Here is a 57671-nt window from a genome sequence, read left to right on the forward strand (position 1 = left end):
AAATTCATCGCCACCTAAACGCGCGACAATATCGTTTTTTCGGATGCTATTTTTAATTCGGCTAGCACACTCAATAAGCACACTGTCGCCTGCTGCATGCCCCAAAGAGTCATTCACATCTTTAAATTTGTCTAAATCAAGCATTGCTATTACCAATTGCTTTTTATCTCGCTCAGCATTATCGATTGCGTTAGAGAGATGCTCATTTAATAAATGTCGATTGGGTAAATGAGTTAGATTATCGAAATTAGCCTGATGCCAAATAATGTTATCCGCCTTGTCTCGTTCGATGGCAATGCGTGTCAAATTAACAAATTGTGCAACTAAATCAGATTGGTTTTCAGTTGGTATCATAGTGGCATTAAAATAAATCGCAATCGTGCCGATAATATTGCCATTATGGCTAATAATCGGTTCAGACCAACACGACACCAGTTGAGCTTTATGGGCTATTTGCGCCCACGCTGTCCAATTAGGATGTGTCGCAATATCGGTTACAAGGACTCTTTTTCCGAGCGCTGCCGCCTCCCCGCACGAACCTACGCCCTTTGCGATGGGAATAACGTCGACAGCCTCTTTATAAAATTCAGGCAACCTGGGCGCAGCAGCTAAGCGCAATTGTGAGCCTGTATCGTCGACTAAAGAAATACTGCACAGTGTCCCTGGCAGTTCATTTTCAATGCCTTCCACCACAGCTGATAACACTTTAGATAATTTGCTCGAACTGGCGATTAATTCCAAAATAGTATTACGAAGTTGGTTTATTTTATCCTTTTCTAAAAGTTGGCGGTTTTTACGCTGCATAAATATCGAAAAGATTAATGAAAAAATCCCGGTAACCACAAACGACGCCATGATGAGAGGCAAGGAAAAATGCTCAAAATGTTGGTAAGTTAATACTCCAGCAATAGAAATTAATAAGCCATTAAGCACACATGCGATCACTGTCGGTAATAAATAAAAACTGGCGATAATAATAGGAAAAAGCCAAAAAATTAAATCGCTGCCCACAATATAAATACCGAATAAAATATTAACGTGAGCAATGATGGCAAAAAGACCGCTAAAGAGTTTAACTTTGCTGGTAAACCAGACACCAATAAAAATGATGGAAATTCCGCCTACAGCAACGAGATCGACAATAATTCGTAATTTATTGTATTCGAATATACTTTTCATCAAAAATGGCGATAGAATGAATATTGCTGCAGCGGTCACAGCAAGTAATATTTTTTCTTCTATCGAGCGGTTTTCCATTTTCATGGTCATATTTGAAGGGCATCCTACGAGAGTTCAAACAACTAATTATGCTACATTAGCACATATGAAAAAACATATTTGTACCGAGTTAACGTTTTCAACTAAATATTATAATTTAGTATGTTATACAAACACTTCTGTAATATAGTCAATTTGTTTTATTACATATTCTCGTCTATTTGACCACCATAGTCACAAAGGGATAAAACCAGTACAAGCTTACGCGAGTAACACATTAATTGTTATGCAGCGGAGTGGTTATGCAAGAGAAAACAAAATGCTGAACATAATGTTCAGCATTTAAGAGTAGAGTTGAGTCATAAAACACACTTGTGGTCATCATTTATCCACTATGCTGCAACAACTTGCCGGGCTTTACGTAAAGGATGTAAACGGTTATGCATTACTTTAATGGTATCAAACTGGGATAATGATTTACTGTCTGATAACTGGCAGTGTTGAGATAAAATCATCACGGTGGCAGCCTGTAAGCCATTATCGATAACAAGCGCCAACACTTTAGAATAACCGCACTTTAACTGGAATAGCTTACCAACTTCACAATATACACATTCATCACTTTCATCAAAAAACCAAGATTTAGGCATTTGTGATTGTAATAAAAAGTGAGCGGCAGTGGCATTTAACGCTGTTTGAACAATACCCGCATCAGAAATATGCAGGACTTTTGGCAGGGTTTCGAGCATTTTAATATAAAATTTTGCGTGTTCAATGCTGAATTCAGCTGCAGTTAATGCATCTGGAATGAGGATTTTTGATTTGTATGGGGTTAAGAACTCCATCTCGGAACCCAATGAAATACTCAGCTGCTTGCAAGTCTCATTGTATTCCCAATGCCAGTCCTTATTTGGCATTAATAACATGGTCGTCTGCACCTAAATAAAAATGAACACCAGAGCATAATAGATGAATTTTCACGCAATATCAAAATTTAATTATAAATTATAACATAAGTATCAGGATGTTAGCGCGATCGAACGATCAAAAATTCGATCGCGGCATGATTTTTGATCAATAACTTAGCAATTTAGATGCTATTTTGCACAATATGCATTAACGATCTGATCAATCAATTTAGGACCTTGATAAATAAAACCTGAATAAATCTGTATCATTGCAGAGCCAGCATCAAATTTAGCCAGTGCATCTTCGGCACTATTGATCCCACCCACTCCAATGATCGGGATCTTACCTTGTAAACAGATCGACAATTGCTTGATCACTTGAGTCGATAAATCAGTCAAAGGTTTACCACTTAACCCGCCCATTTCTTCTGCATGCAACAATCCTGTTACAGCATCACGATTTAATGTGGTATTGGTTGCGATAACGCCATCAATTTGATTATTAATTAACGAGTCAGCAATGGCTTGGATTTCATCACCAGTTAAATCAGGGGCAATTTTTAACGCTACAGGGACATATTTGCCGTATTTGTCGGCGAGTTCTTTTTGTTTGTGTTTAATTGAACCCAGTAAATCATCTAATAATTCACCGTATTGCATTGCACGTAACCCAGGGGTATTTGGCGATGAAATGTTAACAGCAATATAACTGGCGTATTGATACACTTTTTCCATGCAAATAAGGTAGTCATCTTTGCCCTGCTCTACTGGCGTGTCTTTATTTTTGCCAATATTAACACCCACCATAATATCTGATTTTTTAGCAATCAGATTGCGCACTAAATTATCAACGCCTTTATTGTTAAAGCCCATGCGATTAATAATGCCTTTCGCTGGCTTTAATCTAAACAAACGAGGTTGGTCATTACCTGGTTGTGGACGAGGTGTAACTGTACCGACTTCAATATGGCCAAATCCCATCGCATGAAACGCATCCATCGACTCGCCATCTTTGTCCATACCAGCAGCAAGCCCAACAGGGTTAGGAAATGTGAGTCCCATGCACGTTACTGGTGCAGATTTAACCTGTTGACGATAAAAACAATTTAACGGTGTGTTTCCGGTCATTTTCAAGCTGCCAATCGCGAGATTATGCGCTAACTCGGGATTCATCTGAAACATGACTTTTTGTGCGAGTGTGTAAAACATGGTTTCTCCTAGACCTAAAAAAAGCCCCGGCAATCGCCAGGGCTTGTTTACATTATAAAATTACTTCTGACCTTCGCAATGCAAAATCAGTAAGTTCAGTTCTCTTAGGGCGACTGAGAACTTAGCAAATTCATGATTTTGAGAAACTTTAAAATCAGCAAGCATATGATACCAACGCTCCAGTAGTGGCTTATTGAGTGTTATCCATTCATTAATGACACTGTCTGCATCGCAGTTATCTGAACACGTACGTAATACAGCAGAACTTAACGCACGTTGTTGCCAATCTAACTCTTCTCTAAATGCTGCACGGGCAAGCGCTTGCCAATGATTCGCAACAGGTTGAGCACTGATTTGTTCTAAGAACCAATGCAGTTCAACTTTGGCGCCGAGTTTAAAGTATGTTTCAGACACTAACTCAAGCGTTTTGTCTTCAAGTTGCGCGATTTGGGCAATGTCTAACGCAGAGAATAATGTGCTCATTTTTGAGACAATTTGCGCTACCGACTCTGGTACATTTTCGTTGGTTAGTGCAGTAATCTCAGCAGAAATGGCAGTCACTTCGGCTTCAATCATGTACTGTTCAACGTTAGCTTTAAGCTGTTCAAATACTGGCTTAAAGAATGCGACTGTTTGCTCAATATCATTGGCACGATTACGATGACGAATAAACCAGCGACATGCACGGCGCATATTACGGCGTAATTGGTGCAACATTTCACCTTGCACATGTGCAGGCACTACACCATTTAAATCCGTAATTGAAGTGGTTAACTCATCAAGTCCAAACACTTCTCGAGCCATAGTATAACAAATTGCGGCTTCGGCAACTGTTGCACCGGTCTCATCTTGCATACGTTGTACAAAATTAAAGCCCATATCATTCACTAACTCATTGGCTAATGAAGTTGCAATAATTTCACCACGCAGTGGATGTGCTGTCATTCTATCGGCATATTTGGCTTGTAACTTTTTCGGGAAATAAGCCACTAACAATTTACTTAAAAATGCATCTTCAGTGATTTCTGGGGTCACTAATTGCTCTTTAAGTACCATCTTAGCGTAAGCCACTAATACTGACAGTTCTGGACGAGTTAACGCACGCCCATTCGCTAAACGTTCAGCTAAGTCATCATCGTTTGGTAAAAACTCAAGGGCGCGATCGAGTTTGCCTTCTTTTTCAAGATACTGAATAAAGCGGATTTGCTCTTTAAGCTGTGACACACCATGCACTTGGGTAACCGAAATGGTACGTGTTTGATCTTTACAGTCTTGAATAACGATGTCGCTGACTTCATCGGTCATATCTTCAAGTAAACGGTTACGTTGTTTAACCGTTAACTCGCCTTCAGCGACTAGTGTGTTCAAGAAAATCTTGATGTTTACTTCGTTATCAGAACAATCAACCCCGCCGACGTTATCAACGAAATCAGTGTTCATGCGACCACCGCTAGCACAGTATTCAATACGGCCTAACTGGGTACAACCTAGGTTGCCGCCTTCGCCAATAATTTTAGCGCGAACCTCTTTGCCATTAACACGTAATGCGTCGTTTGCACGGTCGCCCACTTCGGCATGAGTTTCTTTGCTCGACTTAACATAAGTACCAATACCACCATTCCAAATTAGATCCACTGGCATTTTCAGTAGCTCTTTTAACAGTTCAGTTGGATTCATGCTGTCTTTTTCAGTTGCCAGCATCTTTTTAATTTCTGGCGTCAATTTAATTGACTTAGCAGAGCGCAAGAAAATGCCGCCGCCTTTAGAAATCAGTTTGGCATTGTAGTCTTCCCAGCTTGAACGAGGTAACGCAAATAAGCGTTGGCGCTCAATATAACTTTGTTCAATATTTGGCGTGGGATCAATAAAGATATGCATATGGTTAAAGGCTGCCACTAACTGAGTTTGCTCAGATAGCAACATACCATTACCAAATACGTCTCCGGCCATGTCACCAATGGCTAAAGCAGTAAAGGGGGTTGTTTGACAATCTACACCAATTTCACGGAAATGACGTTTAACCGATTCCCATGCACCGCGCGCAGTGATCCCCATCTTCTTGTGGTCATAACCGTTACTGCCACCAGAGGCAAACGCATCCCCTAACCAGAAGTTGTATTCAATCGCAATGGCATTGGCAATGTCAGAGAACGTCGCGGTACCTTTATCTGCGGCAACAACGAGGTAGGCATCGTCTTCATCGTGACGCACCACATCAACAGGAGGAACCACTTCACCGTTAATAATGTTGTCAGAAATATCTAATAACGCACGGATAAAGATACGGTAACACTCTTGCCCTTCAGTAAAGAAAGCTTCGCGTCCGCCTTCTGTTGGCAGCTGCTTACACACAAAACCACCTTTTGCACCAACAGGCACAATCACGGTGTTTTTAACTTGTTGTGCTTTTACTAAACCTAGTACTTCAGTACGGAAGTCTTCGCGACGATCTGACCAACGTAAACCACCACGAGCCACTTTTCCGCCGCGTAAATGTACACCTTCAACACGTGGTGAATACACGAAAATTTCAAATTTAGGCAACGGCTTAGGCATTTCTGGGATTAAACCTGGCGCAAACTTAAATGAAATATAATCTTTTGCTACGCCGCCCATGGCAGTTTGATAAAAGTTAGTTCGCAGTGTTGCATTAATTAAATCTAGGTAGCGACGAATAATACGGTCATCATCAAGACTTGACACGTCATCTAGTTGAATATCGATTTGTTCTAGGAACTTGCTCAACGTGCGCGTTTTAAGCTTAGGGTTAAACTTACGGATGAACATTTTCACCAGTAAATCAGCCAATTTAGGATAACGGCTGAACGTTTCTTCGATATAAGACTGACTGAAGGTTGCATCAATTTGACGCATATACTTAGCATAAGCGCGTAAAATAGACACTTCACGACCGCTTAACCCAGTAGACAACACCATGCGGTTAAAACCATCATCTTCAAGTTTCTTCTGCCACACTTGTAACAATGCAGTTTGGAAACGATCTTGGCTGTCTGCAAGGTTTTCTGTGGCTGCACCTTGCACTGTCATTAAAAAATCTAAAATCCAGAAAGTCGCACCGTCATTGGTTTTTACTTCGTACGGACGTTCATTAATCACGCGTAAACCAAAGTTTTCAAGCATTGGTAACACGTCAGACAAATGAATAGGTTCGTCTTTATGGAATAGCTTTAAGCGAACTTTATTGTCGTTTAACGTTGTTTCTTGTGGCTGATAGAACAACATACCCAGTTTATGGTCGTCGTCTAATGCTTCTAAGTGTTGCATATCGACTACGGCAGAGCTGGGTAATACATCGTCTTTATAGCTTTGCGGGAACGCATTTAAATAACGTTTTGTTAACCCTGTACCCGCTTGCTCACCCACTTCATTATTTAATGCTGTGTGTAATTTGTCTTCCCATGATCGAGCAGCTTCGATGAGATTTTTTTCAATTGCAGCCACATCAACATCCATATTGTTATTATCAACTTTGATAATGTAATGAGTTCGAGCCAAGGTTGACTCAGAAAAATAGGTTGTGAACTCAACGTCTTCATTACTGTTGAAATGTTGAGCCAAAATGCGTTGGGTATCTTGACGCAATTTAGTGTTGTAACGGTCTTTCGACACATAAACTAAACACGATAAGAAACGGCCAAAACCATCTTTGCGAACAAATAGTTTTAATTTATCACGGTCTTGCATTTCCAAAACGCCATGAGCCATAGCAGCCAGCTCATGATCTTTGGCTTGAATTAACTCATCACGCGGCAAGTTTTCAAGAATATTCATTAACGCTTTGTAATCGTGCGAGCGCGGTGTTAACCCTGAATTATCAAGGATACGTTGAATCTTTTCACCTAATAGCGGTATTTCGCGTGGGCTACGGTTATATAAATTAGAGGCGTATAAACCGATAAAGCGATCTTCACCAACCACATTCCCTTTTGAGTCAAAACGTTTAACGCCCACATAATCGACATAAGCAGGACGATGAACACGGCTTTTAGCAGAACTTTTGGTTAACACTAATAGGCTATCATTTAGCGCTTCTTTACGTGCGGTATCAGATAACGTCGATAATAATAAACCACGTTCTGAATGCGAGTGTTTAGAACGGTTCATTAACCCAAGACTTGATTCAAGATCAGGTACGAGTTCAACATCACCTTCTACGCGCTTAAGTTCGTAGTAACGGTAACCTAATAACGTGAAATGGTGCGCGTTTAAGTAATTTAAAAAATCAATAGACTCTTGTAATTCAGCTTTTGCACCAGGAAAAGGGCGCGAAGGTAATTGTGCGATGGTGTCCGTTAATCTGTCTGTCATTAATTGCCAGTCGTGAACCGAGGCGGCAACATCTGCAAGTACCGACTGTATTTCTTTTTCTATCGTTTTAATGTCGGCATCGCTATTTTGCTTATCAATTTCAATCAAAAATACTGCAATACTGCCACTGTCCTCAGTCGCGTCATTTAAAAAAGACACGCCAGAAACAATATTGCTTTCACGGCTTACGGCCAACGGCGTATGTAACATCACATGAGCAGTAATGCCCATCCGATTTAACGCCATGGATAATGAGTCAACTAAAAACGGCATATCGGGTTGAATAATCTCGATAATGCTGTGAGTTGACTGCCAACCATGTTTTGCTTGGCTTGGGTTAAACACGCGAATGTGGGTGTCATCCGGTGCAGTTTTATTAAGTGCATTCCAAAGGCTCACTACAGCACCATATAAGTCACTGTCATTACGAGCATTAAGATCGTCTTTTGACATATGGGTGTAGAGACAATGAGCGAGTTGCTCAACTTGTTTAGCCTGAGAATGAGGGATTTTGGTGTGAATTAGGTTAACTACATTTTCAAGTAGTACTGAAGGCATTGCATCTTTCAAGGCCATGTTGCAGATTCCTTAAGCGTCTATGGCAGCGCTCTTATCATTATATGGATGCTTCGGCTTGTTGATTCAGTCGGTCCGAGTCATTTTAATTATCACGTATACAACTGTTTTATGTTTAACAAAAGAAACTCATATTTGAGATCTGCAGCAAAGTTTATTACTAAATTGCTGCTATATCGAGGAAAATTTTAGTGGTACAGCCTCTGTTCAAGCCTTATCGCGCATAGATAATCGTTTAAAATGACAATAAAATCGTTTGTACAGACTAACTATGCAAAATAAAAAAGGGAGCTAAGCTCCCTTTTATATTTAATGCTCTGTTTTAGTTACTTTTTACGCCAAAACATCGCTGAAAGTGCGGGCAGAATAATAATTGCCCCTAACATATTTACTAAAAACATAAAGGTGAGCAAAATTCCCATGTCCATTTGGAATTTAAGATCAGAAAAGAACCAAGTGCTCACCCCAATGGCTAACGTTAATCCGGTAAAAATAACCGCACTACCACGTTCAACTAGCGCTTCAAAATAGGCTTGCTGCACTGGCATACCATTAGTCAATTTATTAGACATGGTCGATAAAATATAAATACCGTAATCGACACCAATCCCGACACCTAATGCAATCACAGGTAAGGTGCTCACTGCGAGACCAATATCAAGTAACGTCATTAACGCTTGTAGCCAATGTCGACACCACATACAAAGGGATAATCACAGCAATGGTAGCTTTAAGTGATTTAAAGCTAATTAAACATAATACGAATACAGCACCATACACGTATAGCATCATTGGTAACTGCGCTTCACTTACAGCTTCGTTTGTTGCCGCCATAACACCAACAGGATCAGAAGCCAATTTAAACTGCAAACTGTCGCTGTTTAATTGAGCGGCCACAGCTTTCACTTTTTTGACTACCACTTCAATAGTTTCTGCTTTGTGATCCTTTAAGAACAAATAAACAGGCATGACAGAACAATTACCATTGAGCAAACCTGAAGTGGTTGGCACTTGGCCTACGGCTTGAACTAAACTGGCTGTCGTGCGCGGTAGGATTTCCCAGCGAGGATTGCCTTCGTTAAAGCCCGCATTCACTTTTTTAGCCACCGACGCTAGGCTCGCAGTTGACTCAACCCCAGGCGTATTTGCCACCATCCATTCAAATTGGTCAATTTGCGTTAATACCGAATGGTAGGTACAGGCTTCAGGCGTTGCTTCAACAATCACGGTCATCACATCAGTTGTGATTGAAAAATGATCGGTAATAAAGAACGTATCTTGGTTATAACGAGAGTCTTGATGTAGTGCTGGTGCCCCACCCTGTAAGTCACCAATTTTCATCTTAGAAGACTGTTGAAACCCGATACCATAAAGTACAGCAGTTGATACTAATACAATGATGGCATATTTTGGCGTCGCAAAATTAGAGAGCCAACGCCATAAGTTTTCAATTTGCTGCGCCTTTTGTGGGTTATCCGGTTTTTTAGGTAATTCAAAATACGAAATAACCAAAGGTAACAAGATAAGGTTAGTGAGAATAATCACCGCTACACCCAACGAAGCTGAAATAGCCAGTTCACGAATAATCCCAATATCAATGGCGAGCAAGGTTAAAAATCCTACAGTGTCAGACAAGAGCGCCACACCACCAGGGACTAATAAACTGCGAAATGCTGAAGCCGAAGCCGCTTTGGTGGTTTGTCCATCAAGCACTCGGCGACGTACAGCATTAATCATCTGTACCCCGTGACTCACGCCGATGGCGAACACCAAAAATGGCACTAAAATGGACATGGGGTCTAAACCAAAACCTACTACAGTCAACAATCCAAGCTGCCAAGACACGGCAACTAAACTGCAGGCTAACGGCAGAATGGTTAACATGATGGATTTAGAAAACAGGTAAACCATGACTGCGGTAATAGCAATCGCGATTAAGAAAAACAGCAATACGCCTTTAGCGCCCTCTGCAACATCACCGGCCATTTTCGCAAAGCCAATAATATGAATCTTAATATTATCGTTTTCAAACTTGCCACGAAGCTCTTCTTCTAACTGATTAGCAAACGCAATAGTGTCAATGGGTTTGCCCGTTTGCGGGTCAAACTCCATTAATTGCGCAGAGACCATCGCTGAGGTGTAATCGTTACCAATTAACCGCCCTACGATACCTGCTTTTTCGATGTTATCGCGCACAATCTGCAAACTGTAATCATCATTACGAAAGTCTGCCGGAATAACGGCTCGCCAGCAAAACCGTCTTCGACCACTTCAGTAAACCGAGTTGAAGGTGAAAACAAAGATTTAACTTGTGAGCGTTCAACACCAGGAATAAAAAATAATTGATCATGCACATTTTTCAGTGCATCAAAAAAGACCGGATTAAAAATGTTACCACTCGTATCTTCTACCGCAACCATAATACTGTTAGCGCCACCAAAATCTTTTTGGTGTTTAGTGTAGGTTTGCATGTACGAATGATTAAGCGGGATATTTTTACTAAATGCCGCATCCATTTTTAATTGGCTAGCTTGGTAGCCTAAAAAAATCGTAATAAAAATAAACGATATGATGACCCACTTCCGATTTCGGAATAAATGAGATTCAAATCCATTGACCAGTTTTTCTAACATCTTTTCTAGCTCTATTATTGTTGTTTTAATTATCCAATCTAACCCTAAGGTTAGTTAAGCTGAAACAGTCCTTTAGAACCGGCAAACCATAACTGGCCTTTACTGTCCTTAGCAATGGCCACAATGTTCTCACCTTGACGTCGAGTGATAATTTCTGCCTTGGTATCATCAACAGACAATACAATCCCAGCATTCCCCACAAGGTAAAGATCATTATTTTGTGTTACCAATGCACCATTGATTGATGATTCAACAGGTAAATCGACCTGTTGCCAATCAGATAAACTTAAATCTGACTTAAATACATTACCACGTAACCCCATGACATAGATGTCGTTTGCAACTTGAATCGCATTAAACATCGACCCCTCATAGTCAAAATCCACTTTAGTAAATGTTTGGCCATTATCATCAGATACAGCAACCATACCTAATTCGCCGACCAACAGTAGACGGCTATCAGCAAGACGGATTAACCGATTAAAGTGTGGTAATAATGCTGCACGTTCAGACAAATAAAGTGCTTCATCTTCCGCTTTTAAATCGTTTAGATAACCGATATCTTCTTCAAATAGTAACTCTTGATGAAATTCATCAGTCCACGTTTTACCACCATCAGCGGTGCGATAAAACAATCCATAAGCCCCAACCGCAATACCGTCACTTGCGCTATAAAAACGAATATCCATAAATGGTTTTTCAATTTTGGTTGATTGCATCTGCACCGACCAGGTTTCACCGCCATCTTTTGTGTGAATAATGGTGGCATCATGGCCAACTACCCAGCCATTTAAGTCATCAAAAAAGAACACTTTGGTGAGATGTGTTATTACCGGTGTCGAGACTTGTTGCCATTGCTCGTTTTTATAAACTAAAACATTACCACGCTGGCCTACAGCAACGAGATTGTCACCGGCATTAGCGATATCAAGTAATAAAGAAGATTGAGCTAAAGGTTGAATTTGAACAGTAAGTGGATCGAGTTGGGCATCTACTGAAGCAGTATATAAACATGCACTAATCCCAATCGCCACTACACTGCGAAGCATGCTAAACGTCATACAAACTTCCTTAACAATGAAGGGGCGCTAAGCGCCCCATTTATGGCTATTAACGAATACCTGCACGTCTTAATGCATCAGGCGTAAAGTTAGATTCTGAAAGAGACGCATCAAAGTTATACATGCGGCCTTCGTTGTCTAATCCCATTGCCAAGTAACGACGTGATTGTAAGTCATGGAATACTTCTAACGTACTCCAATTTGTTAATACATCATAGTAGTTAATGGTATGTGCAACACCAACACGATATAACTCGTCACGGTTGTCGTACATGTCCGTTAATGATACCTGCCATGAATCTTCGTCAATATAGAAAACACGTGTTTTATAGATGTGACGCATGCCATCTTTCAACGTCGCTTTCACTTCCCAAACACGATGTTTTTCATAACGAGCATATTCAGGGTTAATATGACCAGGTTGTAAAATTTGGTCATACTTTAATTGGTCTGAATGCAGCTTGTAATCATTGTAAGGAATATAAACTTCTTTTTTACCAACTAGTTCCCAGTTATAACGCGAAGGCGAACCATTGAACATGTCAAAGTCATCTGTAGTTCTTAAGCCATCAGATACTGTACCTGGCGTATCAAACGCGACATTAGGCGCTTTACGAACGCGGCGTTGTCCAGTGTTATAGGTCCATGCTTGCCGAGGTAAAGCCTCTTGATCCATGGTTTCTTTTACTAACAGTGCTGTACCAGCTAATCGAGCTGGCTGAGTAACAACCTGCTTAAAGTAAAATAACGTATTTGTTTCTTTAAGTTTATCTAAAGTGATCTCTGGGCGAGTGTATTCGAAACGGATCTCTTCAGCATTTTCAACTAAAGTATATGACCCACCAGATGTTGGTGCGGCCTGGCTACGGTAAGTTTCTACATCAACACCACGATAGCGTAAAATGTGATTCCAAATGACTTCTAAACCAGAAGCAGGAATAGGGAAAGGTGTGCCAATTGTTGCCCCCGTAATACCATTACCTTGGGAAACAAGTTCGGCATTAGTCGCATTGCTCTTCGTTGCATCGTATACGTACTGAGGGACTGAAGCACTTCGACGAGTTTGATACACGTTCATTTTGTAACTGTCTGGGTAAAGCTCAAATAACTTGTTTTGCCCTGGCGTTAAAAACTCAGCGTACTGTGCTTTATTTGCATTGGTAATGGTAAATAATACTTTATCTTCTGGAAACGGATCTGGGTGATGCATTCCCTTAGTGTAGCCTGCAACCGGTTCAGTGATACCACCATCCCATGCAGGAATAGAACCATCGGCATTAGCCGCTTTTTCAGCACCTAATGGAGTTAAGCTTGTACCTAACTTGTCAGCGTCAGCTTGTGATACTTTCGCCAGCGCAGCAGGTGCACCAAGTGCCATAATCACTGCTGCCGATAATATCGTCAGTTTCTTCATTATAATTATCCTTTTAGATCGAATACTTGACGTTGAAAGAGACATAATCTCTGTCAGCCATAGCATTTGTTGTTCCTACACCACCAAAAAAGTTGTTGTAAGAAAGGTCTGCGCCCCAACGACTTTGATAATCAAAGTTCAAACCAATAGCAACTGATTTTCTGCCCTCAGTAAATAAGAACATTGGATCAGGTGTAATACCATCAACGTCGTGTGAGAATATGACTCGCGGATACATGTTCACCCCAGCAAACACGTTGTTGAAGTCAGCTTTAGCAACGATACGATATCCCCATGCAAAATCTGTCGGGAATGGATTCGTTTCTGGACCATTATGTAATGCTTCAATGATCCCTGGCATATCTGGATTACCACCAGAACGTGCTGTGCCAGGACCGCTCAAACGTAGCTCATCAAAACCAGGCATATCGTGGATCCAAACACCACCCACTTCAGCTAGCATGGTTAAGTTATCTAAACCTAACGTTGAGGCAAAATAAATGAGTGAACGTCATTTGAGCTTGAGTCGTATCACGCGTGATATATCCGTCAACAGTTTCTCCAGGATCATAAACATCCATTTGCGAAATACCATCTAGGTCATCACGTAAACCAGCATTAGCTAACTGCTGTGGCATTGCAGCGAATAGCAATTCTACATCATCAATTTGCAAAGGTTCGTCAACACGGTGAGCAATTTCACCGGCAACAGATGTGTCACCCACTAAGGTGTTAAAACTGAAACCATATAATTGGATGTCTTCAGGATACACAATTTGCGCTTTAGTGAAGGTTTCCATACTTAGCAATAAATCACGGTCAATGTTGCCGCCACTTGCAGCTAATCGGCCATAATCGCGGCCAATGGCTTCAGAGGTAAAGTTAGACGCTGTACCACTGATAATTGGACGACGGCTATGGTAGTTCATATAGTAAAAGCCAAATTCAGTTTCACCCAATTCTGGTGAGTAATACCCCAGTTTAATACCATACTGACCATCATCACTCGCTTTAGCTGAATCTTGAGTTAGCGCCACTTTAGTAGAATATGCCGTCATGTAAGCAGCATAAGCGGGATCAAAACCACTCGCAGCAGCAGCTTCATATAAACGTGAGTATTCTGAAATTAAGAAGTCTTGATTGATATCTGGGTTAGCATTAAAGCCTAACTGAGCATTTTGGTTATAACCGCCGTAGCCTGCAAAGTCATTGGTTGCAAAGTTAGAACCTGGCGTAGGTACCCAAATTTCTTGCCAATCATACTGGTAGAACGCTTCAACGTTGAGGTTATCTGTTAACCCTAAAGAAGCCCATACCATTCCCTGAGGACGAAATGCTTCTTTAAGCTCAGCACCTGGTGCGTTAAGAATGTTTAAATCTACAGCGTTAATTACCGCAATACCATGAGAGATAAGTGCACTTTCACCCCATGACACAACTTGATTACCGACACGAACACTTAATGGGTTCGCGCCATCGTTTAAATCCCAGTTGGCATAAACGAATGCATCAAGTAAACGGATATCTTTACACTGCACTTCAGACGCTTTGCTGTCTTCACAAGGGTCAAACTCTTGACCTGTAAGTGGGTCATTAAAATCATAATCTGCGTCGTTTAATTTGCGGTCGTAAAAATACATACCACGCAAAAATAAACCGTAATTTTTATATTTTAAAGACAGCTCATGCAAACCTTTAACAATTTCAGATGTGGTATCACCTTTGGCATACAACAAGTTACTCAAGTCATTGTTACTTGAGTAAGAACCTGGCTGTTCCCAAATCTCAGCCGAAGTGTATTTAGTTGAGCCAAATGCGCCGCCAAATGCTGAGTAACCAGACCAATCAAATTGTGGCTGATTTACCTTACCAATTTGACCATCCCAGTCACGGTCAGAAACGCGCCAGCTAGCACCTGCTGTCCATGTAGAATCGAATGTGCCTCGTACTTCACCCCAATCAAATGACACCGCTGATGCAGGAGCGCTCATACCGAAACATAGTGCCGACACCACCCCCAAAGCGAGTGCCGATTTGTTGAATCTTTTGTTAACAATATTCATTTTAGTTAATCTCCGTAACCTGTTGGATTAGTTGTTATAGGAATTAAAACCAACATCTTGTTAGCCCACAGGCAACACCATTGTTACAGCATTTAACTATATTGAGCAAGGTCAAAAAAAGAAAATGTTTAAGAAAATTAACGATGTCTAGCGAAAAAGCGATGAATTTTTTACAGTGATATTTGAATTATTTCTAAGAACAATCATTCAAATAATGAACAATTATCGAAAAAAGTTTATTTTCATGTACTTATAGTTTTTCATCTTGTTAACTTTACCGTTACATGAATCAATCAAACGTTTGAAGTAAATACTCTATAATTTATTGAGGGATTTAAAACTACCATCGGAATTTAACACCAATTTAAACTTTCCTTGTATACCTTGAGAGGTCAAAAATGGTCTAAAATATTTACCATTGATGTGTAACACCCTTGCATATTGATCACGCACTTGGACTTTTTCTGCAACTCCTTGGTAGTAAGGTAAAAAAGCCTCATAACTGACATTTAATGAAAAATATAATTCCACAGTATTCTCCATAAAAAAGGAGAGCAAGCTCTCCTTTTTTACTGTTAATATGGTCGCTTCATTTCGTTAAAAAGTGACCGTTACAATTCGTTTATTCAGCCAATGATTTCGTGACTTTTTCGTATAAATCTTTTGATAAATCGGGCAAGTTTTTAAGTTCTTGCAAACACTGCTTCATTAATTGTTGGCGAGAGGCATCAAATTTAGCAAATTGAATTAACGGCGTAATCATTCGTGAAGCCACTTGAGGGTTACTTTTGTTTAATTTAATCAAAATTTGAGTTAAATAGCGATAACCTTCACCATCTGCACGGTGGAATTGATAGGTGTTTGCCGAGGCAAACGCACCAATTAACGAACGCACTCTGTTTGGGTTTGAAAAACTAAAGCTGTTGTGTTTAGTTAACTGTTTAATTTGCACAATAACATCATCTGTATTGATCAATGCCTGCAATGTTAACCATTTATCCATTACCAAAGGTGTTGAATGCCACTTAGATTCAAAGTCACTCAATAATGCCGGTAAACACGTTAATTGTGCGCTTGTTGCCGCTTTTAATGCACCAAGGCAATCTGTCATATTTTGCGCATTGTAGTATTGTTTCTCAACGACACTCTCATGGACATCAGACACCTGGCACAGCAAACTTAACGCGATATTTTTAAATGCACGCGCTCCTGCTGCATCAAGCGTGCTGAGCTCACGATAGCGAGCGAGTAATTCATCTTCACAAGCACTGGCTAATTCTTCAACAACAAATTCTCTGGCTTTTTCTAAAGCATCTAAATCAACGCTATCAACCTGTTCTATCAATGCCGAGGCAGATGGAATAGACAAGATCTCAGCGACTAATGCTTGGTCAAGATTGACATCAAGTATGATACCCCTGAATGCTTCAATGACGCGGCTGTCAACGGTCATCACTTGTTGTTGCTGCAATTGAGCGATGTTGTGCCAAATGGTTTGACTAATTAATTGCACTGAAGCTTCCCAGCGCGCAACTTCGCTCGATGCATGACGCATTAAGTGAACCAGTTGATCGATGGAAAAATCATAAACCAATTTAACTGGAGCTGAAAAGTCTTGTAACAACGAAGCCGTTGGGGCATGGTTAAGGCCATCAAATACAAAGGTTTGACACGCTTTAGTGACATCAAGCACTTTATTGACTATCGATTCTCCAGTATTGTCCAGTAGTTCAAGACTGAACGGAATGTGTAAGGTTTGGCCTTTGACACCTTTAGAGACAACTTGTTGACTCACAGTTAAGTGATACTCACCTTTGTCGGCATCGTACTTATCTGTCACAGTCACAACAGGGGTACCAGCCTGGCTGTACCATCGACGGAACAAGGTTAAATCTTTGCCACTGGCATCTTGCATCGCATTGACAAAATCATCACAGGTCACCGCTTGACCGTCGTGGCGTTCAAAGTAACACTTCATTCCAGCCTGAAAGCCTTCCTCGCCTAAAATGGTGTGCATCATACGGATGACTTCAGCGCCTTTGTCATAAACAGTCACGGTATAGAAGTTGTTCATTTCTATTACACTTTCAGGACGGATCGGATGCGACATTGGCTCTGCATCTTCAGCAAACTGTTGGTTTTTCATCACGCGGATCGCCTGGATACGATTAACGGCGCGAGAGCCAACGTCTGAGCTAAATTCTTGATCTCGAAAAACGGTTAAGCCTTCTTTTAAACTCAATTGGAACCAATCACGACAAGTGACACGGTTACCGGTCCAGTTATGGAAATACTCATGCCCGACTACTGACTCAATACCGTGGTAGTCATCATCTGTGGCACTGGCTTTGTCCGCTAATACATATTTAGTGTTAAAGACGTTTAAGCCTTTATTCTCCATCGCACCCATATTGAAAAAGTCGACAGCAACGATCATATAGATATCTAAGTCGTATTCTAAACCAAAGCGGGTTTCATCCCATTTCATTGATTTTTTCAATGAGGCCATCGCATGATCGGCTTTATGTAAGTTGCCTTTATCGACAAACACTTGCAGTTTCACTTCGCGACCAGATTGCGTGGTAAAGCTGTCGTTGAGTAAATCAAAATCGCCCGCGACTAGCGCAAATAAATAGCTCGGTTTTGGGAAAGGGTCATGCCATTTAACAAAGTGACGACCTGAACGAGGCATTTCACCTTTATCAATTAAGTTACCGTTACTTAATAAAAATGGAAATGCCGCTTTATCGGCTTCAATACGAACGGTATAAATGGCCAGTACATCTGGACGGTCTAAAAAGTAGGTAATACGGCGAAAACCTTCTGCCTCACATTGAGTACAATAGGCTCCATCTGACATGTATAAGCCTTCAAGACTAGAGTTTGCTTCTGGGTCGAGTAAGCTCACTACCTCTAAATCAAATTCATTGAGTTCTGTGGCAATGAATAATTGATTGTCATGTTGACGATAATCAGCCGAACTTCCATTAAGCTTGACTGAACCTAACGATATTTGCTCACCATCTAACACAAGTTCGTGTTGGTGCTCACCGTTCCGGATCACTTTACTGGTAGTCGTTATTTTGGTGTTTTTACCATCTAAAATGACATTTAAATCAACATGGGTAATCGTGAAGGCAGGCTTTGCGTAGTCTTTTAAATGTTTTTCTTGTGCTTGACTCATACTCGATCCTTTTAAAACAAGCTCATTTTCACTTAGTAACATTGATTTTCAATATAATTAAGCATCATGATAATATTAAGAAAAAACGCGCCTTAAGCGCGTTTTTTTGTGTCATGTGACTGCTTACTTAGCAGTAGCTTTCGCCATTTTTTCAGCATCTGCCATATCAAGAGTGATATAGGCTGTTTCATCTAAAAATGCATCAGGTAGCTTACTGTCGTCAGTGGTCTCAATGTCATCAAGTGATTTAACCACTTCAAGACCTTGTTGCACTCGACGTGCGTTGGCACGGTCTAGGTGCCGTTTATCATCTAACTCGCTAGATGCAACACGCTCACTTTCAACCAATGAAATGGTCTTATCTTTGTGATGCTTTTTAAACTCATTAATGTCTTCATAAATATAGCTAAACTCAGTATCAGTACTAATACGCGCTTTGTGTTTTGCATCAAGATTACTGATTAAACTTGGGCTGATATTACCTAGCGTGTTGTATTGCGCCACAGGTACTTTATCCCAAGGTAGTGCGTTTTTCTCTTCAGACTCGCCGTATTCACCTGGCTCTAAAGCACTTGGGAAACGCAAATCTGGAGTGACACCTTTTAACTGGGTGCTACCACCATTGATGCGATAAAACTTAGCAATCGTATACTGTACATGGCCAATAGGCTTTTCGTACATATCGTAAATGCGGCCTAGGCTCTTATGTTGTTGCACAGTACCTTTACCAAAGGTTGACTCACCAACAATTAACGCACGGTCATAGTCTTGCAGGGTCGCAGCAAAAATCTCTGAGGCAGAGGCGCTGTAACGATCAACCATGACGGTTAATGGTAGCCGGTGTAAGCACTCTTGCCGTCATTATCACGGTTTTCATTCACCCTGCCATTGGCATCGCGTATTTGTACAACTGAGCACATATCAATAAATAAGCCTGTTAACAATGTTGCTTCAGTTAATGCCCCGCCGCCATTACCACGAAGGTCGATAATAATCCCTTCAACGTTATCTTGTTCAAGCTTAGTTATTTCTTTAGCAACGTCTTGTGACAAATTCATATAAAAACCAGGAATTTGAATCACGCCGACTTTACGGTTAGCGTATTGGCCTTCTGTTGGCTCAACCACTTTTGAAGTAGCGGCTCTGTCTTCTAAACGAATCTTGTCACGAGTGATAGTCACTTCAAACGTTTTTGCGTTAGCGCCACCTTTTTTAGGTAATATTTGCAGTACAACTTCACTGCCTTTTGGCCTTTAATCAAATCTACAACATCATCTAAACGCCAGCCAATAACATCGACAATGTCATTGTCTTTTTGTCCTACACCGACGATTTTATCTTCTGGCGATAACTTTTCGCTGTTAGCCGCAGGGCCTCCAGCAACCAGGCTTTTAATCACGGTATAATCATCGTCCATTTGCAACACAGCACCAATACCTTCAAGGCTTAGGTTCATCTCCATTTGGAAACGTTCTGCATTACGTGGCGACAAATAACTGGTGTGTGGCTCAACGCTGCGGGCAAAAGCGTTCATGACGCTTTGAAACACATCTTCGCTTTGGGTTTGGCTTAAACGTTTAATGGCGTTGTTGTAACGTTTCTCGAGCACTTCAACAATTTCAGGCCATTTTTTACCGGTTAACTTAAGATTTAACGCATCGTATTTAACGCGTTGCCGCCATAACTCATTCACTTCAGCTAGATCTTTTGGCCATGCGGCATCTTCGCGGTCGAACTCGTAAGCATCACCCGCTTTGGTAAAATCAAACTCTTTGTCAAGCAACGTTAGTGCATAAGCAAAACGCTCATAGCGACGCTTCTGCACTAAATCATACATAGTAAACGCTGGGCTAATGTCGCCACTGGTCACCATGTCATCAAATTGATTTTTGTACTGATTGAAGCTGGCAATATCTTGTGCGGTTAACACATTACGGCGATAGTCTAATTGCTCAAGAAAACGTGAGTAGATTTGCTCAGAAAAGGCATCGTCTAGATTAAAGCGATGATAGTGCGAGCGAGTAAACAATGTGGTTACTCGCTTGCTAGCCACTTTGTGTTGCGGCTCTTGTGCTAGCTTGGGTAACTCGCTGATTTGAATCGTTGGTGATATTGCCCACGCCGAAAAGCCGACAAATAAGCTGGCAATCGACACGGCCAAGGTAAGTTTTCGCATCAACAAGTACTCCTTAAATTTCTATAATAGTATGTGCTCTACACGTACTTTGATGGTCAAGCCAGTGTCTAACTGAACAAGCACATCTTCTTTGTTAATGTCGGTAACGACACCCGGTACAGGTGTTGCGCCTAATTTAACATTGACTCGTTGCTTTTGTTTTAACTCTTCAAGCTTTGCAGGCTCTAATTTAACAACAGGCGCAGCGACAGGTGCTGGACGTTCTTTTTTCACTGGTGCACGTTTAGGTGCGGCTTTCTTTGCAGGCTTTTTAGCTGCATTTTTTGGTGCTTGAGCTTGACGTTTAGCTTTAGCCTTTTCTTGGCTTTCTTTTAACGTTGCTTGAGCGTGATCAATATGCTCTTGCTCTAATTCACCGCATTCATTGCCATCAAGATCGATACGTTGGGCACCGGCTTTAACACCTTTGAGGTAGCGCCAGCTGCTTGTGTAACGACGTAGTGCAACACGTAATTGTGTCTTACTGACTTTAGAATCATCAGCTAACCGTTCAGCCAAGTCTTGAAATAGACCAATTTTTAATGGTTTAGTTTCACCTTCAGCAATAAAGCATAAAGGAAAGGTTTCATATAAATACGCTAATATTGCGTTGGTGTCGGTCAACTTGTCTGTTGATTCCATTTTTACTTCCACGTTAATAAAGGGACTGTTCTGCGGCAGAGTATGCCATACAGTCGTTCATCTTTCGCTAAGCTTTGTATATAAAGCTCAACGTACAAATTATCACTATCCGCCTGTTTGCTAAAGTCATTGAAACAAACCTTAACAATTTAACCAAACTTGTTATCAGCTTAAATCATCGCTGACACTGAAATCCAGTACAAATGCGTGTTGCTGCGTATTATAAAGCTCACAGCAGCGAATGCGACTATGATTTAGCCTTATTTGTTCGCTATTTAAGCAAATAAGCCAGATTCGAAACTTTTTATCATCATTTCTAGGCCAATTTGATCATCTTCATCAAAACGATTCAATAAAGGGCTGTCAATGTCTAAAACGGCAACCACTTCTTCACCTTGGCGAACTGGGATAACGATTTCAGAATTACTGGCCGAATCGCATGCAATGTGACCATCGAATGCATGGACATCGGCGACACGTTGAGTCATATTTAATTCGGCAGCGGTACCACATACACCTTTGCCCATAGCAATTCGAGTACACGCAACTTTACCTTGAAACGAGTACTAATACTAATTGTTCACCACGTTTAATGTAAAATCCTGCCCAGTTTAAATCAGCAAGGTTATCATTGAGTAATGCTGAAAAATTAGCCATTGCCGCTATTAAGTCGTCCTCACCTTCAAGTAATGCTTGGGCTTGACGATTTAATGTTTGGTAAAATTCGGTTTTCATTTTCTTTCCTTTGACACAGACGTTAATGCAGGCTGGTAGATTTACGTCGTTATTCTGTTGGCGTATTTTTCGCAGTGGTCTTTTTGACTTTGGCTGCAGGAGGGGTTTTAACCTTTACTGTGCCTTTTAGCAAGTTAGAAAGCTCATCTTTATTGTTTGCCATGTAAAATGCGAGTTGTTCGCACTTATTTTCATCAAGTTCGATGTCTGCTTGGGCTAAAAAAGGTAGCAGATTGTCGGCAATATCAAGCATCTTATCGTAGGCATCGGCCTCCTTCTTCGATGTGAATGTCATCTTTTCCACCCCTTCTCTGACCACGACAAATTGGGTAATCACTGCCATGATATAATCCTCACTGTTTTTATATACAGTGCATAGAATCTCACATAGTTAACTTATGATGCAAGTGTTCTGATTATTCTGATATTATCAAGCGGCATTGAAATTTTGTCAGGTAAGTATTAGCGACAATTATTCAAGCCAACAGATAACGAGGCAGCCGTTATAGCCTTATTTTTACTCAGCGCTTTTGATATGGATTAAACCACTTTTGATGCATGAACTTGATGATCATGATTCAATAATCTTATGCCGTTCATGTGATTTGGCAGTAAGAAAACGTGCGCTTCCTTCTAGTGCTCGAGCGCTCTGTCCTCGTTGCGATACCGCATTATATGATGCACCTTATTGCTCTATAAATGGCATGTTGGCTATGTGTGTAGCTGCACTTATTATTTTTATTCCTGCCAATTTATTACCCGTTCTTGAAATTCATTTTTTAGGCAGCATTAGAACCACCACAGTTTTTGAGGCGGCCATTGCGGTGTGGGCACAAGGTTATTGGGTTGTTGGACTGGCTGTGATGGTTGCGGCAGTGATAGCGCCAGCAGTATTGATTTTATCGATATTGACACAAGTCTTAATTGTTAAATTAAAACTACAACAATCTTTTTGGCAACGTACTTATACAAGCTTATTGAAAAACCAGGGGCTAATAGCCCAAATGACCATGTTAGAAATTTATGTGATTAGTTTTTTAGTGTCTGCTTTTCAACTGTCTGATTTCTCCGATGTGTATTTTGGCATGGGGACATTCAGTTTTACGATGTTGTTTGTGATTATTTTATTTTTACAGCGCGAATATAATCTCGAGCATATGTGGAGTTTTGTTGATGAGCACTAAACACACTTGCGAGCAGGTTGACAACGAAGTGTCGACAACCGTAAACCATACAGATACTGCTCCTGTGCATATCCAGGGAAACCAAATGGGTTTATGTTTGTGCCCTGTGTGTAAAAAACTCAATCTAACCACAAACAGTAATTGCCGCCGTTGCTACAGTAAATTAGCCACTCGAAATTATGCCAGTGTGCAACAAAGCTGGGCTTTATTGGTTACGGCAACTATTTTATTAGTTTTGGCTAATGTGTATCCTATTACCTTACTCACCAACCGCGGGGTAGTGACTAACGACACCATTTTCAGTGGTATTAGCCACTTGGTACAAACAGGCATGTTCCCCATTGCCATTATTGTGTTTACCGCCAGTATTTTAGTGCCATGGTTAAAGATTTTTGGCCTCGCGACATATTTAGCGGCCATTAGCTTTAATTTACCCATATCAAAAAGAAAACTCATGGTGGGTTTTCATGTCATTGAATGGATTGGCCGTTGGTCGATGCTTGATTTATTTGTTATTTCGTTGACGGTTGCCCTGGTTAATATGGGGCAATTACTTGACGCTAAACCCGCACCTGCAGCGACGGCTTTTGCCTTGGTGATTTTACTCACTCAATTAGCCGCCAAAGTGCTTGATACTCGTTTACTCTGGGATCGCTTGGAAAAAACATGACACAAATTGAATCACCTAAAGTTGTGAAGAAAAAATTATTCTCGCCAATTTGGTTATTGCCTGTAGTCGCGTTGATTTTAGGCGCTTGGCTTGGGGTAAAAAGTATCAAAGAATCTGGTATCGAGATTATGATCCACTTTCCTAGTGCTGCCGGTATTGATATAGGTAAAACCTTAGTCAAATACCAAGGGTTAACCGTGGGTAAAGTCTCTGATATTGGGATTGACGATGATCTTAAAGGGGTTAACGTCAAAGTGATTATGGATTATCGCGCAGACCCATTTTTAAATCAAAACACCTTATTTTGGTTAGTCAAACCCAAAGCCAGTATCACTGGTGTTGAAGGTTTAGACACTCTCTTCTCTGGTAACTATATTGCGATTCAACCCGGCGAAGGCCGCTCGACCACAGAGTTTGAAGCACAGCGTGAAGCACCAGCAATTTTGCCTGGTAGCGAAGGGATTATGGTGGAACTTAAAGCCCCTAAGCTCGGATCAATTGATGTTGGGTCTCCGGTTTTTTTCCGCCAGGTTCCAGTCGGCAGTGTAGTGAGTTACCGTTTAGACGGTAAAAAACAAATTATTATCAGTGCGTTTGTACAAGAACAGTACACCCATTTAGTGCATAAAGATTCTCGCTTTTGGAATGTGTCAGGGTTAAAAATAGATGCTTCATTAAGTGGCGTTAAAATCAACACTGAAAGTATTGCCTCAATTCTAGCCGGCGGAATTAGCTTTGATAGTGGCTCAGAAACCGTACTCGCCAAAAATGGCGATACTTATCCGTTATTTCATGACGAGCAATCGGCCATTGGAGGGATTAACGTCACCTTAACGGCCAGCAATGCTGATGATATCAGTGAAGGAACTGCGCTCGTTTATCGCGGCATTACGATTGGTCAGGTAGATAGCAAACAATTAACCGATGATGGTGTTCAATTTATAGCTCAAGTTGATCATAAATACAAAGACTTAATCACCCCTGACAGCCGTTTTTGGTTAAGTGGGGCAGAGCTTTCACTCAAATCGATGAAAAATGTCGGCCGATTAGTTACCGGCAGTGTCATCAGTGTATTACCCGGTAGCCAAAGTGCCACTGAATCAATGCAATTTGAAATAGCCGCGCAAGCGCCGGATTTGCTCACTGCAGACAAATTAGTCTTAACCGTTGAGGCAAGTACGCATACAGGTGTAAGCAATGGCGCACAAGTACGATATAAACAATTGCCGATTGGTCAAATCATTAGCGTAAACCTCAGTGAGGACTTTGATAAGGTTGAATATCAAATCGAAATCTTGCCTGAGTTTACCCGTTTAGTGACTCAAGGAAGCTTTTTTGTACCCGAAAGCGCCCTCGCCATTAACGCTTCACTAGATGGTGTTAGTGTCACTTCGCGCGATCTCACCACGATGCTTGAAGGGGCTATCAGTTTAGTGCCCGCTAAAAGTAAAACATTAGTGACGGCCAATGACACATTAACCTTATATGAATCAATTGAAGCGGCGAAAAGCCTGTTTGCTCAGCAACAAATGCGTACAATGACATTAACCAGTATCGATGGCGCAGACTTAGCTGAAGGCTCGCCAATTTACTATAAAAAAATGCAAATTGGCGCCGTAAATCAAGTCAATTGGCACGCAGAAACAGACAAGTTCACTGTTGATATCAGTATCGATAAAAAATTCACCCCCTTAATCAAACCTAATACAGTCTTTTGGCGTAATAATGCAGTTGCCATTAATGCCAGTCTTGCCGGGGTTGATATTGATGTCGCGCCGCTCAAAGGAGTGATAAATGGCAGTATTACTCTTGGGTATTTAGACACTGAATTAGCAAATGACACTCAAGCCAATTTACGGCTTTATGACAGTCAAGCATTAGCGTTAATGCAGGCAAAAGTCATCGATTTGATTTTACCTGTCAGTGCAAAAATCAAGCCTAATGCAGCCATTCGTTACCAAGGTCATCAAATCGGTGAAATCTCACAAGTTAAACTTAACCCTACATTGACCACACTTAACGCCAAAGCCTATCTTTATGGTGACTATGCTGAGCGTTTCAGTCGCGATGACAGTGAATTTTTTATCGTCGAAGCGCAAATCTCTCTTGCAGGGAATTCAGGCACCAGACACATTAATCACTGGGCCGTATATTGGTGTTATCCCTGGTAACAATACTTCCACAACAAACCAATTCACGGCATTAAATCATGCCCGCCTAGATGCTAACGTCCCAGCTGATGCCGTTAGATTTCAATTGGTAGATAATCAATTAGGGTCAATTAAGGTCGGTACGCCATTGTTTTTCCGTGGTATTAATATTGGGCAAATTGATGGTTATCAATTAGCTGACAGCGGCATCGATATTACCCTTTATGCTCATGTTAAAGCGCAATATCGCCATTTAGTGAATCAAAGCAGTCAATTTTGGGATGCATCAGGGATCAAATTAGATGTTGGGTTATTTTCTGGCGCACAATTTGAAGCCCAGTCGCTCGAAACCATTCTTGCTGGCGGCATAGCGATTGCCACGCGCGATGTAACCAATGACACTAATCGTTTATCAGCAAATGACCGTAAGCCCCTGCAACACAATATGTTGCCTGAATGGAGCCGAATGGCAACCAGTGCAAGATAAATGATTTATAGTGCTTCATTAACACAAAAGGCCGATATCACTATCGGCCTTTTTTCTTTTCATTTAATCCCGCTTCAAACAGACCCTAGCCATAAAACCAATAACACACACCAATTGCTGCACAGATCCCAGCGGCATCAGCAGCAAGACCACAACTCAGCGCATGGCGACCGTTACGAATACCTACCGAGCCGAAATAAACGGCTAACACATAAAATGTGGTTTCGGTACTGCCCTGTAAAATCGCTGCCAAGCGACCCGCAAATGAATCAACCCCATGATGATCATGGTTTCTAGCATCATGGCTCTGGCTCCTGAGCCGCTAAATGGTTTCATCAATGCTGTCGGCATCGCATCAATAAAACGCGTGTCCCAACCAAAGCCATTAATAACCGAAGCTAATACTTGTAATGCATAATCTAACGCACCAGATGCACGCAATACACCAATGGCAAGCAACATCGCAATCAGGTAAGGAATCAGCGTTATCGCCTGATTAAAGCCTTGTTTAGCCCCCTCGACAAATTCATCATAAACCGCAATTTTTCGATACCCTGCCGCCATGATAAAACTGAAAATTAATATTAATAATATGCCATTACCCAACACCATAGAGATTTGCCCAATCGCATCGACAGATAAGGTTGCTAAATAAGCAACACCCGCCATTAATGAGCCAATAATCAACCCGGCATAAGCTAACATCACACTGTTAAACAGTGATATCCGTTGAACGGTTGCTACCACTAATAAACCCACAATGGTAGAAGCGCTTGTTGCCAATAAAATAGGTAAAAACACATCAGCTGGATTGGGTGCGCCCTGCTGTGCACGATATAGAAACACCGTTACCGGCACTAAGGTGACCGAAGAAGTATTGAGCACTAAAAATAGAATTTGTGCATTTGTCGCGACGGTTTTCATAGGATTTAAACTTTGCAAATCATGCATTGCTTTTAAACCTAGCGGCGTAGCGGCGTTATCTAAGCCTAAAATGTTTGCCGTTAAGTTCATGCTGATGCTGCCATAAGCCACATGCCCACGGGGAACCTCTGGCATCAATTTAGACAACAACGGTTCAAACACCCGTGCAAACAGGCTAACGACACCGGCTTTTTCACCCACCTGCATTAAGCCCATCCACAGGGCTAATACACCAATTAACCCTAGCGAAATATCTGCAGCTAATTTGGCGCTGGCAAATAATGCCGTGACGGTTTCGCCCAAGACCTCGTTATTGCCACCAAACAATTGGATGATAATAGAAACGGCAGCCACAATAAAAAATAAAAGCCAGACCCGATTTAACACACTTAACTCCGTCACACAGTTATAATTTTTTGCATAATATACAGTATTCATAGGGATTGAGGGGCAACAATTACGTGTTATGATCGGCATAATTCTGCTAAAAAAGTGTAACTTGATTATTATGGTTCAATTAAACCCAAACTTTATCAGCCACATAGAGAAAGAACTGCCGGCTCACTTATCCATTGATGAGTTTATCTCTATTTGTGATAAACCATTACGAAAATCTATAAGGGTCAATACCTTAAAAATAACCAGTGCAGAATTTGTCCAAATAATGACTCAAGCGGGATGGCAATTATCCCCCATCCCCTGGTGCGCTGATGGTTTTTGGATTGACGGCAAGGATGATGTGCAATTAGGCAACGCCATTGAACACATACAAGGGCTATTTTATATTCAAGAAGCCAGTTCAATGCTACCGCCCACAGCATTATTTGCTGACGGGCTTAATCCAGATTTAGTGTTAGACGTAGCCTCTGCCCCTGGCTCTAAAACCACTCAAATTGCCGCTTTAATGCAAAATAAAGGCTTATTGATTGCCAATGAATATTCTGCTAGCAGAGTGAAAGTTTTACATGCCAATGTTTTGCGAATGGGCGCTAGTCATACTGCACTCACTCATTTTGATGGTCGTGTATTTGGCGAATATTTATATGAATCATTTGACGCCATTTTATTAGATGCCCCCTGTGGCGGCGAAGGTACGGTTCGTAAAGACCCTCTAGCACTAAAACATTGGGATATTAAAGATGTTACTGCAATTGGTGAAACCCAAAAAGACTTAATTGAATCGGCATTTTTAGCATTAAAACCCGGTGGCACATTGGTCTACTCAACCTGCACCTTAAGCCAATTAGAAAACCAACATATTTGCCAGCATTTACAACAAAGTTATCCTGATGCGGTTGAGTTTGTCTCTTTAGCTGATCTATTTGACGGTGCAGACAAAGCATGCACCGAAGAAGGCTTCTTACATGTTTGGCCACAGATATTCGATAGTGAAGGTTTTTTTGTCGCAAAAATCCGTAAAACGGCTTCTGTTGAACGTATCAAGAAACAACCTAAATTACAGAAAAACTTTCCTTTTACCATTGCACCAGATAAGCAACAGCACGCCCTGAAACAATACTTTGCCGATACTTTTGCAATTGATTTGCCTCAAGGTGACATCATTATGCTTCGCGATAATGAATTTTGGTTATTTCCAGCGATGTTCATGCCTTTGATTGGCAAAATGCGTTTCCAACGTATTGGTTTAAAACTCGCCGATGCGCTCAAAAAAGGCTACAAAGCCAAACATGAGGCCATTATTGCACTAACAGCTGATGCAAGTCACAACCCTCGTTGTATCGAGCTGTTAGATACACAAGCGCAAGACTATTTGATGAAGCCGGGACATTGCTAGCAATAGCTTTTCAACAGCAGTGCAAGAGCAACTAACCGAAATGGCTCAAGGAGAAATGTTAGTGAGCTACCATAATGTGGTTATCGGTGTGGTAAAACATTTAGGTCATAGGCTTAAAAATAATTTACCGCGCGATTTAGTACGCGACAATGTCAATTTGAGTTTATAAACACACAATAATATGAGCGAGATCACAGTTGTAGTGTCCCCAAACAGATCCAGATCAAACTATTTTGATTATCTTTTATGCAAAGCCAATAAACTATGACTATAATTTAGTCACAGTTCATTGAGTATTCGGTATCGACAATTAATGGACTTGTTTAATGGACTTGTTTCCACAAAAGCAAGTGTATAAGTCTGATGCCACACAGTAGCGCAAGGCTCTTAACCGAGCCCTTTCCCTAGGCCCAAAACAATTGGATCGTTTTGGGTCTTTTTTTATGTTTTTTTTACCGGCCGATTAACGTCGCAGCCTCTTTAAACAGGCTAAAGAAGTTATCTGTGGTGTATTGAGCTAAATCATCAAATTTTTCACCGCGCAATTCAGCAACAAATTCAGCAACGTCACGCACATAAGCAGGCTGATTTTCTTGGCCGCGGTGTGGCACAGGCGCTAAATAAGGTGAATCGGTTTCGACCAGTAATCTGTCTTTGGGCACTTGGCGAATAACACTACGTAGCTCTCCGGCATTTTTAAAGGTCACAATGCCAGAAACCGAAATGTAAAAACCTAAATCAATCGCTGCTTTAGCCATTTCCCAGTTTTCGGTAAAACAATGTAAAACACCGCCGACTTTATCGGCATGACCTGCTTTTAGCATATTAATGGTGTCTTCTCGTGCATCACGCGTATGAACAATTAACGGTTTGTTGACTTCAACCGCAAGTGCTATTTGCTGTTCAAAACATTGTTGCTGCAACATTTTAGTGTCATTTGAATAAAAATAGTCAAGGCCAGTTTCACCAATGGCAACCACACGTGGGTCGGTTGCAAAACGCTTAATGTCTTCAATGTTTAAACCTTCTTGTACATCTAATGGATGCACACCAGACGATAGAAACACATTATTAAACGCAGCTACTTTATCGCGCATGGCTTCAAAACCTTGCTGGCGAACGTTGACACATAATAAATAATCAACGCCTTGTGCTTTAGCGTTGTCCATTATGGTGTGAAGGCTTGCGGTATCGGGAGCCGCTTTTAGGCGGTCAAGGTGACAATGGGAATCAATTAGCATGGGTATTCTTTCACAATAGTGTTAGCAACTAAATCAGATGCGCAAGAATACCTAGCTACATAGTGCAGGTCAAATCGCTCGAGGACAGTTCGCTCGATAATAATTTTTCAATATGGTGTTTGTGGCTTTCTACATCGGTTTTAATTTTAACGCCAATACCCGCAGGACGACCACCTGAAGCACCTAATGGGTTAATCCACACCACAGTGCCTTGAAACTCATTAGCTTGTGTCGCATTAGGTAAACGATAAGAAATGGTCAACTCTTGGCCTAGGTAATGACTTTCTGTAGTCGAAATAAATAAGCCTGCCGGTTTAATAAATGGCATATATGCACGATAAAGCTTATGTATATTATCGTAGTTGACTACAAGATCGACCATAAGTAATTCTTTCTATTCCGTAAAAGAGTTAAAATTTCGTTTAGCATTATCCGTTTGTAAGCTGCTTAAACGTGAGGATATATTGTTGACATAAGGCCTGTGTATTAACGCTTGGCATGGTTTGCAGCTTTTGGCACATCTGCATCACAGTCCCCGCGAGATTCAACCAACTTACCTTGCACCAATGGATTCAATTGCATAGACGGCTTATCTTGCAACTGCATCTTACTATTACTTTTTAACACATATTGGCGTAAGTACAAATACAAAACATTAAGTGCATCAACAATTTGTTGTTCTGACAATGACAATAAACTGTTGGTTAAATGTCCTGATTGTAAACTTTGAGCCCAATCTTGTCGGTACGTTAACAATTGTTGGTAATGTTGACTCCGTAAACTCTCGGCCAAAGACAACGATTGCACCAACGACACTTAAACACCAGGTGACATCATGACTTTTACCCTGCTCATTTGCTGCAGGCAACAAATGTTGTTGAGCTAACCATTGCTGGATCTGGTGCTTGTCTGGCGCCTTAAAAGCCAACGTTTGGCAGCGGCTAGTAATAGTAGGAAGCAGTTGTGATGTTCGATTAGTTTGTAAAATCAATACCACGTCATTACCCGGTTCTTCTAATGTTTTAAGCAGAGCATTAGCTGCAGCAATATTGAGACGTTCTACATCGGTGATCAGTGCGACCCTTGCACCACCTTGCTGAGCCGTTTGAGTTAATGATTGGCACAACTGCCTAATTTGATCGACTTTAATTTGGTTCCCATCAGGTTTAACAACATGCAGATCAGGATGACTATTTGCACTTAACAATAGACAGCTTTTACATTGGCCGCAGGCGCCAACGGGAGTCAATTGTTGACACAATACCGTTTCAGCACAAGCTTTAGCAAGGATCATCCCGCCTAAAGCATTGTCGACCTTAATCAAATGAGCATGACTGTTTTTTCCGCGATAATGCACATCCACAAAACGTTGGTGCGCATCGGCTAACCATGGAAGTTGTGCTAATTGATAGTCGCTCATGTCAATAATGTCCTTTAGCGCCAGTGCTAAGCTTTATGGTGCAACATAGGTAAACGATGTTGCAATTGAAGGCGAATATCTTGATGCACTTTATCTATCGGTTGACTCGCATCAATGACAACAATACTGTCATCTTGCGCTGCCAACTGTAAATAAGTTTGTCTGGCTCGTTCAAAAAACTCAATGGCTTGCTGCTCAATCCTATCTAATTCACCGCGATTAGCTGCACGAGTAAGTCCAAGCTTTGGGTCAATATCTAAATACAGTGTAAAGTCAGGTTTAAAACCACCAAGACATGCATCGCTTACCGCTTTAACCAACGGCATTAACCCTCGGCCGCCGCCTTGATAAGCGAGAGATGATAGGTTATGACGGTCACCTAAAACCCATTGTCCCTTAGCAAGTGCCGGTTTAATCACGTTCGCAATGAGCTGAGAGCGAGCGGCATAAATAAGTAAACATTCAGCTTCATCGCAAAGTGGGTCTGTTTCGTCTGCAATTTTGACCAAATCACGCATTTTTTCGGCCAATGGTGTACCACCAGGCTCACGAGTACACACCGGTGCTTGACCGATATGTTGTTGTATTAAATCATTCACAAGAGCAATAGCACTGGATTTCCCGGCACCCTCAAGCCCTTCAATTACAATAAACTTTCCTACTTGGCTCATCATTTTCTTTTTCTCTGAAATTCATTTACCGCTTTGTTATGCGCTTTTAATGTCGATGAAAATACGTGGCTACCGTCATTACGCGATACAAAATATAAATAATTCACTTTAGCTGGGTTTGCCGCGGCAAATAACGATGCACGGCTCGGTGCCGCAATAGGGGTTGGCGGTAGTCCGTCTATTTTGTAGGTATTAAATGCCGTCGCTTCGCGCAAATCTTTGCGCGTAATGTTGCCTTTATAGCGCTCGCCCATACCATAAATCACTGTCGGGTCGGTTTGTAAACGCATGCCCTTTTTAAGGCGATTGTTAAATACCGCTGACACCCAATCACGTTCTTCTGGCTTGCCGGTTTCTTTTTCAATAATGGATGCAATAATCAATAACTCATAAGGTGAGCTTAAGGCCAAGTCTTTATCACGCCCAGCCCATGCTTGCTTGAGGCTCATTTGCATCATATCAAAACTGCGTTGCAACACAGTTTGCACGTTATCATTAGCGTGATAGTGAAACGTTTCAGGATAAAACTTACCCTCTGGTAAACCGGAGGTATCGCCATTGGCCAACAACACTTGATTAAAGTCGTCGTTACCGACAATTAACCGTTCACTTGTTGCTAACGCTTGTTGCCACTCTTTAATTGATTTCCCTTCAATTAGGGTGACACTAAATACCGCTTCTTGGCTACAATCGAATACGCTGAAACACGCTCTCGAGAGTGTCACCTGGGATAAGTTGATAATAGCCCGTTTTTATTTGTGCGAGTTTAGGTTCAAGCTTGACTAGGTACTTAACTTTCCAACTGTCTGTTATCAACGCTTGTTGTTCTAATTGTTGCGCCAATTTGATAATAGAAATGCCAGATTCCACATTTAACGTTTCGACTTGCTCAAGCTGTAAAACTTGTTTTTGAAAGACGATTAATTCGTTAACAAACCAATAGCCTGAGAGACAAACTATGGCAAATAGTGGGATTAAACTTGCCAATAAACGTGTTGTTATTGTTTTTATCATGATGGTAAATTTACACTCAAAACGTGCCTGAATCGCGACGTATGCGTCCAACGGCTAAATTGAAATTGATCAATGGTGTGCACATCAACTACACCAAATAAACTGTTAGTAATAACGATATGTTCAGCGGCCTTAATGTCGTCAAAACGCATAGGTTTAACCATCACCTCAAAGCCATCTTGTAGTAATGCATCGATAAATTGCTCGCGCATCACTCCGCTTACCCCAGCATGTGTTATTGCAGGGGTCACTACCTTGCCATCTATTATCGCAAAGATATTTGCCATTGATGATTCTATCACCCAACCATCTGTATCACACACCAGCCAATCTTGAGTATTAGCCACTAACGGTTGTGATTTAATCAGAACCTGCTCTAACCTATTAAGGTGTTTCATGCCTGCCAGTAAAGGTTGTCGAGCAAGTGCGATGGGAGATGTTGCAAGTGCTATGCCCGTTAGCTGCCATTGTTGATAATGCTCAGGGATTGGAGTGACACTGACGATTTCATTGATTTGGGTTTGCGATGGCGCTTGATAGCCACGCCCCCCTTCACCACGAGTCAGTAGTAACTTAATACAATGTTGAGGGTATTGAGTAGCTAAAGACAAGAGCTGACGAGTTAATGCATCACTTGCTTGCCAATGCATTCCTAATCGCAAACAACTTTGTTGTAAGCGCGACAGGTGATTGTCAATAAACAAAACCGCCGAAAGCTGATTGGCAGCAGTGGTGCGCATTGTAGCAAACACACCATCACCGTAAGCTAATCCGCGGTCAAAAGGACTGACTGTGCCTTGTGCTACCTGGTTAACCCAAACCAATGCCATTATTTGTCCTGGCTGATCCGGCTAGCCACAGTATCTTGCTGATCTTTGTACTTAGCGTTTTTACGTGTGTTATATGGCCGTGCAACGGGTGAGCTTAAACGTTCAAAGTTAAGCGCACCAATTGTCATGCCAGGGCGAAGCGCCAACGGCAATTTACCACTGTTATAAAACTCTAATACAATTTTGCCTTGCCAACCGGGATCAATACGATGTGCCGTCACATGAATGCATTAAGCCTAAACGAGCCAATGATGAGCGACCATCTAGCCAACCAACGATATCTGGCGGTAAAGTAACGCTCTCATAAGTTATCGCCAGAGCTAACTCACCTGGATGGAGAAAAAAAGCATTATCGTCCGTTATTTCGATTTTATCGCTCATAACACGATCAAGTGCTAACTGCATTTCTGCACTTGAGTCACTTAAATCAATGTAAGGTGCTGTATGGTCTTCAAATACTCGAAATTGACTCCCTAAACGGACATCAACACTGACTCCCGATATAGCATCAATACCAGGGCGTGGATCGATAATAATGGTGCCATTATCTAAACACTGCTCAATTTCGATATCTGTTAAACGCATGTGGCACTTTCTCCCTGAAAGGTTATTTAGCCAATAAATGCTGTATTCTTGCTTTTAAAATATCAGTGGCGATACGATTTTTACCGCCACGAGGCACAATAATGTCAGCATATTGTTTAGACGGTTCAATGAACTGTAAAAACATTGGACGAACGGTTCTTTTATACTGCGAAATAACCGACTCCATGGTTCTGCCACGCTCAGCGACGTCACGGGTTAAACGACGAAGGAAACAGATATCCAGAGGGGTGTCCATAAACACAGTTGCATCCATTAAATCACGTAATTTAGGATCGGTTAATAATAAGATCCCTTCTAAAATAATGACTTTTTTAGGTTGCATGACTAACGTGTCACTCGTGCGAGTATGCTCTGTATAACTATAACAAGGGATGCTAACAGCATCACCCTGTTTTAATTGAGTTAAATGCGTTGCCAATAATTGGTGATCTAACGCTTTAGGATGGTCGTAGTTGGTTTTTACGCGATCTTCCATGGTCAAATGACTTTGATCACGGTAGTAGGCATCTTCGTTAATCACCCCAATTTGGTTTGTGCCTAAATCGCTGCACAACTCTTCAAAAATGGTTTTGGCAATTAAACTTTTACCTGAAGCCGACGCACCGGCGATCCCAATAATGACACACTGCTGAGAATTCATCTCTTAACCTTATTCGTCGTCTGATATGCTAATGTTTACGGTTGATGTAACTTGTTGAAGTGCTAATTCTGCCCCTAATTTACGGGCAATTTCGCGATATATCCCTGACACTTCACTTTCTGGCTCACTGATCACACTTGGAGCGCCGTTATCCATAGATTCACGAATATTAATATGCAGTGGTAATGCGCCTAATAATGGCACATTGTACCTTTGAGCTATTTGGCTGCCGCCATGTGTCCCAAATGGGTGTTCTTTATGGCCACATTCAGGACATAAATGAAAACTCATATTTTCAATAATACCGAGCACCGGAATGTTCACTTTATTGAACATAGTGATGCCTTTTTTCGCATCCGCTAAGGCGATGTCTTGTGGTGTTGTCACAATGACGGCGCCACTAACAGGGACTTTTTGCGATAAGGTAAGCTGAATGTCGCCCGTTCCTGGCGGCATGTCGATAATTAAATAATCAAGTTCAGGCCACTGCGTTTCATTTAAAAGCTGAGCTAGTGCTCCAGCAGCCATAGGTCCGCGCCATACTGCAGCTTCATCACCGCTAAGCATAAAGCCAATGGACTGAGCTGAAATGCCATGGGCAGATGCTGCTGTCATGTGCTTGCCATCTGGCGATTGTGGACGAAAGTTTGGGATCCCTAACATCAGCGGAATTGAAGGTCCGTAAATATCGGCATCTAAAATGCCTACTTCTGCGCCTTCAGCTTTTAACGCTAATGCAAGATTGACAGCCGTAGTTGATTTACCCACACCGCCTTTACCAGAGGCAACAGCAATCACTTGCTTAACGTTTGGAATAGGAGGAATGGCAGGAAGGGCTGAATAAACACGAGGTTGAAAATCGATTTCACATTCAACTTCGTCAATGGCATCTAATATGGCTAAACGATTGGTTATCGCCATGACAGTATCGCGATATTGGGTCATACAAGGATAAGGATAAACGAGACCTAATTGTAAGCGTTTATCCGTGATAGCGAGCGAACTAACACACTCGGCAGAAACTAAGCCTTTTTTCAGATAAGGATCAACAAAGGCCTCTAAAATATCTAAAACAGGTGACAGTAATTCATCACTTAATTGATAATTTGTTTGCGTTTTAATCAAAACCGCAGCTCCAAACGTGAAATTTTTACAAGTGTATCAGAACTTAGTAAAAAAATAGCGATTAATACACTTTTTAAGTCATGTTTTGATGAAAAATTTAAGTCAATCGGTTAGGATTAGGGCATATTTTGAGTGTAATTTGATATAGAGATAACATGACAACATCACAGCGAAAAATACTGGTCACAAGTGCCCTACCTTACGCTAACGGTCCAATCCATTTAGGCCACATGCTTGAATATATCCAAACGGATATCTGGTCTCGTTTCCAAAAGCTACGTGGTCATGAATGCCACTACATTTGTGCAGATGATGCTCACGGCACGCCGATTATGCTTAAAGCTCAGCAAATGGGGATCACACCAGAAGAAATGATTGCTCAAGTGCAAAAAGAGCATCAACAAGATTTCGCTGACTTCAATATCCAATTTGATAATTTTCACAGCACCCATAGCGATGAAAACCGTGTATTAGCCAACGACATCTATTTAAAGTTACGTGATGCGGGTTACATTAAAACTAAGACCATCTCACAACTTTACGATCCTGAAAAAAACATGTTCCTACCAGACCGTTTTGTTAAAGGCACCTGCCCAAAATGTAAGTCTGAAGACCAATACGGCGACAACTGTGATAACTGCGGTGCAACCTATAGTACGACTGATTTAATCAATCCTAAATCAGCGGTGTCTGGCGCCACACCAGTAATGAAGGACACTGAACACTTCTTTTTTGACCTACCAGCATTTGAAGGCATGTTAAAAGAATGGATCCAATCAGGTTCATTGCAACAAGAAATGGCCAATAAATTGGGCGAGTGGTTTGAGCAAGGCCTGCAACAGTGGGATATCTCACGTGATGCACCCTATTTTGGTTTTGAAATACCAGACGCGCCAGGTAAATTCTTTTACGTTTGGTTAGACGCACCTATAGGTTACATGGGTTCATTTAAAAACTTATGTGATAAACGTGACGACTTAAACTTTGATGATTTTTGGGGCATCGATTCTACCGCAGAAGTGTATCACTTCATCGGTAAAGACATTGTTTACTTCCACAGCTTGTTTTGGCCTGCCATGCTAGATGGTGCAGGCCTGCGTAAACCAACCAGCGTTTATGCTCACGGTTATGTCACCGTTAACGGCGCTAAAATGTCTAAATCTAAAGGGACGTTTATTAAAGCCCGTACTTATTTAGATAACTTGGATCCTGAATATTTGCGCTATTACTATGCCGCTAAGCTTAATAGCCGTATTGATGACTTAGATTTAAACCTTGAAGACTTTGCTCAACGCGTTAACTCAGATTTAGTGGGTAAATTGGTTAACCTTGCCTCTCGTACTGCGGGTTTTATCAGTAAGCGTTTTGACGGTAAGCTAGCAAAAGTCGCTGACAACAGCCTGGCTAACTCGTTTTTAGCTAAAAGTGAAACCATTGCCGAATTTTACGAAACCCGTGAATTTGGTAAGGCCATGCGTGAAATTATGGCATTAGCCGACACTGCAAATGGTTACGTTGCCGATGCCGCACCTTGGCAGTTAGTTAAACAAGAAGACAAGCAAGAAGAAGCACATCAAGTGTGCAGTAATGCATTAAATTTGTTCCGCATTTTGGTGACTTACCTTAAACCCGTACTGCCAAAACTTGCCCAAGATGTTGAAGGCTTCCTGCAGCTGACATTAACCTGGGACAACCTAGCGCAAGACTTATCTGGTCATGAAATTGCGCCGTTCAAAGCCTTAATGCAACGAATCGACATGAAGAACATTGAAGCCATCATCGAAGCGTCAAAAGAGAACTTACAAGCAACGCAAGCGACTGCTCCTAAGCAAACAGTTGATCAATTAGCGCAAGACCCAATAAGCCCAGAAATTACCTTCGATGATTTTGCTAAAATTGACTTGCGTATTGCGCGCATCAGCAAAGCTGAACACATCGAAAAAGCTAATAAGTTATTGCGCCTTGAGCTTGATTTAGGTGGTAAAACCAAACAAGTGTTTGCGGGGATAAAATCGGCATACGCGCCTGAAGACTTGGAAGGTAAATTAACAGTGATGGTTGCCAACCTTGCCCCTCGCACCATGAAGTTTGGTGACTCTGAAGGTATGGTATTAGCCGCCGGATCGGGCGGTAAAGACCTGTTTATTTTAGAGCCCCATGAAGGCGCGCAACCGGGTATGCGAGTCAAATAGACCACATATTTGTGTTGTTACAGCCCGTATAAAAAAGACCGCCTCGGCGGTCTTTTTTATCATATCTGACATAAGGTGACGATTTATCCGCATGTACATTCAATGCTGCCAGCGTTTTTTGATTAAAGCGTCGCTATGTAGGCATGGTATTACTGTTGCTTGTGACACCCTCAACTTGAGCTGAATCAACATCAGCGCTGTTCTCTGGCAGTAAACGGTTTTCAACATCATCTTGATTAACCGCATTATCTTCTTCCATAGCTTGCTTTAAACGCTCCTCGTACAACATAAATAGTTTAATAAAGTCATTGCTAAAACGCTCTCCTGCTGACTCTTTTAACCAAAAGTTATACAGCCGGTTTGATGCCTCTTTTTCTATGCGTTTATAGGTGGCTTTGCGCCGCATAACGTATTCTTCGTTGTACCCAAGCAATTGCAAAGACGATACACTCAGCTCCAATGCAGAGTGATGCGTTTCTGACTCAACCACATCTGCCCCGGCCTCTTTAAGTAAGTGTCCATGCCCTCTGTCGAACGCTCTGGCCACTATTTTGAGTTTAGGGTAACTGTGGTGTAAATATTTCACTAACTCAACACTGCTCTCACGGTTATCGATGGCCACTACAAACAAAGACGCTTCTTCAATACCCGCCGTTTTCAATAAATCTGGCCGCGTTGCATCACCGTAATAAGCTTTAGTGTTAATCCGCCTGATAGTATCCACTTGTGACACCTGATAATCCAGCACCACGGTTTTAATGTTATTTGAAATTAAAAACCGATTAACCACCTGGCCAAATCGGCCAATTCCGGCAATAATCACTGTCCCTTCATCATCAATACTATCTTGTTCTCGCTGATTGGTTTTCACCTGAAAACGCGGATAAATGACTTTATCAAATAAGATAAACAGTCCAGGGGTTAAAAACATCGACAAGGCGACGACTATCGATAAGGTTTGCGCTAAATCGGTTGGGATCACATGTTGCTGTACACTGAAGCTTAATAATACAAAACCAAACTCACCAGCTTGTGCAAGACTTAATGCAAACAACCAACGGTCACTGCCTTTAATCCTGAATATCAAGGCTAATAAATACAGCACAAACGCTTTTATTAACATTACCCCCAAAGTGATTAACATGATTTCGCCAAAACTTGCGAACAACACCGCAAAATCAATACCGGCACCTACTGTAATAAAAAACAACCCAAGCAATAGCCCTTTAAAAGAGCCAATATTGGCTTCTAATTCGTGCTTAAACTCACTGTTTGCTAACACCACGCCCGCTAAAAATGTCCCTAAAGCCGGAGAAATCCCCACTAAACTCATTAACGCCGCGATACCAATCACTAGCATTAATGCCGCCGCGGTTGAAATCTCGCGCGCCCCTGACTCAGCGACCATTTTAAACAATGGGCGGCTAAGATAATGTCCACCCAGTACCACCACTGCAATTGCCAGTATCAGTACAATGGCATAAGCCCACCCCGGTAATGATGCCACCAAACTTAATTGTTCATGTTGCTCACTCAACCGACTGGCTGCAGCTTGGGCTTTTTCGACTAATTCAGGTAAAGCCAATAACGGAATAAATGCCAACATTGGAATAACGGCGATATCTTGGAACAATAATACTGAAAAGGCGTTTTTTCCCGCATGGGTTTTGTTAAGGCGCTTTTCGGACAACGTTTGTAATACAATCGCTGTCGACGATAACGAGAAAATTAATCCTATTGTCAGGGCAATACTGGTTTGGTAGCCGGCATAAATCGCACAGGCCATGACCGCAACCACCGAGCCACCCACTTGTAAGCCGCCAAGGCCAAGTAAGCGATTACGCATTGCCCAGAGCATTTTGGGCTCAAGCTCCAAGCCGACTAGAAACAACATCATTACCACACCGAACTCAGCAAAGTGTTGAATAGTATTGGTTTCACTGCCTACAAGCCCAACAATAGAGCCAATGACCACACCGGCAATCAAATAACCTAATACTGACCCTAAACCTAATTTATTCGCTAACGGTACAGCAATCACCGCTGCGGTGAGGTAAATAAAAGCCTGTAAAAAATATTCCGTCATTAACGTTCCTTATTAACCCACCGCGATTAGGGTATAACACCGAATTACACCGGATTAACGATATCAATAAAGTGATGAGTTAAATCAAATTTACTGGCAAGGTGTTGACCAAGTGCCTCAATCCCAAATTGTTCAGTGGCGTGATGCCCAGCTGCAAAGTAATGTATTCCTTGCTCCATTGCAGCATGGTAAGTTCGCTCTGATACTTCTCCGCTAATAAATGCATCCACACCCATTTGCGCCGCTTGATCAATATAATCTTGTGCCCCGCCCGTACACCAGGCGATGGTTGAAATAGGTTTGCTGTTATCACCAATATGCAACGGTTCACGTTTAAGCACATTATTGAGTAATTGGCTAAATTCAGTTGCCGTTACTGGATGCTCTAGATGACCATGCCACAATAAATCTTGCGCTACGGGTTCATAGACACGTGGGCTTAAAATCCCCAATTGATAAGCTAACTGAGCATTATTACCAATGCCATGATGCGCATCTAAAGGTAAATGATAACCAAACAAGCTGATATCATGATCCATTAAGGCTTTAATTCGGCGATATTTCATGCCGGTGATCACTTCTAGTTCATTTTTCCAAAAGAACCCATGATGCACCAAAATAGCATCAGCATTGACGGCCACGGCTTGTTCTATTAATGCCTGACAAGCCGTAACCCCTGTGACTATAGTGCGAATTTGCCCTTTACCCTCAACTTGCAATCCATTTGGGGCATAGTCTTTAAACGCTGAAACATTCAAAAAAGTGTCTAAATACGACGAGAGATCTTGTCGCGAGATAACGGACTTTCCTTGTTGATATGTGGACATAATATTCCTAAAAGTACTGTGAAACTGAACGGATTCACTCGACTGAGTGTGGCCAAAAATAATGGGGTGATGACTTTACTGGACGATTAACATTCACGGTAAAAAATTATGTCAAGTTAACGCCTCTATGCGATGACCTACAGTTTAACTCATACCAGGATATTTCAACAATAGCAGTGAAATATGTCGATAAAAACGACTTTATGAGTGATAAATCAACAATTTTAGTAGTCAATTGGACTTTTGTAGCGTTAACACTTTAAAATTCATTACAACCTTCATTTAACATGATAACAAATAGGTTATTAACTATGACAACATTGACTAAAGAAGAGGTCATCAGCCAACTGCAAATGGCACTTGAAACACAATCAGGCAAAGCGGTGTCTATTGAGCAAGCTGGCAGCTGGTATAAAATCGACGGTGGTAAATCAGTGCGTTTTAGCGAACTTGAAACCATGCATGGTGAGTTGTGTGCAGCAAGTCCAGCCTCTAGCGCAAAAGCTGTGGTTAAAGCACAAGTTAAACCTGCTAAGATGCAACCCAGCAAAAAAGCCACTGCGACATCTGATGGGTTAACGCCTAAACAATTATGGCGTCAAAAGCTTGCAAACACAGCTGGCAGCCAAACTTTGCCGCGAGGATTCTAATTTAATACGACTAAACCGTATAAAATAAATTAGCATCAACATAAAAGGAGCCTAGGCTCCTTTTGTGTTATTTGTTTTGGCTTTATTCAATCATTGTCAGTTATTAATTGACCCATCGCGGTATGATTGGATCTTTACATGGCTAAGTCGACTCGGACATAACCTTTTAAATATACTACTCGCACTTCATCACCTGCGCTAAAGACCATGCCAGGGTCGAGATCTTGAATCACCATCACTTGGCTGCCATCTTCTTGCGTGATCATTAATTCTACCAGTTTATTTTCAAGATAATAGGCCGATTGTCCATGTTGACTGCCTAAACCACCACCAATTAACGCACCCAATACCGTAGCCACATCCTGACCTGAACCGCTACCAAATTGATGACCAATCACCCCACCGATTAAGGCTCCGCCAAACGTTTTCCAACCGCTGCGGCTATCTTCGACTAATTGTTTTTCACTCACCTGTCGTACTGAATCAATGTTGCCATACAGCACTTTCTCAACCGGCACAGCCTGGTTACGCTCATAAGCGGCTTGTGCCAGGCTACTAAATAAGCAAAATGTCAGTAATACAGCAAAAAAACTCTTTCCGGTGACGGTTATGATTTTAAACATCGCTATTTTCCGCTAAGTTAACGATAAGGTATGACAATTAATATACTCAATTGTGAACTCACTGTCTTATTTAAATCAGTCTATCGGCTTCCCGCCGCCAGAACATGCGCTCTCTGATCCAAATGGCTTACTTGCCATTGGAGGAGACTTGCAGCCTCAACGCTTACTGAAAGCGTATTATGAGGGTATTTTCCCGTGGTTTAATAGTAGCGACCCTATTTTATGGTGGTCGCCCGATCCGCGTGCCGTGTTTATTCCCACTTATCCTTTTGGCAGCAAAAGCTTGCTAAAGTTCCTTAAAAAATCAACCTGGCGTTATACCATTAATCATGCTTTTTTAGATGTGGTTGCGGGTTGTGCTGCCCCGCGCAGCGCACAAGATGGCACCTGGATTTCAGCTGAAATTCAAATGGCATATTACGAGTTACATTTACAAGGTAAAGCCCATTCTATAGAAGTATGGGATGGGGAGCAGCTCGTAGGCGGTTTATATGGTATTGCGGTTGGCGGTGTTTTTTGTGGTGAATCAATGTTTCATCGACAAACCAATGCATCAAAAGCCGCTTTTGCTATACTTAACCAGCATGTGGTGCAGCATGGTTTTAAACTCATCGATGCACAAGTAATGAACCCACATCTAGTGAGTTTGGGCGCAACAGCGCTACCAAGACATGATTTTTTAGCCTTACTTCACCGTTATCGAGACCAATCAATATCGCCATCGATATGGAACAAACAAGAGGTCTTAATTGAATTCTAAATCTGTGAGTGTCGGAATAAGCCAACCATTTGATTGCAACTATATTGAAGGCAACAAAGAGCAATTACTTGTTATCCAAGAGCCGCATATTGACGGGGCTTTATTTGAACAATTGCTAGGGATGGGCTTTCGTCGTAATGGTAATTCAATCTATAAACCGCGCTGTCCGAGTTGCCAAGCGTGCCAATCGATACGCCTAAATGTGCACGATTTTGCATTGTCTAAACGCCAAAAGAGAACCTTAAAAAATAATCAAGATTTACACTGGAAAGTAAACTACCAGACTCGCCCTGAACATTTTGAGCTTTATCAACGCTATATTAACGAACGTCATAATGATGGGCCAATGTATCCGGCCTCTCAAACCCAGTATGATGATTTTTTATTGTCTGATTGGCTACCACCAATGTTTATTGAAGTGTTTGATAAAGACCAACTGGTTGGCGTCGCGGTCACCGACAATATGATCCACAGCTTTTCGGCTATCTACAGTTATTTTGATCCTGACTATGCAGACCGCTCATTGGGCTCGCTGATGATATTAATTCAATGCCAATTAGCTAAGTCGATGGGCAAGCGTTATCTGTATTTAGGCTATCAAATTGATCAAAATCGAAAAATGCGTTACAAGCGTCAATATCGACCTTATCAAATATTAACACCACAAGGTTGGCAAATTGGTGAACAACTTGAGCCTCTTTCTTGCTAACACTCTTTACAGTTACACGATTTTGGGGCATGATACGCCCGATTTTTCATATTTGAAGGCTAATGGGATAACTTATTAATGGCGAAAGAAGACAACATTGAAATGCAGGGCACTATCCTTGAGACCTTGCCAAACACAATGTTCCGCGTAGAGCTTGAAAATGGACATGTGGTGATAGCCCACATCTCTGGCAAAATGCGCAAAAACTACATCCGTATTTTAACGGGTGACAAAGTCACGGTTCAGCTGACTCCTTATGACTTATCAAAAGGTCGTATCGTCTTCCGCGCACGTTAATCGCTAGCCTCAACATTGTAAAAGCCGACTGTAAGTCGGTTTTTTTGTTGTTGAGTCTACTCCCCAACCGATTAATTATTTGCTCAAGCAGCAAACATTCAAACAGATTAATGCTGTCTATAGAGCCATAAAAAACGCTAAACAGATGACATAATTAATGTAATGGGTATAACGTTCTGCGGATAAAAAAAGATGACCACTTGGTCATCTTTTTATTGTCATTTTATCGAGAAAACCGGCTGTTTAAGACACTTTCTCAGTGGCCTCACAGTCAATATTAATCTCACCGTCTTTAACATCAATGTGCGCAATGCCGCCACGCTCAAGAATCCCAAATAAAATTTCATCCGCTAATGGACGTTTAATTAATTCGGTCACTACGCGCGACATAGGACGAGCACCCATTGACTTGTCGTAGCCTTTCTCAGCCAACAAGGTACGTGCTTCGTCACTCACGTCTAAGGTAACTCGCTTATCATCTAGCTGCGCTTGAAGCTCTACTAAGAACTTATCAACCACTTTAGCGATGACGGTCATATCTAAGTGATTAAACCAGACAATCGAATCTAAACGGTTACGGAACTCAGGTGAAAATACTTTGTTGATTTCCGCTAATGCATCTTGAGTATGGTCTTGCTGCTGGAAACCAATCGACTTACGAATTGTCTCCTGCACACCAGCATTTGTGGTCATCACCAAAGTGACGTTTCTAAAGTCAGCTTTGCGGCCATTATTGTCGGTTAATGTGCCGTGGTTCATGACTTGTAAAAGTAAGTTGAACACATCTGGATGCGCCTTCTCAATTTCATCAAGCAGTACTACACAGTGAGGATTTTTAATCACAGCATCTGTTAACAACCCACCTTGGTCATAACCCACATACCCTGGAGGTGCACCAATCAGGCGTGACACAGTGTGGCGCTCCATATACTCAGACATATCAAAACGGATAAGCTTGAGGTTTAAACATGATGCAAGCTGGCTGGTGACTTCTGTTTTACCCACACCGGTTGGTAGCCGGCAAACATAAAGCTACCCACAGGTCTTTTTTCTGAACCTAAACCACTACGCGATAAACGAATGGCAGCGCTAAGACTCTCAATCGCTTTATCCTGACCAAACACCACCATCTTAAGGTTGCGTTCAAGGTTACGTAACATATCCTTGTCAGTCGACGATACCGACTTCTCAGGAATACGCGCCAATTTAGCAATAATCGCTTCGATTTCCGGCTGGCCAATGGTTTTTTTGCGTTTACTTTGCGGCATCATCACCATACGAGCACCCGCCTCGTCAATCACATCAATGGCTTTGTCAGGTAAGTGACGGTCATTAATGTGCTTCGCCGACAAGCTAGCAGCGCTGCTGATGGCGGCTTGGGTATAACGCACACCATGATATTCTTCGTATTTTGACTTAAGTCCCATCAAAATCTTGGTGGTTTCAGCCACTGACGGCTCATTAATATCAATTTTTTGGAATCGACGCGCTAAAGCGCGGTACTTCTCAAAAATACTTTGATACTCCTGGAACGTCGTTGAGCCCATACACCGTAACTTACCGCTCGATAATAAGGGCTTTAATAAATTAGAGGCATCCATAACACCGCCAGACGCTGCACCTGCACCGATGATAGTATGAATTTCATCAATGAATAAAATAGCATGCTCGTCTGCTGACAATTCTTTTAATAAACTTTTAAAGCGCTTTTCAAAGTCGCCGCGGTATTTGGTACCGGCTAATAACGCCCCTAAATCTAACGAGTACACTGTGGCATCGGCCATCACATCAGGCACTTGCTCTGTAACGATGCGATAGGCTAAGCCTTCAGCAATCGCCGTTTTACCCACGCCCGCTTCACCGACCAACAAAGGATTATTTTTACGACGACGACATAAGGTTTGAATAGCGCGTTCAATTTCAGCATCACGGCCAATTAATGGGTCGATAGTGCCGTCTTTAGCAAGCTGATTAAGATTAGAGGCAAATTGCGCTAACATGCTGCGCTCTTCACTATTTTCAGATTGATCTTCAATGCGCTCTTGTTCAGATGATTCGCCAGATTCTTCGTCTTTGCTCATGCCATGAGAAATAAAATTAACCACATCTAGACGAGTAATTTCGCTACGACGTAATAAATATACGGCTTGTGATTCTTGTTCACTAAAAATTGCCACCAACACATTTGCGCCGGTCACTTCGTTGCGACCAGATGATTGCACATGAAAAACAGCCCGTTGAAGTACTCGCTGAAATCCTAATGTCGGTTGTGTTTCACGCTCTTCAGGTGACTCGGCAATGATAGGTGTGGTTTGTTGAATGAAATTAGCCACTTCTTCGCGAAGACGATTAACATCCGCACCGCAGGCAATTAAGGCCTCATACGCGGCTGGATTATCAATAAGCGCTAATAATAAATGTTCTACCGTCATGTATTCATGACGTGAATCTCTAGCTTGCTGAAACGCTAGGTTCAAGGTGACTTCCAGATCTTTGTTCAGCATAAGCACCCCCTAATTTAACCACAGACTGTAAGAAAACGATTTTTTATGCTTTCTCTAATGTACACAGTAACGGATGTTGGTTTTCTCTTGCAAACTGATTTACTTGAAAAACTTTAGTTTCGGCAATCCCAAATGGGAAAACCCCACACAATCCTTTGCCCTGGTGATGTATCGCTAACATGATATCAACAGCTTGCTGCTCATTTTTCTCAAAAAAGCGTTGTAATACTTCAACCACAAAATCCATCGGGGTGTAATCATCATTGTTTAGCACCACTTTATACATATGGGGTGGTTGTAGTTCAGATTCAACCTTTTCTTCGGTATGTTCTACACTGCCTAATTTAGCCATTGTTTAATACTAGCCTCTCGTTTGGTTCCCGACCACTTGATATTATTAAATTAATTAAATGTTGTCTTTTTGTTAATTTATACTTGACATCTTTTCGTACAAATTTCATTCTATTTGTTAGGCGGCGAATACTAGACCGCTGGATAATAAGTTTTACTATCTTACTGGTAAGTAGACAACAGAAGGAAGTGGAAGTATGGCAAACGGAACTGTAAAGTGGTTCAACAACGCCAAAGGATTCGGGTTTATTTGCCCAGATCAGGGTGGCGAGGATGTATTTGCGCACTATTCAACTATCGAAATGGAAGGTTATCGTACCTTAAAAGCAGGTCAACCTGTGTGCTTCGAAGTTGAAGAAGATTACTAAAGGAATGCATGCTTCAGCCATCTCACCTACAAAATAGTAGGTAGAGACTATAAAACAAAAAGACAGGGATTTTAATCCCTGTCTTTTTTATTGCCTAAAAATAAAGCATCAATTTGTATTAAATAGGGTCATTACCATAAAGTAATGCCCCATTTATAAGGCTAATTAACCAATAAATTTATTTAATGTTGCACTTGGACGCATAGCTTTTTCAGCTTTAGCGGCATCTAAACGGTAATAACCGCCTAAATCAACAGCTGGTGCCTTGTGAACCATTTAGCTCTGCTAAAATAACTGTCTCATTGGCTGCTAACGATTGTGCTAAAGGCGCAAAATGTTCAGCTAATTGCTTATCTGCAGTTTGGTTAACAAGTGCATTAGCCCAGTAAAGACCCAGATAGAAGTGGCTACCACGGTTGTCTAACTCACCAACACGACGCGAAGGCGACTTGTTACTGTCTAAGAACTCACCAATCGCGACATCTAAAGTATCGGCCAGCACTTGTGCTTTAGGGTTGTTAGCCGTTTGGCTTAAGTGCTCTAAAGATGCTGCAAGTGCTAAAAACTCACCTAAAGAATCCCAACGTAAGTGGCCTTCTTTTTCTACCTGTTGAACATGCTTAGGTGCACTACCACCCGCGCCTGTTTCAAATAATCCGCCGCCATTCATTAACGGAACGATTGATAGCATTTTAGCACTTGTGCCCAATTCAAGAATTGGGAACAAATCGGTTAGGTAGTCACGTAACACATTACCTGTAACAGAAATGGTATCTTCGCCTTTAATGATACGCTCTAAGGTAACACGCGTTGCATCAACAGGAGACATGATTTGAATATCTAAGCCTGATGTATCTTCTTCTGCGAGGTATTTAGTCACTTTTTTGATTAACTCAGCATCGTGTGCACGAGCGCTGTCTAACCAGAAAATAGCTGGAGTATTACTTAAACGTGAACGTCTAACCGCAAGCTTAACCCAGTCAAGAATAGGTGCATCTTTAACTTGGCACATACGGTAAATATCGCCTGCTTCAACCTTGTGGCTCATTAATACATCGCCAGCTTGGTTAATCACATTGACAGTACCGGCTGCGCCAATTTCAAATGTTTTATCGTGGCTACCGTATTCTTCAGCTTTTTGAGCCATAAGACCCACGTTTGGCACACTGCCCATTGTGGTTGGATCAAATGCACCGTGTTTTTTACAAAACGCGATAGTCTCTTGATAAACACCAGCGTAACAACGATCGGGGATCATCGCTTTAGTATCTTGTAGCTGACCGTCTGGCCCCACATTTTTCCAGATGAACGAATAGCCGCTGGCATAGAGGCATCAATGATGATGTCACTTGGTACGTGTAAGTTAGTGATACCTTTGTCAGAATCAACCATTGCTAGGGCTGGACGTGCTGCATAAACAGCAGCGATATCAGCTTCGATTTCGCTACGTTTTGCTTCAGGAAGTGTACTAATTTTAGCGTAAACATCACCAAAGCCATTATTAACATCGACACCGAGTTCAGTAAATAGCTCGCCATACTTGTCAAATACATCTTTAAAAAACACCTTAACAGCGTGACCGAATAAAATGGGATCAGACACTTTCATCATGGTGGCTTTTAAGTGAAGCGATAATAAAACATCTTCTGACTTAGCAGCTTCGATTTCACGAGCGTAAAACTCAACTAACGCTTTCTTACTCATCACCGATGAGTCAATCACTTCATCAGCAAGTAATGCTAGGCCACTTTTAAGGATTACTTCTTTGCCATCAGCTTGAGTTAACACAATATTAACTTTATCTGCTGCAGGTAAAGTGACCGATTGTTCGCTACCGTAAAAGTCGCCTTCATTCATGTGCGCAACATGAGACTGTGAATCACTCGCCCACTTACCCATTGAATGTGGGTTTTTCTTAGCATAGTTTTTAACTGACGTTGGCGCGCGGCGGTCAGAGTTACCTTCTCGTAATACTGGGTTTACAGCACTGCCTTTAATTTTGTCATAACGCGATTTCGCTTCAACTTCAGCATCTGTTTTTGGTTCATCCGGATAGTTAGGGATGTCATAACCTTTGGCTTGCAGTTCAGCAATACACGCTTTCAACTGTGGAATTGACGCACTGATATTAGGCAACTTAATGATGTTAGCTTCTGGCTGATTGGCCAATTCGCCTAACTCAGTTAATGCATCTGCAATTTTCTGTTCAGCCGTTAATTTTTCAGGGAAGTTAGCAATAACACGACCTGACAAAGAAATATCGCGAGTTTCTACTTTTACGCCAGCAGCGTCAGTAAAGTTACGGATAATGGGTAATAAAGACAGAGTAGCAAGTGCTGGGGCTTCATCAGTTTCTGTGTATATGATCGTTGGAGTGTTATCTTTCATTATATTTCCTACATTATTGTAAATTAATAACTTATTAGAATAAATTGTATAAGCATTTGATGGGCTTTGGTGGATAACACTCACGAGAGCGAACCTTGATTTGCAACGAGGGTTCACATCCAATGTAAACGCTGTATGTGAAATCCCCTATCCCATTTTTTATTATATTTTTTCCACATTGCAACGGTATATTTTGCTAAAAACACACCATAAGCAGTGATAAATTAGGTACAGATCACAATTTTTAGGCGGACATCATAGATCATTATTGATAATTTTCAAATTCCACTAAGGGCGAATACACAGTAAACTGACATAAAAGATGTTAATTATTATTACAGACCCCATTAAACGATTAAGGATATTATCTAAACCTTTATGGCAAACTCAGGTAAATTCAGTTCATTTAAAAAAACGGCTGCCAAAAATGGTCGTCCCTCGCCACAAACACCTAAATCTAAACATACGAGCATAGCGACTCGACGCAAAAGCCCTGTGAAACCACCTGTCGAAAATCCTATTATCGTGTTGTTCAATAAACCGTTTGATGTGCTTTGCCAATTTACCGATGAGGCAGGTCGCCAAACGCTTAAAGACTTTATCCCTATTAGTGACGTTTACGCTGCAGGGCGATTAGACCGAGACAGCGAAGGCTTATTACTGCTCACTAACGATGGTCAACTGCAAGCTAAGTTAACCCAGCCGAATAAAAAAACCTTCAAAACTTATTGGGTACAAGTTGAAGGTGAGCCAACAGAAGCCGCAATAAAAGCATTATGTGAAGGGGTAGAGCTTAAAGATGGCATGACTCTACCAGCAAAGGTAAAAATAATGGACTCTCCCCAAATTTGGCCACGTGTACCGCCCGTACGAGAGCGAAAATCAATACCTACTACCTGGCTTGAAGTGCAAATCTGTGAAGGTCGTAATCGTCAAGTTAGACGAATGACAGCCCATGTAGGCCACCCAACCTTAAGATTAATCCGTTATAAAATAGGTCAATGGTGTCTAGATGATTTGCAAAATGGTCAGTACAAACAAATCAGCCAACGCTAACGGTATAAACAATACTGACGATACACACATAAGGGATTAAATAAATGACTCAACGTTATAAACCCAATACCACTGTCGCCTGTGTTGTGTACAGCCAAGGTAAGTTTTTACTGGTTGAAGAAATGATTGATGGCTTGGTTAAATTTAATCAGCCCGCAGGACATTTAGAAGCCAATGAGTCACTGATTGATGCTTGTGCTCGTGAAGTGGTAGAAGAAACTGGACTGGCAATAATACCACAAGCCATTGTGGGGATTTATCAATTTAGTGCCAGTGATGAACTCGCATTTGTACGTTACACCTTTTGCATTACCCTTGACCAACCGGTTGAAGGAACGCCACTCGATAGTGCGATTATCCGTACCCATTGGTTATCTCGCGAACAAATTAGTGAGTTAGGCGATCAATTACGCAGCCCACTCGTGCTCAAAAGTATTGATGACTACATACAACAAGCTGGTTTATTAGACCAATCGCCGCCAGCGACCAGAGACTTGACGCAAAAAACAAATGCAAAACCTTGTCCGCACCATTTACCATTATCCTTACTTAATGCGGATTATTTACACACCCGTTAGCTCAGTTTTAGCCCTATATTGACGATTACTTCAAGATAGCCCAGCGCTAGAATGCGTGGTAGAATATGCGCCGCACAAATGCAATGTTTACACGATAAGATAAAGTTTACTTTATTTTTGACCTTGTTTAACGGCTTTCAAGCTCAGTCAATTTTAATCATTACCTTGAAACCGTTAACAGACACCACCATATACATACTCTCTTTATTCAATGGTTTTTAGGATTTATGACATCAATCACCCCAACTTCTCATGGTAAAAAAGTCATTGTCGGCATGTCCGGCGGTGTAGATTCTTCTGTTTCGGCCTATTTGCTTATCCAGCAAGGTTACGAGGTTGAAGGTCTATTTATGAAGAACTGGGAAGAAGACGATACCGACGAATATTGCGCTGCTGCGGATGATTTAAAAGATGCACAAGCGGTATGTGACAAGCTGGGTATTAAAATGCATACCGTCAACTTTGCTGCAGAATACTGGGACAACGTGTTCGAGTACTTTTTAGCTGAATACAAAGCGGGTAGTACGCCTAATCCTGACATCATGTGCAACAAAGAAATTAAATTCAAAGCTTTTTTAGAATTTGCTGATGAGATTTTAGACGCAGACTATATCGCCATGGTAAGTTATGTTCGTCGTCGTGACAATAGCGATGGCAGTGTTGAAATGCTTCGTGGTGTTGATGGCAATAAAGATCAAAGCTACTTCTTATATACCTTAAGCCATGAACAAGTAGCACGCAGTTTATTTCCTGTAGGCGAGCTTGAAAAACATGAAGTGCGTGAGATTGCCAAAAAAATGGGGTTAATCACTCACGATAAAAAAGACAGCACCGGCATTTGTTTTATTGGCGAGCGTAAATTCACTGACTTTCTTGCCACTTATTTACCCGCACAGCCCGGCGACATTGAAACAGCTGAAGGCGAAGTCATTGGTACTCATCAAGGGTTGATGTATCACACTCTTGGCCAACGTAAAGGCTTAGGGATTGGCGGCTTAAAAAACAGCAGCGAAGATCCATGGTACGTGGTCGAAAAAGATTTAATTCGTAATGTACTCGTGGTGGCACAAGGCGCTAATCATCCACGCCTTATGTCACATGGCATGACCGTTAATCAAATGCATTGGGTTGACCGTAAAGGCCCTGCCAATAACAGCGAAATCACAGTAAAAACCCGTTACCGCCAACGCGATGTGGCCTGTACGATAGTTTATACCGATCCAGACAATATTACCGTGACATTTGATGAACCGGTTGCCGCCGTTACGCCAGGCCAGTCAGCGGTGTTTTATGATGGTGAAATTTGTTTAGGCGGCGGCATTATCGATACATTAGTTCGAGGATAAATCGTGAGTCAAACTCAACAGAGCTTATTATTTGAACGCACAATGGCCTTTGCAGGTATTTTACAGGCCATTGGTCAGGTGCAATATTTAGCGCGCCATGGCGAAAGCGATAAAGAAGCCTTGGCAGCAACATTAAATACCATCTTAGTCACCGAGCCAGAAGCCACTGCCGATGTGTATCAAGACAAAAGCATCTTAAACAAAGGCTATCAGTTAATACAAAACCAACTGGGCGATGGCAGTAATAAAGATGTCGAAACCACCCGTTACTTAGTCGGGGTATTAGCACTGGAGCGCAAACTCGCTCGTTCAGCAAACGGCTTAGGCATGCTTGCTGAGCGTATCAATCAAATCCATCGCCAATTGAACCACTTTGCGATCACCGACGAACAAGTTATTGCTAACTTTGCCAGTATTTATAGTGATGTCATTAGTGAACTGGGGCATAAATTGCAAATATCTGGCAACCCAGGATGCTTAAAGCAACCCATCGTACAACATAAAATTCGTGCCCTTCTGCTTGCCGCCATGCGCAGTGCAGTATTGTGGCGCCAATTAGGTGGCAAACGTCGCCATTTAGTGTTTGCCCGAAAAGCGATATTTGATACCGCTAAAAAAAGCCAAAATAACAATTAATCGATTCACCCTACAACAAAGTTCATCAAGGAGCTTCAAATGGATCTTTCCGCACTAACTGCTATCTCTCCGGTAGACGGTCGTTATGGTAGTAAAACCGCCTCATTAAGAGGGATTTTCAGCGAGTTCGGTCTTACTAAGTACCGTGTTCAAGTTGAAATCAACTGGTTAAAGCTCTTATCTAGCTGCCCAGAGATTGAAGAAGTTCCCCCATTTAGCGAAACCGCCCTCGCGTTATTAGACAGCATTAAAGATAACTTTAGCGAGCAAGATGCACTGCGCGTTAAAACCATCGAAAGCACCACTAATCACGATGTAAAAGCGGTTGAATACTTCATTAAAGAAAAAATTGCCGACAATGCCGAGCTTGTCTCCATTGACGAATTTGTACACTTTGCCTGTACCTCTGAAGACATTAACAACTTATCGCACGGCTTAATGTTAAAAGAAGCGCGTGAGTTAGTATTAGTGCCGCAATGTCAGCAAATTATTGATGCCATTAAAAAGCTTGCCCATGACAACAAAAGCGTGCCCTTAATGTCACGCACCCATGGCCAGCCTGCATCACCCTCTACGTTAGGCAAAGAAATGGCCAACGTTGCCGTTCGTCTTGAGCGTCAATTAAACCAAATTAATGCTGTTGAGATTATGGGAAAAATTAACGGTGCTGTGGGTAACTATAACGCCCATATCTCTGCCTACCCAGAAGTAAACTGGCATGAGCTGTCACAGCGTTTTGTCACCAGTCTTGGCATTAACTGGAACGCCTACACCACGCAAATTGAGCCGCATGATTACATTGCCGAATTATTCGATGCTATTGCGCGTTTCAATACTATCCTTATCGATTTTGATCGTGATATTTGGGGTTACATTGCATTAGGTCACTTTAAACAACGCACCATTGCCGGCGAAATTGGTTCATCAACCATGCCGCATAAAGTAAACCCAATCGACTTTGAAAACTCTGAAGGTAACCTAGGTATTGCAAATGCATTAATGCAACATTTAGCAGCTAAATTACCGGTTTCAAGATGGCAACGTGACTTAACTGACTCAACCGTGTTGCGTAACCTTGGTGTTGGTATGGCGCACTCGCTTATTGCTTATCAAGCCACACTAAAAGGCATTAGCAAATTAGAAGTCAATGAAGCACAACTGCTTGCTGAGCTAGATAAAAACTGGGAAGTATTGGCAGAGCCTGTACAAACCGTGATGCGTCGTTACGGCATCGAAAAACCATATGAAAAACTGAAAGAGCTCACCCGTGGTAAGCGTATCGATGCGCAGCAACTTGCTGTATTTATCGATGGCCTTGAATTACCAGCCGAGGTGAAAGTTGAACTGAAAAAAATGACCCCAGCAAATTACATCGGCCGTGCAGAAGCCTTTGTTGACGAGCTAAAGTAATTTTTCTCAATTAACATAACATTAGCGGTCGCATCTGTGGCCGCTTTTTTATTGGATTTACCACTCTCCACCTGAGGTCAATGATGTACAGATTAAATATTGATACCCAAGCCTTTATTAAACAGCATTGGCAGCAGAACCCCCTTGTAATCAAACAGGCATTTGTTGATTTTGAAGACCCCATTGCTGCAGACGAACTTGCAGGCCTCGCCTGCGAAGAAGAAATTTCATCTCGCGTAGTGGTCACAAAAGGTGATGATTGGGATGTTATACAAGGCTCATTTGAAGATTACGACCAATTTGGCGAAGACAACTGGCAATTGTTAGTGCAGGCCGTTAACCATTGGTATCCAGCATCTCAACCCTTAGTTGAAGCGTTCCGTTTTTTGCCCGACTGGCGCTTTGATGACTTAATGGTGTCATTTGCCACGCCAGGCGGCGGCGTATGGACCACACATCGACAACTATGACGTGTTTATTATTCAAGGTGAAGGCGAGCGTCGCTGGAAAGTGGGTGACAAAGGCCAACATAAACGCCGTGGTGGCAATGAAAACTCACCCTTAGTTGACGATTTTGAGCCAATTATTGATGTGGTATTGCAAAAGGGCGATGTGTTATATATTCCGCCCGGATACCCGCATTGCGGCGAAACAATGACCTTAGCCATGTCATATTCAATTGGTTTTAGAGCTCCGAGCCAACAAGAATTGCTTACACAGCTCGCCGATAGCCTTATCGACAGTAACCAGAGTGCCACAAACGCTTTACATCCACCGATGAGCCAACCGCGCCAGGCGTAATCAGCCAAACGCATCAACAAGGCATTATGGATTTATTGGTACAACTTGCTCAGGATCCCCAAGCATACCAAACCATGCTAGGCAAATTATTGAGCCAAAATCGTTTTGAACTCGATATATGTGAAGGCGAAGAGCCATTAAGCAGCGATGACTTAATAGATGCCATAGAACAAGGTGCAATTATTCAGCGCATTGGGGGGTTAAAGGTATTACGTCTTGAGCAAGACAACCAAGCGCGGTTATTTATTAATGGCGAAGAGTTTTCTTTAGCAGAGACTAGCGAAACCGAATTAATGTTTTTAGCCAATAACGTTAGCATTATGCCTGAGCAAGCTGGCGAGCTAGTTGAAAATACAGCGTTACTTGAACTATTAACCCAGCTGATTAATCAAGGCTTTTACTACCTAGCCGAAGACGAATGCTAAAGCTTGGATAAAGTAAAAGGCACCTAAAATGAGGTGCCTTTTTTATATGTTTGGAATATTAACCCCAAAGTTTTTCATCTTGATGCATTCTGTGCAGGCTTTCAGCACGAGAAACCAATAATTGAGCAAATTTTCGTTGTGTCTCATCACGTGTGGCGCCAGATTGATGGAGGTTTTCAGCTTTAAGCTGCCACATCAATGAGAAATGACGAATAGCATCACGCGCAGTTGCCGCCACTTTAACGTCTACATAATCTGATGGTAAATCACCCGACATGACCCAAAAGGTTTGTTTTTTAGGCTGCTTAGATTCCATTTTCCAAATGGCTAAATAAGGCGCAAGATAGCGACTTTCACTGGCCAGTACGTTACTTGGGATTACACCTTTCTCTGCTAAAAAGCGATTGGCTTTTTGAAACTGAGTACGCACCCACTCTTGTCTTAATGCTTCTTGGTCTACTGTTGACTCAGTGACATTCTCTGCAACTTCTTCAGTCATAATACTTCCTATCTTATTGTTATTTTTCAGGTTAGAACAATAATTAACCTAAAATTCAATCTCAAAAACAATGATGCAACATAAGTTACTTTACGTTTACGTAAAGTGGCAAGCTAAATTTCCACATCAATCACAAAAATAACTAAATCATGCTTTGTTGAGAGTAGCGCTAAATGCTATCGTGCTGCAATAAATTTAACAAGCAGTCGTTTGTACCTAATAGACTCTATTCCCTAGGTACGTTACTTTACTTTTTACAC

General features: G+C 41.6%; 32 protein-coding genes and 15 pseudogenes (1 of these 47 running past the window's edge). 16 read left to right on the forward strand and 31 right to left on the reverse strand.

Annotation, left to right across the window (positions count from 1 at the left end; genetic code table 11):
* The 14 genes and pseudogenes from N4T56_RS09945 to N4T56_RS10010 form a co-directional block, all read right to left on the reverse strand.
* A pseudogene (locus N4T56_RS09945) lies at nt 1-1269 on the reverse strand (putative bifunctional diguanylate cyclase/phosphodiesterase) (it extends 1053 nt beyond the left edge of the window).
* A gap of 341 nt (nt 1270-1610) precedes the next feature.
* Nucleotides 1611-2144: a cell division protein ZapC gene (locus N4T56_RS09950; RefSeq protein WP_261733116.1), complete on the reverse strand. Its 534-nt coding sequence runs from the start codon at nt 2142-2144 to the stop codon at nt 1611-1613.
* Between the two features lie 171 nt (nt 2145-2315).
* Nucleotides 2316-3335, reverse strand: coding sequence for a quinone-dependent dihydroorotate dehydrogenase (pyrD, locus tag N4T56_RS09955; RefSeq protein WP_261733117.1), 1020 nt, complete (start codon nt 3333-3335; stop codon nt 2316-2318).
* 60 nt (nt 3336-3395) lie between these two features.
* Complete coding sequence (locus N4T56_RS09960) at nt 3396-8240, reverse strand: NAD-glutamate dehydrogenase (RefSeq protein WP_261733118.1); 4845 nt, start codon at nt 8238-8240, stop codon at nt 3396-3398.
* Nucleotides 8241-8566: 326 nt separating this feature from the next.
* A pseudogene (locus N4T56_RS09965) lies at nt 8567-10873 on the reverse strand (efflux RND transporter permease subunit).
* 50 nt (nt 10874-10923) lie between these two features.
* Nucleotides 10924-11934, reverse strand: coding sequence for a WD40/YVTN/BNR-like repeat-containing protein (locus N4T56_RS09970; protein WP_261733119.1), 1011 nt, complete (start codon nt 11932-11934; stop codon nt 10924-10926).
* Between the two features lie 49 nt (nt 11935-11983).
* Entirely contained in the window at nt 11984-13348 is a 1365-nt protein-coding gene (locus N4T56_RS09975; protein ID WP_261733120.1) for a DUF1329 domain-containing protein, read from the reverse strand.
* 13 nt (nt 13349-13361) lie between these two features.
* A pseudogene (locus N4T56_RS09980) lies at nt 13362-15411 on the reverse strand (DUF1302 domain-containing protein).
* 315 nt (nt 15412-15726) lie between these two features.
* Nucleotides 15727-15942 carry a DUF2835 domain-containing protein gene (locus tag N4T56_RS09985; protein WP_261733121.1) on the reverse strand — a complete coding sequence of 72 codons (216 nt, stop codon included), beginning with the start codon at nt 15940-15942 and terminating at the stop codon, nt 15727-15729.
* A 91-nt stretch (nt 15943-16033) separates the two neighbouring features.
* Nucleotides 16034-18595 carry an aminopeptidase N gene (gene pepN, locus N4T56_RS09990; RefSeq protein ID WP_261733122.1) on the reverse strand — a complete coding sequence of 854 codons (2562 nt, stop codon included), beginning with the start codon at nt 18593-18595 and terminating at the stop codon, nt 16034-16036.
* 123 nt (nt 18596-18718) lie between these two features.
* Nucleotides 18719-20771 (reverse strand): annotated as a pseudogene (prc, locus tag N4T56_RS09995) (carboxy terminal-processing peptidase).
* Between the two features lie 21 nt (nt 20772-20792).
* Complete coding sequence (gene proQ, locus N4T56_RS10000) at nt 20793-21413, reverse strand: RNA chaperone ProQ (protein ID WP_261733123.1); 621 nt, start codon at nt 21411-21413, stop codon at nt 20793-20795.
* A gap of 275 nt (nt 21414-21688) precedes the next feature.
* Nucleotides 21689-22148, reverse strand: a pseudogene (locus tag N4T56_RS10005) (GAF domain-containing protein).
* Between the two features lie 49 nt (nt 22149-22197).
* A complete protein-coding gene (locus N4T56_RS10010; RefSeq protein WP_238103547.1) occupies nt 22198-22491 on the reverse strand; it encodes a YebG family protein in 294 nt (97 codons plus the stop codon).
* Nucleotides 22492-22702: 211 nt separating this feature from the next.
* Between N4T56_RS10010 and N4T56_RS10015 the strand changes: the two genes are divergently transcribed.
* The 3 genes and pseudogenes from N4T56_RS10015 (at nt 22703) to N4T56_RS10025 (ending at nt 26643) form a co-directional block, all read left to right on the forward strand.
* The gene (locus tag N4T56_RS10015; protein WP_261734790.1) at nt 22703-23332 is read left to right on the forward strand and encodes a paraquat-inducible protein A; all 630 of its coding nucleotides are present in this window, start codon (nt 22703-22705) and stop codon (nt 23330-23332) included.
* Nucleotides 23333-23396: 64 nt separating this feature from the next.
* Nucleotides 23397-24002 carry a paraquat-inducible protein A gene (locus N4T56_RS10020; protein WP_261734791.1) on the forward strand — a complete coding sequence of 202 codons (606 nt, stop codon included), beginning with the start codon at nt 23397-23399 and terminating at the stop codon, nt 24000-24002.
* Nucleotides 23999-26643: pseudogene (locus N4T56_RS10025) on the forward strand (MlaD family protein). The gene N4T56_RS10020 and the pseudogene N4T56_RS10025 overlap by 4 nt, the downstream one beginning before the upstream one ends.
* An 81-nt stretch (nt 26644-26724) precedes the next feature.
* Here the strand turns inward: N4T56_RS10025 and N4T56_RS10030 are convergent.
* Nucleotides 26725-27950, reverse strand: a pseudogene (locus tag N4T56_RS10030) (nucleoside recognition domain-containing protein).
* A 121-nt stretch (nt 27951-28071) separates the two neighbouring features.
* Here N4T56_RS10030 and rsmF point away from each other — a divergent pair.
* Nucleotides 28072-29527: pseudogene (gene rsmF, locus N4T56_RS10035) on the forward strand (16S rRNA (cytosine(1407)-C(5))-methyltransferase RsmF).
* Nucleotides 29528-29810: 283 nt separating this feature from the next.
* On the opposite strand, the gene N4T56_RS10040 reads toward rsmF, so the two are convergent.
* From N4T56_RS10040 to apbC, 9 genes and pseudogenes are all read right to left on the reverse strand, one after another.
* On the reverse strand, nt 29811-30599 hold the full coding sequence (locus tag N4T56_RS10040) for a TatD family hydrolase (protein ID WP_261733124.1): 789 nt from the start codon (nt 30597-30599) through the stop codon (nt 29811-29813).
* Between the two features lie 55 nt (nt 30600-30654).
* Nucleotides 30655-30981: a PilZ domain-containing protein gene (locus tag N4T56_RS10045; RefSeq protein ID WP_188916460.1), complete on the reverse strand. Its 327-nt coding sequence runs from the start codon at nt 30979-30981 to the stop codon at nt 30655-30657.
* Between the two features lie 46 nt (nt 30982-31027).
* Nucleotides 31028-32028: pseudogene (gene holB / locus N4T56_RS10055) on the reverse strand (DNA polymerase III subunit delta').
* 17 nt (nt 32029-32045) lie between these two features.
* On the reverse strand, nt 32046-32690 hold the full coding sequence (gene tmk, locus N4T56_RS10060; protein ID WP_261734792.1) for a dTMP kinase: 645 nt from the start codon (nt 32688-32690) through the stop codon (nt 32046-32048).
* Nucleotides 32690-33701, reverse strand: a pseudogene (gene mltG / locus N4T56_RS10065) (endolytic transglycosylase MltG). Before mltG ends, tmk begins: the two are co-directional and overlap by 1 nt.
* Nucleotides 33701-34528 (reverse strand): aminodeoxychorismate lyase, encoded by an 828-nt coding sequence (gene pabC / locus N4T56_RS10070; RefSeq protein WP_390904117.1) that lies wholly within the window; start codon nt 34526-34528, stop codon nt 33701-33703. The pseudogene mltG and the gene pabC overlap by 1 nt, the downstream one beginning before the upstream one ends.
* Before the next feature lie 5 nt (nt 34529-34533).
* A pseudogene (gene dcd / locus N4T56_RS10075) lies at nt 34534-35119 on the reverse strand (dCTP deaminase).
* Between the two features lie 22 nt (nt 35120-35141).
* A complete protein-coding gene (gene udk, locus N4T56_RS10080) occupies nt 35142-35780 on the reverse strand; it encodes a uridine kinase (RefSeq protein WP_261733128.1) in 639 nt (212 codons plus the stop codon).
* A gap of 9 nt (nt 35781-35789) precedes the next feature.
* Nucleotides 35790-36905: an iron-sulfur cluster carrier protein ApbC gene (gene apbC, locus N4T56_RS10085; protein ID WP_261733129.1), complete on the reverse strand. Its 1116-nt coding sequence runs from the start codon at nt 36903-36905 to the stop codon at nt 35790-35792.
* 155 nt (nt 36906-37060) lie between these two features.
* Here apbC and metG point away from each other — a divergent pair, with 155 nt between their 5' ends.
* Nucleotides 37061-39097, forward strand: a complete 2037-nt coding sequence (gene metG, locus N4T56_RS10090) for a methionine--tRNA ligase (protein WP_261733130.1) — start codon at nt 37061-37063, stop codon at nt 39095-39097.
* Nucleotides 39098-39230: 133 nt separating this feature from the next.
* On the opposite strand, the gene N4T56_RS10095 is transcribed toward metG, so the two are convergent.
* Nucleotides 39231-41183, reverse strand: a complete 1953-nt coding sequence (locus N4T56_RS10095; protein ID WP_261733131.1) for a monovalent cation:proton antiporter-2 (CPA2) family protein — start codon at nt 41181-41183, stop codon at nt 39231-39233.
* Between the two features lie 44 nt (nt 41184-41227).
* A complete protein-coding gene (locus N4T56_RS10100; RefSeq protein ID WP_261733132.1) occupies nt 41228-42010 on the reverse strand; it encodes a Nif3-like dinuclear metal center hexameric protein in 783 nt (260 codons plus the stop codon).
* 311 nt (nt 42011-42321) lie between these two features.
* Between N4T56_RS10100 and N4T56_RS10105 the strand changes: the two genes are divergently transcribed.
* Nucleotides 42322-42660, forward strand: coding sequence for a hypothetical protein (locus tag N4T56_RS10105; protein WP_261733133.1), 339 nt, complete (start codon nt 42322-42324; stop codon nt 42658-42660).
* Between the two features lie 134 nt (nt 42661-42794).
* On the opposite strand, the gene N4T56_RS10110 is transcribed toward N4T56_RS10105, so the two are convergent.
* Nucleotides 42795-43283, reverse strand: a complete 489-nt coding sequence (locus N4T56_RS10110; protein ID WP_390904033.1) for an outer membrane lipoprotein — start codon at nt 43281-43283, stop codon at nt 42795-42797.
* Between the two features lie 52 nt (nt 43284-43335).
* Here N4T56_RS10110 and aat point away from each other — a divergent pair, with 52 nt between their 5' ends.
* From aat to infA, 3 genes are all read left to right on the forward strand, one after another.
* Complete coding sequence (gene aat / locus N4T56_RS10115; RefSeq protein ID WP_261733134.1) at nt 43336-44043, forward strand: leucyl/phenylalanyl-tRNA--protein transferase; 708 nt, start codon at nt 43336-43338, stop codon at nt 44041-44043.
* Nucleotides 44033-44752, forward strand: a complete 720-nt coding sequence (locus N4T56_RS10120) for an arginyltransferase (RefSeq protein WP_261733135.1) — start codon at nt 44033-44035, stop codon at nt 44750-44752. The genes aat and N4T56_RS10120 overlap by 11 nt, the downstream gene beginning before the upstream one ends.
* 78 nt (nt 44753-44830) lie before the next feature.
* Nucleotides 44831-45049, forward strand: a complete 219-nt coding sequence (gene infA, locus N4T56_RS10125; protein ID WP_011496276.1) for a translation initiation factor IF-1 — start codon at nt 44831-44833, stop codon at nt 45047-45049.
* 243 nt (nt 45050-45292) lie between these two features.
* On the opposite strand, the pseudogene clpA reads toward infA, so the two are convergent.
* Nucleotides 45293-47553, reverse strand: a pseudogene (gene clpA, locus N4T56_RS10130) (ATP-dependent Clp protease ATP-binding subunit ClpA).
* Nucleotides 47554-47596: 43 nt separating this feature from the next.
* Nucleotides 47597-47905, reverse strand: coding sequence for an ATP-dependent Clp protease adapter ClpS (gene clpS, locus N4T56_RS10135; RefSeq protein ID WP_160052899.1), 309 nt, complete (start codon nt 47903-47905; stop codon nt 47597-47599).
* 196 nt (nt 47906-48101) lie between these two features.
* On the opposite strand from clpS, the pseudogene cspD reads away from it, so the two are divergent.
* Nucleotides 48102-48309, forward strand: a pseudogene (cspD, locus tag N4T56_RS10140) (cold shock domain-containing protein CspD).
* 128 nt (nt 48310-48437) lie between these two features.
* Here the strand turns inward: cspD and N4T56_RS10145 are convergent.
* Nucleotides 48438-50660: pseudogene (locus N4T56_RS10145) on the reverse strand (NADP-dependent isocitrate dehydrogenase).
* A gap of 378 nt (nt 50661-51038) precedes the next feature.
* Here N4T56_RS10145 and N4T56_RS10150 point away from each other — a divergent pair.
* The 6 genes and pseudogenes from N4T56_RS10150 to N4T56_RS10175 all read left to right on the forward strand — a co-directional run bounded on the left by N4T56_RS10150 (nt 51039) and on the right by N4T56_RS10175 (nt 56912).
* Entirely contained in the window at nt 51039-51716 is a 678-nt protein-coding gene (locus tag N4T56_RS10150) for an rRNA large subunit pseudouridine synthase E (RefSeq protein ID WP_261733137.1), read from the forward strand.
* Nucleotides 51717-51760: 44 nt separating this feature from the next.
* A complete protein-coding gene (locus N4T56_RS10155; RefSeq protein WP_261733138.1) occupies nt 51761-52294 on the forward strand; it encodes an NUDIX hydrolase in 534 nt (177 codons plus the stop codon).
* A gap of 227 nt (nt 52295-52521) precedes the next feature.
* Nucleotides 52522-53640 carry a tRNA 2-thiouridine(34) synthase MnmA gene (mnmA, locus tag N4T56_RS10160; protein ID WP_261733139.1) on the forward strand — a complete coding sequence of 373 codons (1119 nt, stop codon included), beginning with the start codon at nt 52522-52524 and terminating at the stop codon, nt 53638-53640.
* 3 nt (nt 53641-53643) lie between these two features.
* Entirely contained in the window at nt 53644-54276 is a 633-nt protein-coding gene (gene hflD, locus N4T56_RS10165) for a high frequency lysogenization protein HflD (protein ID WP_261733140.1), read from the forward strand.
* A gap of 39 nt (nt 54277-54315) precedes the next feature.
* On the forward strand, nt 54316-55686 hold the full coding sequence (purB, locus tag N4T56_RS10170; RefSeq protein ID WP_261733141.1) for an adenylosuccinate lyase: 1371 nt from the start codon (nt 54316-54318) through the stop codon (nt 55684-55686).
* 83 nt (nt 55687-55769) lie between these two features.
* Nucleotides 55770-56912: pseudogene (locus tag N4T56_RS10175) on the forward strand (ribosomal protein uL16 3-hydroxylase).
* Nucleotides 56913-56970: 58 nt separating this feature from the next.
* Here the strand turns inward: N4T56_RS10175 and N4T56_RS10180 are convergent.
* A complete protein-coding gene (locus tag N4T56_RS10180) occupies nt 56971-57411 on the reverse strand; it encodes a DUF4826 family protein (RefSeq protein WP_261733142.1) in 441 nt (146 codons plus the stop codon).
* Between the last annotated feature and the right edge of the window lie 260 nt (nt 57412-57671).

It is taken from the genome of Shewanella phaeophyticola (assembly GCF_025398315.1).
In the GTDB taxonomy this organism is placed as follows: Bacteria; Pseudomonadota; Gammaproteobacteria; order Enterobacterales; family Shewanellaceae; genus Shewanella; species Shewanella phaeophyticola.

Coding starts and splice junctions, on each gene's coding strand:
- N4T56_RS09950 (WP_261733116.1), bottom strand. CDS start 2,144: ATGTTATTAATGCCAAATAAGGACTGGCATTGGGAATACAATGAGACT.
- pyrD (WP_261733117.1), bottom strand. CDS start 3,335: ATGTTTTACACACTCGCACAAAAAGTCATGTTTCAGATGAATCCCGAG.
- N4T56_RS09960 (WP_261733118.1), bottom strand. CDS start 8,240: ATGGCCTTGAAAGATGCAATGCCTTCAGTACTACTTGAAAATGTAGTT.
- N4T56_RS09970 (WP_261733119.1), bottom strand. CDS start 11,934: ATGACGTTTAGCATGCTTCGCAGTGTAGTGGCGATTGGGATTAGTGCA.
- N4T56_RS09975 (WP_261733120.1), bottom strand. CDS start 13,348: ATGAAGAAACTGACGATATTATCGGCAGCAGTGATTATGGCACTTGGT.
- pepN (WP_261733122.1), bottom strand. CDS start 18,595: ATGAGTCAAGCACAAGAAAAACATTTAAAAGACTACGCAAAGCCTGCC.
- proQ (WP_261733123.1), bottom strand. CDS start 21,413: ATGGAATCAACAGACAAGTTGACCGACACCAACGCAATATTAGCGTAT.
- N4T56_RS10010 (WP_238103547.1), bottom strand. CDS start 22,491: ATGGCAGTGATTACCCAATTTGTCGTGGTCAGAGAAGGGGTGGAAAAG.
- N4T56_RS10015 (WP_261734790.1), top strand. CDS start 22,703: ATGCATGAACTTGATGATCATGATTCAATAATCTTATGCCGTTCATGT.
- N4T56_RS10040 (WP_261733124.1), bottom strand. CDS start 30,599: ATGCTAATTGATTCCCATTGTCACCTTGACCGCCTAAAAGCGGCTCCC.
- N4T56_RS10045 (WP_188916460.1), bottom strand. CDS start 30,981: ATGGTCGATCTTGTAGTCAACTACGATAATATACATAAGCTTTATCGT.
- tmk (WP_261734792.1), bottom strand. CDS start 32,690: ATGAGCCAAGTAGGAAAGTTTATTGTAATTGAAGGGCTTGAGGGTGCC.
- udk (WP_261733128.1), bottom strand. CDS start 35,780: ATGAATTCTCAGCAGTGTGTCATTATTGGGATCGCCGGTGCGTCGGCT.
- metG (WP_261733130.1), top strand. CDS start 37,061: ATGACAACATCACAGCGAAAAATACTGGTCACAAGTGCCCTACCTTAC.
- N4T56_RS10095 (WP_261733131.1), bottom strand. CDS start 41,183: ATGACGGAATATTTTTTACAGGCTTTTATTTACCTCACCGCAGCGGTG.
- N4T56_RS10100 (WP_261733132.1), bottom strand. CDS start 42,010: ATGTCCACATATCAACAAGGAAAGTCCGTTATCTCGCGACAAGATCTC.
- N4T56_RS10105 (WP_261733133.1), top strand. CDS start 42,322: ATGACAACATTGACTAAAGAAGAGGTCATCAGCCAACTGCAAATGGCA.
- N4T56_RS10110 (WP_390904033.1), bottom strand. CDS start 43,283: ATGTTTAAAATCATAACCGTCACCGGAAAGAGTTTTTTTGCTGTATTA.
- infA (WP_011496276.1), top strand. CDS start 44,831: ATGGCGAAAGAAGACAACATTGAAATGCAGGGCACTATCCTTGAGACC.
- clpS (WP_160052899.1), bottom strand. CDS start 47,905: ATGGCTAAATTAGGCAGTGTAGAACATACCGAAGAAAAGGTTGAATCT.
- N4T56_RS10150 (WP_261733137.1), top strand. CDS start 51,039: ATGGCAAACTCAGGTAAATTCAGTTCATTTAAAAAAACGGCTGCCAAA.
- N4T56_RS10155 (WP_261733138.1), top strand. CDS start 51,761: ATGACTCAACGTTATAAACCCAATACCACTGTCGCCTGTGTTGTGTAC.
- mnmA (WP_261733139.1), top strand. CDS start 52,522: ATGACATCAATCACCCCAACTTCTCATGGTAAAAAAGTCATTGTCGGC.
- purB (WP_261733141.1), top strand. CDS start 54,316: ATGGATCTTTCCGCACTAACTGCTATCTCTCCGGTAGACGGTCGTTAT.
- N4T56_RS10180 (WP_261733142.1), bottom strand. CDS start 57,411: ATGACTGAAGAAGTTGCAGAGAATGTCACTGAGTCAACAGTAGACCAA.